At 71.9% G+C, this 56,581-nt stretch carries 51 protein-coding genes and 1 pseudogene (1 of these 52 cut by a window edge); 28 read left to right on the top strand and 24 right to left on the bottom strand.

Annotation, left to right across the window (positions count from 1 at the left end; all coding sequences use genetic code 11):
- Positions 1 to 495, bottom strand: the beginning of a protein-coding gene (locus tag ACZ6QQ_RS17145) for an aldo/keto reductase family protein (protein ID WP_465877285.1). Its footprint begins 501 nt before the window's first position; the window shows 495 of its 996 coding nt (coding positions 1-495); the start codon lies at positions 493 to 495; its stop codon lies beyond the left edge, outside the window.
- 77 nt (positions 496 to 572) lie between these two features.
- Positions 573 to 5,708, bottom strand: coding sequence for a DNA polymerase III subunit gamma/tau domain-containing protein (locus ACZ6QQ_RS17140; protein ID WP_465877283.1), 5,136 nt, complete (start codon positions 5,706 to 5,708; stop codon positions 573 to 575).
- Positions 5,709 to 6,019: 311 nt separating this feature from the next.
- Here ACZ6QQ_RS17140 and ACZ6QQ_RS17135 point away from each other — a divergent pair, with 311 nt between their 5' ends.
- From ACZ6QQ_RS17135 to ACZ6QQ_RS17125, 3 genes are read left to right on the top strand one after another with little or no spacing between them, the layout of a single operon-like run.
- Complete coding sequence (locus ACZ6QQ_RS17135; protein WP_465877281.1) at positions 6,020 to 6,727, top strand: ABC transporter permease; 708 nt, start codon at positions 6,020 to 6,022, stop codon at positions 6,725 to 6,727.
- Positions 6,720 to 7,541: an ABC transporter permease gene (locus ACZ6QQ_RS17130; protein ID WP_465877280.1), complete on the top strand. Its 822-nt coding sequence runs from the start codon at positions 6,720 to 6,722 to the stop codon at positions 7,539 to 7,541. Before ACZ6QQ_RS17135 ends, ACZ6QQ_RS17130 begins: the two co-directional genes overlap by 8 nt.
- Complete coding sequence (locus tag ACZ6QQ_RS17125) at positions 7,538 to 8,566, top strand: ABC transporter ATP-binding protein (RefSeq protein ID WP_465877279.1); 1,029 nt, start codon at positions 7,538 to 7,540, stop codon at positions 8,564 to 8,566. The genes ACZ6QQ_RS17130 and ACZ6QQ_RS17125 overlap by 4 nt, the downstream gene beginning before the upstream one ends.
- A 72-nt stretch (positions 8,567 to 8,638) precedes the next feature.
- Here ACZ6QQ_RS17125 and ACZ6QQ_RS17120 read toward each other — a convergent pair whose 3' ends face one another.
- The 3 genes from ACZ6QQ_RS17120 to nadA all read right to left on the bottom strand — a co-directional run bounded on the left by ACZ6QQ_RS17120 (position 8,639) and on the right by nadA (position 12,095).
- Positions 8,639 to 9,253, bottom strand: a complete 615-nt coding sequence (locus ACZ6QQ_RS17120) for a DUF3043 domain-containing protein (protein ID WP_465877278.1) — start codon at positions 9,251 to 9,253, stop codon at positions 8,639 to 8,641.
- A gap of 79 nt (positions 9,254 to 9,332) precedes the next feature.
- Positions 9,333 to 10,688, bottom strand: coding sequence for a UDP-N-acetylglucosamine 1-carboxyvinyltransferase (gene murA, locus ACZ6QQ_RS17115; RefSeq protein ID WP_465877277.1), 1,356 nt, complete (start codon positions 10,686 to 10,688; stop codon positions 9,333 to 9,335).
- 237 nt (positions 10,689 to 10,925) lie between these two features.
- Positions 10,926 to 12,095: a quinolinate synthase NadA gene (nadA, locus tag ACZ6QQ_RS17110; RefSeq protein WP_465877276.1), complete on the bottom strand. Its 1,170-nt coding sequence runs from the start codon at positions 12,093 to 12,095 to the stop codon at positions 10,926 to 10,928.
- 67 nt (positions 12,096 to 12,162) lie between these two features.
- On the opposite strand from nadA, the gene ACZ6QQ_RS17105 reads away from it, so the two are divergent.
- On the top strand, positions 12,163 to 13,317 hold the full coding sequence (locus tag ACZ6QQ_RS17105; RefSeq protein WP_465877275.1) for a glycerate kinase family protein: 1,155 nt from the start codon (positions 12,163 to 12,165) through the stop codon (positions 13,315 to 13,317).
- 95 nt (positions 13,318 to 13,412) lie between these two features.
- Here ACZ6QQ_RS17105 and ACZ6QQ_RS17100 read toward each other — a convergent pair whose 3' ends face one another.
- Positions 13,413 to 14,960 (bottom strand): MFS transporter, encoded by a 1,548-nt coding sequence (locus tag ACZ6QQ_RS17100; protein ID WP_465877274.1) that lies wholly within the window; start codon positions 14,958 to 14,960, stop codon positions 13,413 to 13,415.
- A gap of 88 nt (positions 14,961 to 15,048) precedes the next feature.
- Between ACZ6QQ_RS17100 and ACZ6QQ_RS17095 the strand changes: the two genes are divergently transcribed.
- From ACZ6QQ_RS17095 to ACZ6QQ_RS17080, 4 genes are all read left to right on the top strand, one after another.
- Positions 15,049 to 15,444, top strand: a complete 396-nt coding sequence (locus tag ACZ6QQ_RS17095) for a MarR family winged helix-turn-helix transcriptional regulator (protein WP_465877273.1) — start codon at positions 15,049 to 15,051, stop codon at positions 15,442 to 15,444.
- Positions 15,445 to 15,556: 112 nt separating this feature from the next.
- Complete coding sequence (gene erpA, locus ACZ6QQ_RS17090; protein ID WP_363602933.1) at positions 15,557 to 15,934, top strand: iron-sulfur cluster insertion protein ErpA; 378 nt, start codon at positions 15,557 to 15,559, stop codon at positions 15,932 to 15,934.
- 260 nt (positions 15,935 to 16,194) lie between these two features.
- A complete protein-coding gene (locus ACZ6QQ_RS17085) occupies positions 16,195 to 17,172 on the top strand; it encodes a carbohydrate kinase family protein (RefSeq protein ID WP_465877271.1) in 978 nt (325 codons plus the stop codon).
- Positions 17,173 to 17,188: 16 nt separating this feature from the next.
- Positions 17,189 to 17,677 (top strand): P-loop nucleotide/nucleoside kinase family protein, encoded by a 489-nt coding sequence (locus tag ACZ6QQ_RS17080; RefSeq protein ID WP_465877270.1) that lies wholly within the window; start codon positions 17,189 to 17,191, stop codon positions 17,675 to 17,677.
- A gap of 104 nt (positions 17,678 to 17,781) precedes the next feature.
- On the opposite strand, the gene ACZ6QQ_RS17075 is transcribed toward ACZ6QQ_RS17080, so the two are convergent.
- From ACZ6QQ_RS17075 to ACZ6QQ_RS17065, 3 genes are all read right to left on the bottom strand, one after another.
- A complete protein-coding gene (locus ACZ6QQ_RS17075) occupies positions 17,782 to 18,642 on the bottom strand; it encodes an SgcJ/EcaC family oxidoreductase (protein WP_465877269.1) in 861 nt (286 codons plus the stop codon).
- A 67-nt stretch (positions 18,643 to 18,709) separates the two neighbouring features.
- On the bottom strand, positions 18,710 to 18,904 hold the full coding sequence (locus ACZ6QQ_RS17070) for a DUF397 domain-containing protein (protein WP_465877268.1): 195 nt from the start codon (positions 18,902 to 18,904) through the stop codon (positions 18,710 to 18,712).
- 21 nt (positions 18,905 to 18,925) lie between these two features.
- Positions 18,926 to 19,774 (bottom strand): helix-turn-helix domain-containing protein, encoded by an 849-nt coding sequence (locus ACZ6QQ_RS17065; RefSeq protein ID WP_465877266.1) that lies wholly within the window; start codon positions 19,772 to 19,774, stop codon positions 18,926 to 18,928.
- A 111-nt stretch (positions 19,775 to 19,885) separates the two neighbouring features.
- Here ACZ6QQ_RS17065 and ACZ6QQ_RS17060 point away from each other — a divergent pair, with 111 nt between their 5' ends.
- On the top strand, positions 19,886 to 20,254 hold the full coding sequence (locus ACZ6QQ_RS17060; RefSeq protein ID WP_465877265.1) for a hypothetical protein: 369 nt from the start codon (positions 19,886 to 19,888) through the stop codon (positions 20,252 to 20,254).
- On the opposite strand, the gene ACZ6QQ_RS17055 is transcribed toward ACZ6QQ_RS17060, so the two are convergent.
- Both ACZ6QQ_RS17055 and ACZ6QQ_RS17050 read right to left on the bottom strand, forming a co-directional pair.
- Positions 20,230 to 20,472, bottom strand: coding sequence for a sulfurtransferase TusA family protein (locus ACZ6QQ_RS17055; protein WP_465877264.1), 243 nt, complete (start codon positions 20,470 to 20,472; stop codon positions 20,230 to 20,232). The genes ACZ6QQ_RS17060 and ACZ6QQ_RS17055 overlap by 25 nt on opposite strands.
- A complete protein-coding gene (locus ACZ6QQ_RS17050) occupies positions 20,469 to 21,641 on the bottom strand; it encodes a cysteine desulfurase family protein (RefSeq protein WP_465877263.1) in 1,173 nt (390 codons plus the stop codon). The genes ACZ6QQ_RS17055 and ACZ6QQ_RS17050 overlap by 4 nt, the downstream gene beginning before the upstream one ends.
- 167 nt (positions 21,642 to 21,808) lie before the next feature.
- Between ACZ6QQ_RS17050 and ctaC the strand changes: the two genes are divergently transcribed.
- Both ctaC and ACZ6QQ_RS17040 read left to right on the top strand, forming a co-directional pair.
- A complete protein-coding gene (ctaC, locus tag ACZ6QQ_RS17045; RefSeq protein ID WP_465877262.1) occupies positions 21,809 to 22,753 on the top strand; it encodes an aa3-type cytochrome oxidase subunit II in 945 nt (314 codons plus the stop codon).
- Positions 22,754 to 22,761: 8 nt separating this feature from the next.
- On the top strand, positions 22,762 to 23,187 hold the full coding sequence (locus ACZ6QQ_RS17040; RefSeq protein ID WP_465877261.1) for a cytochrome c oxidase subunit 4: 426 nt from the start codon (positions 22,762 to 22,764) through the stop codon (positions 23,185 to 23,187).
- 198 nt (positions 23,188 to 23,385) lie between these two features.
- Here the strand turns inward: ACZ6QQ_RS17040 and trpD are convergent, their stop codons facing one another.
- From trpD to ACZ6QQ_RS17025, 3 genes are all read right to left on the bottom strand, one after another.
- Positions 23,386 to 24,450: an anthranilate phosphoribosyltransferase gene (gene trpD, locus ACZ6QQ_RS17035; RefSeq protein ID WP_465877260.1), complete on the bottom strand. Its 1,065-nt coding sequence runs from the start codon at positions 24,448 to 24,450 to the stop codon at positions 23,386 to 23,388.
- Positions 24,451 to 24,545: 95 nt separating this feature from the next.
- On the bottom strand, positions 24,546 to 24,956 hold the full coding sequence (locus ACZ6QQ_RS17030) for a helix-turn-helix domain-containing protein (RefSeq protein ID WP_465877259.1): 411 nt from the start codon (positions 24,954 to 24,956) through the stop codon (positions 24,546 to 24,548).
- A 136-nt stretch (positions 24,957 to 25,092) separates the two neighbouring features.
- Positions 25,093 to 26,079, bottom strand: a complete 987-nt coding sequence (locus tag ACZ6QQ_RS17025; RefSeq protein WP_465877257.1) for a cytochrome c oxidase assembly protein — start codon at positions 26,077 to 26,079, stop codon at positions 25,093 to 25,095.
- A gap of 109 nt (positions 26,080 to 26,188) precedes the next feature.
- On the opposite strand from ACZ6QQ_RS17025, the gene ctaE reads away from it, so the two are divergent.
- The 5 genes from ctaE to ACZ6QQ_RS17000 all read left to right on the top strand — a co-directional run bounded on the left by ctaE (position 26,189) and on the right by ACZ6QQ_RS17000 (position 31,488).
- On the top strand, positions 26,189 to 26,788 hold the full coding sequence (gene ctaE / locus ACZ6QQ_RS17020) for an aa3-type cytochrome oxidase subunit III (RefSeq protein ID WP_465877256.1): 600 nt from the start codon (positions 26,189 to 26,191) through the stop codon (positions 26,786 to 26,788).
- Between the two features lie 74 nt (positions 26,789 to 26,862).
- Complete coding sequence (gene qcrC, locus ACZ6QQ_RS17015; RefSeq protein WP_465877255.1) at positions 26,863 to 27,771, top strand: cytochrome bc1 complex diheme cytochrome c subunit; 909 nt, start codon at positions 26,863 to 26,865, stop codon at positions 27,769 to 27,771.
- A gap of 70 nt (positions 27,772 to 27,841) precedes the next feature.
- Complete coding sequence (qcrA, locus tag ACZ6QQ_RS17010; RefSeq protein ID WP_465877254.1) at positions 27,842 to 28,933, top strand: cytochrome bc1 complex Rieske iron-sulfur subunit; 1,092 nt, start codon at positions 27,842 to 27,844, stop codon at positions 28,931 to 28,933.
- Positions 28,930 to 30,543: a cytochrome bc1 complex cytochrome b subunit gene (gene qcrB / locus ACZ6QQ_RS17005; protein ID WP_465877253.1), complete on the top strand. Its 1,614-nt coding sequence runs from the start codon at positions 28,930 to 28,932 to the stop codon at positions 30,541 to 30,543. Before qcrA ends, qcrB begins: the two co-directional genes overlap by 4 nt.
- A 249-nt stretch (positions 30,544 to 30,792) precedes the next feature.
- Positions 30,793 to 31,488 carry a DUF4142 domain-containing protein gene (locus ACZ6QQ_RS17000; protein WP_465877252.1) on the top strand — a complete coding sequence of 232 codons (696 nt, stop codon included), beginning with the start codon at positions 30,793 to 30,795 and terminating at the stop codon, positions 31,486 to 31,488.
- Between the two features lie 231 nt (positions 31,489 to 31,719).
- On the opposite strand, the gene ACZ6QQ_RS16995 is transcribed toward ACZ6QQ_RS17000, so the two are convergent.
- The 5 genes from ACZ6QQ_RS16995 to ACZ6QQ_RS16975 form a co-directional block, all read right to left on the bottom strand.
- The gene (locus tag ACZ6QQ_RS16995) at positions 31,720 to 32,007 is read right to left on the bottom strand and encodes an Lrp/AsnC family transcriptional regulator (protein ID WP_465877251.1); all 288 of its coding nucleotides are present in this window, start codon (positions 32,005 to 32,007) and stop codon (positions 31,720 to 31,722) included.
- Between the two features lie 28 nt (positions 32,008 to 32,035).
- On the bottom strand, positions 32,036 to 32,899 hold the full coding sequence (locus ACZ6QQ_RS16990) for a nucleotidyltransferase family protein (protein ID WP_465877249.1): 864 nt from the start codon (positions 32,897 to 32,899) through the stop codon (positions 32,036 to 32,038).
- On the bottom strand, positions 32,896 to 33,480 hold the full coding sequence (locus tag ACZ6QQ_RS16985) for an NUDIX hydrolase (RefSeq protein ID WP_465877248.1): 585 nt from the start codon (positions 33,478 to 33,480) through the stop codon (positions 32,896 to 32,898). The genes ACZ6QQ_RS16990 and ACZ6QQ_RS16985 overlap by 4 nt, the downstream gene beginning before the upstream one ends.
- 53 nt (positions 33,481 to 33,533) lie before the next feature.
- Positions 33,534 to 35,321, bottom strand: a complete 1,788-nt coding sequence (locus tag ACZ6QQ_RS16980) for a RelA/SpoT family protein (RefSeq protein WP_465877247.1) — start codon at positions 35,319 to 35,321, stop codon at positions 33,534 to 33,536.
- 131 nt (positions 35,322 to 35,452) lie between these two features.
- A complete protein-coding gene (locus ACZ6QQ_RS16975) occupies positions 35,453 to 37,309 on the bottom strand; it encodes a DEDD exonuclease domain-containing protein (RefSeq protein WP_465877246.1) in 1,857 nt (618 codons plus the stop codon).
- A gap of 126 nt (positions 37,310 to 37,435) precedes the next feature.
- On the opposite strand from ACZ6QQ_RS16975, the gene ACZ6QQ_RS16970 reads away from it, so the two are divergent.
- The 4 genes from ACZ6QQ_RS16970 to ACZ6QQ_RS16955 all read left to right on the top strand — a co-directional run bounded on the left by ACZ6QQ_RS16970 (position 37,436) and on the right by ACZ6QQ_RS16955 (position 41,829).
- Positions 37,436 to 38,836 carry an NYN domain-containing protein gene (locus ACZ6QQ_RS16970; protein WP_465877245.1) on the top strand — a complete coding sequence of 467 codons (1,401 nt, stop codon included), beginning with the start codon at positions 37,436 to 37,438 and terminating at the stop codon, positions 38,834 to 38,836.
- A 247-nt stretch (positions 38,837 to 39,083) separates the two neighbouring features.
- Positions 39,084 to 39,314 (top strand): hypothetical protein, encoded by a 231-nt coding sequence (locus ACZ6QQ_RS16965; protein WP_465877244.1) that lies wholly within the window; start codon positions 39,084 to 39,086, stop codon positions 39,312 to 39,314.
- 110 nt (positions 39,315 to 39,424) lie between these two features.
- Positions 39,425 to 40,684 (top strand): M48 family metallopeptidase, encoded by a 1,260-nt coding sequence (locus tag ACZ6QQ_RS16960; RefSeq protein ID WP_465877243.1) that lies wholly within the window; start codon positions 39,425 to 39,427, stop codon positions 40,682 to 40,684.
- Positions 40,681 to 41,829, top strand: coding sequence for a glycosyltransferase family 4 protein (locus ACZ6QQ_RS16955; protein WP_465877241.1), 1,149 nt, complete (start codon positions 40,681 to 40,683; stop codon positions 41,827 to 41,829). The genes ACZ6QQ_RS16960 and ACZ6QQ_RS16955 overlap by 4 nt, the downstream gene beginning before the upstream one ends.
- A 49-nt stretch (positions 41,830 to 41,878) precedes the next feature.
- On the opposite strand, the gene ACZ6QQ_RS16950 is transcribed toward ACZ6QQ_RS16955, so the two are convergent.
- Both ACZ6QQ_RS16950 and ACZ6QQ_RS16945 read right to left on the bottom strand, forming a co-directional pair.
- Entirely contained in the window at positions 41,879 to 43,555 is a 1,677-nt protein-coding gene (locus tag ACZ6QQ_RS16950) for a putative bifunctional diguanylate cyclase/phosphodiesterase (RefSeq protein ID WP_465877554.1), read from the bottom strand.
- Between the two features lie 100 nt (positions 43,556 to 43,655).
- Positions 43,656 to 44,465 carry an SAM-dependent methyltransferase gene (locus ACZ6QQ_RS16945; RefSeq protein ID WP_465877240.1) on the bottom strand — a complete coding sequence of 270 codons (810 nt, stop codon included), beginning with the start codon at positions 44,463 to 44,465 and terminating at the stop codon, positions 43,656 to 43,658.
- Between the two features lie 259 nt (positions 44,466 to 44,724).
- Between ACZ6QQ_RS16945 and ACZ6QQ_RS16940 the strand changes: the two genes are divergently transcribed.
- Together ACZ6QQ_RS16940 and ACZ6QQ_RS16935 are read left to right on the top strand one after the other, a co-directional pair.
- On the top strand, positions 44,725 to 45,507 hold the full coding sequence (locus tag ACZ6QQ_RS16940; protein ID WP_465877238.1) for a TlpA family protein disulfide reductase: 783 nt from the start codon (positions 44,725 to 44,727) through the stop codon (positions 45,505 to 45,507).
- 163 nt (positions 45,508 to 45,670) lie between these two features.
- Positions 45,671 to 46,111, top strand: a complete 441-nt coding sequence (locus ACZ6QQ_RS16935; RefSeq protein ID WP_465877236.1) for a DUF4395 domain-containing protein — start codon at positions 45,671 to 45,673, stop codon at positions 46,109 to 46,111.
- 112 nt (positions 46,112 to 46,223) lie between these two features.
- Here the strand turns inward: ACZ6QQ_RS16935 and ACZ6QQ_RS16930 are convergent, their stop codons facing one another.
- From ACZ6QQ_RS16930 to ACZ6QQ_RS16920, 3 genes are read right to left on the bottom strand one after another with little or no spacing between them, the layout of a single operon-like run.
- Entirely contained in the window at positions 46,224 to 46,892 is a 669-nt protein-coding gene (locus ACZ6QQ_RS16930; RefSeq protein ID WP_121155899.1) for a response regulator transcription factor, read from the bottom strand.
- Between the two features lie 7 nt (positions 46,893 to 46,899).
- Positions 46,900 to 48,591 (bottom strand): sensor histidine kinase, encoded by a 1,692-nt coding sequence (locus tag ACZ6QQ_RS16925; RefSeq protein ID WP_465877235.1) that lies wholly within the window; start codon positions 48,589 to 48,591, stop codon positions 46,900 to 46,902.
- A gap of 14 nt (positions 48,592 to 48,605) precedes the next feature.
- Positions 48,606 to 50,435, bottom strand: a complete 1,830-nt coding sequence (locus ACZ6QQ_RS16920) for an AMP-dependent synthetase/ligase (protein WP_465877234.1) — start codon at positions 50,433 to 50,435, stop codon at positions 48,606 to 48,608.
- A gap of 175 nt (positions 50,436 to 50,610) precedes the next feature.
- On the opposite strand from ACZ6QQ_RS16920, the gene ACZ6QQ_RS16915 reads away from it, so the two are divergent.
- The 6 genes and pseudogenes from ACZ6QQ_RS16915 (at position 50,611) to ACZ6QQ_RS16890 (ending at position 56,429) form a co-directional block, all read left to right on the top strand.
- Positions 50,611 to 51,066: an SRPBCC family protein gene (locus tag ACZ6QQ_RS16915; RefSeq protein ID WP_465877233.1), complete on the top strand. Its 456-nt coding sequence runs from the start codon at positions 50,611 to 50,613 to the stop codon at positions 51,064 to 51,066.
- Positions 51,067 to 51,110: 44 nt separating this feature from the next.
- Positions 51,111 to 51,755, top strand: a pseudogene (locus ACZ6QQ_RS16910) (hypothetical protein); the annotation flags it as partial.
- A gap of 418 nt (positions 51,756 to 52,173) precedes the next feature.
- Entirely contained in the window at positions 52,174 to 53,121 is a 948-nt protein-coding gene (locus ACZ6QQ_RS16905; protein ID WP_465877232.1) for an ROK family glucokinase, read from the top strand.
- A gap of 154 nt (positions 53,122 to 53,275) precedes the next feature.
- Positions 53,276 to 54,052, top strand: a complete 777-nt coding sequence (locus ACZ6QQ_RS16900; protein ID WP_465877553.1) for an endonuclease/exonuclease/phosphatase family protein — start codon at positions 53,276 to 53,278, stop codon at positions 54,050 to 54,052.
- Positions 54,053 to 54,219: 167 nt separating this feature from the next.
- Complete coding sequence (locus tag ACZ6QQ_RS16895; protein ID WP_465877231.1) at positions 54,220 to 55,614, top strand: flavin-containing monooxygenase; 1,395 nt, start codon at positions 54,220 to 54,222, stop codon at positions 55,612 to 55,614.
- Positions 55,611 to 56,429: an alpha/beta hydrolase gene (locus ACZ6QQ_RS16890; RefSeq protein ID WP_465877229.1), complete on the top strand. Its 819-nt coding sequence runs from the start codon at positions 55,611 to 55,613 to the stop codon at positions 56,427 to 56,429. Before ACZ6QQ_RS16895 ends, ACZ6QQ_RS16890 begins: the two co-directional genes overlap by 4 nt.
- Positions 56,430 to 56,581: the final 152 nt, after the last annotated feature.

Genomic DNA, 56,581 nt, shown 5'->3' with positions numbered 1-56,581 from the left:
GGCCAGCTCGTACGCCTCGCGGATCTCGTCCGCGCGCCACTCCGACACCCCGATGTAGAGCGCCTTGCCGGAGCGTACGACGTCGGCGAAGGCCTCCATCGTCTCCTCCAGCGGCGTCGTGTAGTCGTACCGGTGGGCCTGGTAGAGGTCGACGTAGTCGGTCTGCAACCGGCGCAGCGAGCCGTTGATCGACTCCAGGATGTGCTTGCGCGACAGCCCGCGGTCGTTCGGGCCGGGCCCGGTCGGCCAGTAGACCTTGGTGAGGATCTCCAGTCCCTCCCGGCGCTGCCCCTGCAGGGCGCGACCGAGCACGGACTCGGCGCGGGTGCCGGCGTAGACGTCGGCGGTGTCGAAAGTGGTGATGCCATGATCCAGCGCGGCTTGGACGCAGGCCAGAGCGGCGTCCTCCTCGATCTGCGAGCCGTGGGTGATCCAGTTGCCGTACGAGATCTCGCTGACCTGGAGACCGGAACGGCCAAGGTGTCGGAAGTCCATGCTTCAGACCATAACCGCTGCCGAGATCGTTTCGATGATCGACTAGCCGGGCTCGGGCCGGAGCGCCCGGTGCCCGGTCAGAGCACCGGCTTGGTGTCCGCCAACAGGCGGTCGATCTCGTCCATCACGTCGTTGCGGCTCGGGTGGACCGGGTCGATCAGCAACTCGCCGCGCCGGTCGAGCGCGCCCCACTGGCCGTCCGGCGTCGCGATCAGGAACGCCACCGGGTGGATCACCATCGCCGGGTACGCCGGTGACACGATCACCCGGCCGGTCCGGTCGACCACACCCTTGCGCCCGCCGAGGTCGACGATGGCGAGTCCCTCGTCGGTGAAGCCCTCCACGTAGCGCCCGTCGGTCAGGGCGGTCGCGAACGCCGCGTACCGGGTCGGCAGTACCTCCCGGCCGGTCTTGTCGACCGCACCCCAGCCACCGCGCCGGATCGCGGCGACGCCCCGCCGGAACGGCCGTACGTCGTCGCAGCCCTGCCCGATCACCACCTGGTTGTTCCGGTCCACCGCGATCCAACCAGCGGTGCCGTCCCGCGACACCCAGGCCAGCCCGTCGGCGAAGGAGCCGACGCCGAGATAACCGGCGTCCGCCCCGATCAGCAGCTCGCCGGACTCGTCGATCAGTTCCCAGGTACGGGCTTCCGGCCGGCGTACCCAGGCCACCCGGTCGTGGAACGGCTGGGCGTCGGCGTAGCTCGGTGCGATTGCCGACTCGCCGTCCGGCGTGGTGTAGCCCCAGCGCTGCATCCGTTCGCTGAACGTCGGTACCGGCGGCCGGTGCACCTGGAGGATGTCGTCCCGCTCCCGCGGGTACGGTCCCCAGCCCTGCTGTGCCACCTTGCTGAACACCGCGTCCAGGGCGAGTTCGGTACGGGCGATCAGGTCCGGGTCCTCGACCTTGCGCAGCTCCAGCGCCTTCTCGAAGTGGTTGCACGCCTCGATGTAGCGCCCCTGGTCGTAGCAGGAACGGCCGGCGTGCTCGTGCATCGTGGCGCGCAGCCGGTCCGGCAACTCCGACGAGTTCGCCTCCTCGAACAGCCGGTCGGCCTCGGCGAAGTCGCCACGCCACTGGAGCACGTGCGCCAGCCGCGCCTGGGCGATGGCGATCCGCCGCAGCTCACCGGTGGCCTCCGCGTGTCCCAGGGCGAGCTTGCCGTCGGCGAGCGCCTTGCCCAGTTCGCCGAGGATCCGGGAAACCACCGCGCGCAGACTGAGCAGTCGGGCGCGGGTCCGGTTGTCCTGCGCCACGTCGACCTTCTCGGTCAGCCGTTCCCGGATCGCCCGCAACTCGTCCGGGTCCTCGACCAGCTCCCGCAGCGTTTCGTGGTGGAACCGCCACCGGTACGCCGAGAGCACCTGCTCCGGGTCGGGTGGCGGCGGTTCGGGCGTTTCGTCCGGCGGCGGTTCCTCCTGCGTGGACGGCTGATCGGGGGTGATGATCGGGGTGAGCATGGTGGGCGCCCGCAGTGCCGTGGCGGCGCCGGCCGCCGGGCCCTCCGGTGCCGGCAGCACGGTGTCGGGACTGGCCTCGGCGACCGGCGACCCGGGTGCGGTGGTGGCCAGCGGCGGCCCGGACACCGGCACCGGGTCCCCCGGCAGCGCGTCCCCGACCGGGTACCCGTCGTCGGCCGGGCGTTGCGCAGCGAGCGGGCGCGGCGCGGCCGTCCCGTCGTCCGCCGGCTCGTCCGACGTACCGCCGCCCGCCCGCCCCGTCCACGCCTCGGCCATCGGTTCGTCGGCTCCCGGACCATCCGGAGTGGACGTGACGGTGGTGGCCCCGACTGCCGGTGTCGGTTCCCGTTCCGCAGCGGCCGTGCCGACCGGGCTCGCCGGTACCGAGGCGGCCGGCTCGGCAGCCGGCTCGGTCCGTACGCCGGTCGGAGCGGGATTCGGCGGCGTCGGCGCCGGGTCGACCGTGGCCGAGCCGGTGTCCGTTCCCGCACCGCTGGCCGCGCCTGTCAGCGCCCCGGTCGCCGCCGCCGGCCCGCCCGAACCGCCCCTGTCCGCCGCCAGCTCGCCCGGAGCGTCGCCGTCCACTGCCGATGCGCCGGAAGCGCGGTTATCCGCTGCCGCCGCCGCTGCCGGTCCGTCTGGAGTGCCGATGTGTGTCGCCGATCCGTCGGAGACGCCGATAACCGATGTCGACCCGCCGGAGGCGTCCACGTCCGTTGCGGATCCGCCGGAGGCATCGGCATCCGTTGCCGATCCGCCGAAGTCGTCGGCATCCGTTGCGGATCCGCCGGCGGTGTCCGCGTCCGTTGCCGATCCGAGTGCCGGTGCCGGGTCGATGGCCGTGCCGGCGGGCGGCGCCGACTCCGGGGCGCTGCCACTGATCGGCGCCGAGTCCGTGGTGCCGATGGGTGCATCGCCGGTGCCGGTGGACGGCGCGGCCTCGGTGGAGATGCCGGCGGACGTCGCCGTCTTCGCGGCGGCACCGTCGGCCGGGGGCGGGCCGGCGGGCGGCCAGGGCGCCGGGGCGGAGGTCTGGGCCTGGGTGAACTCGGTGGTGGACGTGGGGGCGGGCACGGGTTGCGCGGCAGTTGCCGGCGCCCGGTCGGACTCGGCCGGCTCCGGGGCGCCGGGACTGCCCGTCGGCGCCTGCGCCCGGACCGGGCCGGCCTGCGGCCCGGCGGAGAGTTCGGAGTCGTGTCCGGCCCAGGCGCCGCCAGCCGGCGCCTGGACCGCACCCGGTGTCCCAAGCTCCGCCGATGCCGATGCCGATGCCGAGTCGACGGATGGCGGTGCCGACCCGGTGGATGCCGCCGACCCGGTCGGTGACGTTGGGCCGGTCGGTGCCGTCGGTCCGGTCGTCGGGACGGGAGTGGCCGGGGCGGCCCCGGCGGGCGGTGCTGCCGGATCGAGCCGGACCACCGGTGGTGGGAGATCGACGGGCGCGGGCTGGACGGGTGCGGGGCGGGGGGTGGTCGGTGGTGGCGGCGCGGTCAGGAACTCCAGCCGCAGGCCGGCGGCGGGCGGCGCGGAGATCGGCGTACGCGGCGACTCGCCGGGTTCCTTCGCCCCGGTGGGCTCGGCGGTACGGCTGGTCGCCTCGTCGTCGGTCGGCGGAAGCGGCCAGCCTCCGGTGGGCTCGCGGCGCTCGACCGGTTCGCCCGCGCGGGGGGACGACACCGGCGGTTCGGTCGGCGTCGGGGCGGACTCGGGCGCCTGGTGCAGCCGTTCGCGTTTCGGCGTGAACAGGTCGGCACCGCTGGGCAGCGGGTCGTTCGCCACCGGGGCACCGGAGGTGGGCATGCTCCCCGGTTCCGGTGCCAGGTACGGCGTCGGTACGGAATCGAGCGGCCAGCCCTGTCCGGGCGGCACCTGACCGCGCCGTCCCTGCCCGACGGGCAGGTCATGGCTCGGGCGCGTCTGCTCGCCGGGCCGGTCATGGCCTGGGCGCGTTTGTTCGGCGGCCCGGTCCCGGGCCGGACGCGGGTGTTCGCCGGGCCGGTCGTGGCTCGGGCGTACCTGCTCGCCGGGGCGGTCGTGGCTCGGGCGTACCTGCTCGGCGGGACGGTCGGGCCGGGTCGGCACGTGGGGGCGGCCGGCTGCCGGGCCGGGATCGGCCGTCGGTGGTCGGCGGGTGTCGGCCTCGGGGAAGCGGTAACCATCGCGGGGCGGCGGTGCGTCCCGGCGTACGGCGGGACCGCGGTCGGGAGACCAACCGCCGTCCGGCCCCGGTCCGGTCCGTCGGTCGTACGGCGGCGCGTTCTCCTGGTCGGCGCGTCCGGTGTTCGGCGGTTGCCGGCGGGGCGGCTCGGCACCGGGCTGGTAACCCGGCTCGTTCCGGACCGGCCGCTCGACCGGTCCGTCACTCCGGCTGGGGCGGGGGATGCCGCCGGGGCCGATCGGAACCTGCGCGTCCGGTGCGGACCAGCCGGGTCCGCTCCGTGGGGCGCGACCCGGTCCCTCGGGGTCGGTGAACCGGCGGTCGGGAGACGACGGCCGACGGCCGGGCAGCGCCTGGGTCTCCTCCGGCGGGGAGCCCGTTCGCCAACCGCCGGAGCGGTCGTACGGCGCCGCCGGTCCCGCGCCGTCCCGTGGTGCCTCCACGTCCGGCCGGTACGCCCGGCGTTCCCGCGCCTCCCGATCCTGTTCGTAGCCGGCGGGCTCGTAGCCGGCGGGGCGGCCCCGATCCTGCTGGTACCGCTGTTGCGGTGGAGTGGTCCGCGGGTAGCCGCCGTGCCCCGGTGCGGGTGGTCCACCGGGTCCGGCACCGGTGGGCACACCACGAGCCGGATCGCCGCCGGGGTGGGCCGGGCTGATCGGGTGCGCGGGGCTGACGGGGTGGGCCGGACTCACCGGGTGGGCCGGGCTGACCGGGTGCGCCGACCCGACCGGGTAGGCCGGGCTGACCGGGTGAGCTGGACTGACCGGGCGTGCCGGGCCGCCGGGTGGGGCCGGACTGACCGGGTGGGCGGGGCCGACGGGATGCGGCGAGTTCGCCGGGTGGGCGGGGCCGACGGGATGTGCGGGGCCGACCGGGCGGGCCGGCGGGAGCGGACCACCCCAGTGTTCGGCCCGGTCGGGTGCGACCGGTGTGGCCCAGCCGTCCTGGGCCGGGCGCCGACCGTCGAGGTTCGGCTGTTGGCCCCGCTCGTCCGGTTGTCCGTATCCGGAGGGCTGCCCCGGACCGCGAGCGGCGCCGTGGGGCGGCTGCTGACCGTGCCGGGTCGGCGAGCCGTGATCCGGCTGCTGACCGTGCCGCGAGGACGAGCCGTGATCCGGTTGGCCGTGCCGCGAGGGCGAGCCGTGGTCGGGTTGTTGGCCGTGCCGGGTCGGCGAGCCGTGGTCCGGCTGTTGGCCGTACATCGAGGGTGGACCGTGGTCCGGGGGGCGGCCGTACCGGGAGGGTTGACCCTGGTCCGGCGACGGGCCGGACGGGTAGGTCGGACGGTGACCCGGGCCGGGGCCGGAGGGCTGGCCGTGCCCCGGAGTCGGACCGCGACCGGCGGACTGGCCGGAAAACTGGGGCGGATCCGTGTCGTCCGGGTGCGAGGATGGGCCGTCGGGCGGGTAGACCCCGGCCCGGCCGGAGACGACCGACGCGCGGCCGCTGGCCGGGCGTTGCGGTGGGCGCTTCGGTCCGGGGTCGCCGGGGTAGCGCTGGCCGGGGAAGGCGGCCTGCCACTCCGTGGTCGGTTCACCGACCCAGGAGGGTTCGGCCGGGTCTCCCCAGCGGTCCCGGTAGCGATCGGTCATGAGTCGACCCCGTTCCGGCGGGGCGCGCGGCGCGGCCGGTGGAACGGCTCGCGTCGCTCACTCACGGCGGTGTCACCTCGTCGGAAATTCGCACTGGGCAGCCGGGGGCGCCGGGTAAAGTCGCCCGGCTCGCTGCAGCGTGGTCGCGGAAGGAGGGTAACGGCGTGGGCTCGGTCACCGCCACTGCGGCACCGCCGATCAGTAGAAACATCATGTCCTTGTTCCGGACATTTACTGCCATAACAGGATCAGGGTACCGCCGCTATTCGACGTACCGACAGGCGACGTTTGCCGGGGCCTTCACCAATGTCGTGTTCGGCTTCCTCAAGTGCTACATCCTGCTCGCCGTGGCGACCGGGGCCGGCGGCCGGGCGGCCGGCTACGACCCGGCGCAACTGGCCACCTTCGTCTGGGTCGGGCAGGGACTGCTCGCCGTGGTGGGCCTTTGGGGCTGGACCGACCTGGCTGATCGGATCCGGACCGGGGACATCGCCACCGACCTGCTCCGACCGGTGCACCCGGTGCTCGGCTACCTCGCCACCGACCTGGGACGGGCGGCGTACGCGGTGCTCACCAGGTTCGTCCCGCCGCTGCTCACCGGCCCGCTCTTCTTCGACGTCTACCTGCCGACCCGGTGGCAGACCGCCCCACTGTTCCTGGTCTCGATGGTCCTCGCCGTGGTCGTGTCGTTCGGCTGCCGCTTCCTGGTCAACGCGACGACGTACTGGCTGGAGGACGCGCGCGGGCCCATGCTGCTCTGGACGCTCGCCTCCGGTGTCCTCGCCGGGCTCTACTTCCCGCTGCGTTTCCTGCCCGACCGGGTCAGCGTGCCACTGTGGCTGGCCACCCCGTTCCCGAGTTTGATGCAGACCCCGCTCGACGTGGTGGTCGAACGCGACCGGCTGTCGACGCAGGCCGCGATGGTCGGCGTACAGGTGGTCTGGGCGGTGCTGCTGCTGTGGGCCTGCCACGGCGTGCAGCGGCGGGCCGAACGGCGACTGGTGGTGCAGGGTGGCTGACCCGTTTCGCACCGCCGGGGCGGGAGCGGGCTATCTGGCGCTGCTGCGCGGGCAGGCGCGGTCGCAGGCGTCGTACCGGACCTCGTTCGTCGTCGACCTGGTCGGCAACGTCGGCGCCACCGTGTTCGACGTGGTCACGGTGCTCGTGCTGTTCCGGGTGACCCGGACCCTCGGCGGGTTCGACGTACGCGAGACGATGGTGATGGTGGGCCTGTCCGCCTGCTCCTTCGCCACCGCCGACCTGACCGTCGGCAACATCGAGCGGGTCCGGCAGTACGTCCGGACCGGGCTGATGGACGCCGTGCTCGTACGCCCGCTCGGCGCGCTGCCGCAACTGCTGCTGATGGACCTGCCGCTGCGCAAGCTGTCCCGGGCGGTGTTCGGGCTCGCCGTGCTGGTGGTGGCGCTGGTGGCGGCCGACATCGACTGGACCCCGGCGCGGGTGCTGCTGGTGGTGGTCGCCCCGGTCGCCGGCACCGTCTTCTTCGGCGCGATCTTCGTCGCCTCGGCCACGCTGGCGTTCTGGTGGATCGACTCGGGCGAGGTCGGCAACGCCTTCACCTACGGCGGGCGGGACTTCACCGCGTACCCGATCACCGTCTACGGTGGATGGTTCCGGACAATTTTCGCGTACGGCCTGGGGTTCGCCTTCGTGGCCTACTACCCGGCGTTGGCGCTGCTCGGCCGGGCCGACCCGGTGGGCCTGCCGGGCTGGGTCGGTTGGGTCGCGCCGGGCGTCGCGGGGCTGGCCGCCGTGGGCGCCGCCGCCGCCTGGCGGGTCGGCATCGGACACTACCGGAGTACGGGGTCATGAGCGACGTCATCGAGGCGCGCGGGCTGCGCAAGGAGTTCACCGTACGGGTGAAGGTCGGCCGGTTGCGCCGGGCGAAGAAGGTGGTCAGCGCGGTCGACGGGGTGGACCTGACGGTGGCCCGGGGCGAGATGGTCGGCTACATCGGGCCGAACGGCGCCGGGAAGTCCACCACCCTGAAGATGCTCACCGGTGTGCTGATGCCCTCCGGTGGCGACGTACGCGTCTGCGGGCTGACCCCGGTGGCCCAGCGGACCCGGCTGGCGCTGCGGATCGGCGTGGTGTTCGGTCAGCGTTCCCAGCTCTGGTGGGACCTGCCGCTGCGGGAGTCGTTCGACCTGCTGCGGCACATCTACCGGGTGCCGGCCGCCGAGCACGCCGCCCGGCTGCGCCGCTGCCGGGACCTGCTCGACCTGGACGAGTTCCTCGGCACCCCGGTCCGGCAGCTCTCCCTCGGTCAGCGGATGCGCGGCGAGTTGACCGCGGCGCTGCTGCACGGGCCGGAGGTGCTCTTCCTGGACGAGCCGACGATCGGCCTGGACCTGGTGAGCAAGCAGGCGGTCCGGGAGTTCCTCGGCGAGCTGGGCCGGGCCGGTGACACCACCCTGGTGCTCACCACGCACGACCTGGCCGACATCGAACGGCTCTGCCGGCGGTTGGTGGTGATCGATCACGGTCGGGTGATGCACGACGGTGGCATCGACGCGTTGCACGCCCGGTACGGTTCCCGTCGCCTGGTCGTGGTCGACCTGGACGAGCCGCTGGCGGATCCGCCGGTGCTGCCGGGCGCCCCGGTGCGCCGGGTCGAGGCGGACGGTCGGCGGCTGGTCTTCGAGTTGGAGTCGGCGACGGCGGGGGAGGTGGTCGCCCGGCTGGCCGGGTTGGCGACCCTGCGCGACCTCGCCATCGTCGAGCCGGACATCGAGGACGTGGTCCGCCGCCTCTACCGGGCCCCGGCGCCGCCCGTCGTCATCCCGTCGCAGGCGGCGGAACCGGCATCACGTACGGACCGCACGGGTGCTCCGTGACCAGGATGGCGAAGGCGTCCGGGGCGACTCGCCGCGCTGGCCGCCACGGCGGCGCTCGCCGAGGGCGGTGGACTAGATCTTGTCGCCGATGTTGACCCGGGGGACCGGGGCGCGCATCCGGCGGAACGTGATCGACCGCATGATCGCGTAGAGGTAGAGCGAACCCATCCGCAGCTGGGTCTTGGGGAACCGCTCACGCACCAGCTTGCCGATCTTCCGCGAGATCAGGATCGAGTCGATCACCAGACCGATGGCGAGCGCACCCCAGAGGAGGTTCGAGACCAGCCGTACGGCCGGCGGCATCGCGCCCGACGAACCGATCAGCACGATCAGGGCGCCACCGAAGAACCAGGTGCCGATCGTGCGACGCGAGTCGACCACGTCGCGGGCCAGCATCCGCTCCGGTCCCCGGTCGCGGGGTCCGCCCTCGCGCCGGAACTCGGCCGCCGCCTCGGCGCGCGCGGCCCGGCGGCGCTCCCGTGCCTCCTGCTTGTTCGCCGGGGGCCGGGTCTCCACGGCACCCGCTCGACGCCCGGCACTCGGACGCTTCGGCGTCTGCACGCCGAGCTCCTTCTTGCTCGGGGTGTAGCCCCGGGGGCGGGCGGCTTCGTTCGCCTCGTCGGAGGTCACCTCGGTGACGTTCTCCTCGACAAGGTCGGTGGACTTACGGCGAAACAACGACGGCACGGATGAAGGGTAGCGGGCGGCTGACGCCTTCCACACATCACGGTGTGCGGAAAGCGTCAGCCGCGACGCGATCCGGACTTTACGGGCGTTCCACGTGGGCGCCGAGGTCCGAGAGCTTCGCCTCGAAGTCCTCGTACCCACGGTTGATCAGGTCGACGCCGTACACCCGGGAGGTGCCCTCGGCGGCCAACGCGGCGATCAGGTGGCTGAAGCCGGCCCGCAGGTCCGGGATGACCAGGTCGGCCGCGTGCAGCTTGCTCGGCCCGGCGATCACCGCAGAGTGCTTGAAGTTGCGCCGGCCGAACCGGCACGGGGTGCCGCCCAGGCAGTCGCGGTAGACCTGGATGGTGGCGCCCATCTTGTTCAGCGCCTCGGTGTAGCCCAGCCGCTGCTCGTACACCGTCTCGTGCACGATCGACAGGCCCCGGGCCTGGGTCAGCGCGACCACCAGGGGCTGCTGCCAGTCGGTCATGAAGCCGGGGTGGACGTCGGTCTCCAGGGCCACGGCCTGCAACTCACCGCCCGGGTGCCAGAACCGGATGCCGCCCTCCTGGCCGGCCGAGCCGAGCTTCGGCGGGCGGGCGTCGGTGACCTCGTACGCGCCGCCGACCGAGCGGAACACGTTCAGGAAGGTCATCATGTCGACCTGCTCGGCCCCGAGCACCTCGACGTCGCCGCCGGTGGCCAGTGCCGCCGCTGCCCAGCTCGCCGCCTCGATCCGGTCCGGGATCGGCCGGTGGGTGTAGCCCTGTAGCCGGGACACCCCCTGGATCTCGATCACCCGGTCGGTGTGCACCTTGATGATCGCGCCCATCTTCTGCAGGATCGCGATCAGGTCGATGATCTCCGGCTCCACCGCCGCGTTGCGCAGCTCGGTGACGCCCTCGGCCATCACGGCGGTCAGCAGCACCTGCTCGGTCGCCCCGACACTCGGGTACGGCAGCTCGAACTTGGTGCCGTGCAGACCACTCGGTGCGGTGAGGTGCATGCCCTCCGGCGCCTTGTCGACGATCGCGCCGAACTGCCGCAGTGCCTGGATGTGGAAGTCGATCGGCCGGGGGCCGATGTGGCAGCCACCCAGGTCGGGGATGAACGCGTGGCCGAGCCGGTGCAGCAGGGGCCCGCAGAACAGGATCGGGATCCGGCTCGACCCGGCGTGCACGTTGATCTCGTCCGTGGTGGCGCTCTCCACGTTCGCCGGGTCGAAGACCAGCTCGCCGTTTTCGGCGCCGTCACTGACCCGGACTCCGTGCAGTTCCAGCAGACCCTTGACGATCTCGACGTCGCGGATGCGCGGCACGTCGAACAGGCGGCTCGGGGTGTCGCCGAGCAGGGCGGCGACCATCGCCTTCGAAACAAGATTCTTGGCGCCGCGGACCCGGATCTTCCCCGACAACGGGGTACCTCCGTGCACGACCAGAACGTCGTCGGTCAACGCAACCTCCAGCGGATAGGTGCTGCCGGGTAAAAGGGGTGCGGGGCGGCGGCTGAGCGTCACTCACGGCCGTAGCCCGCGGGGCGCAGCCGCGGGGATACGGCTGGCTCTGTGTCGCCTGGGCAGCATAGCGCTCCGTGACCGAAATGGCGTTGGTCACCCCGACCTAGATGGCACGAAATCGGGACGTCACTGCCTATCGGTACGGCGGCCATTACTGCACGTAGTTGGGTCTGCTCACGGGAGGGCGAGCATCTGGTCCAGCGCCACCTTGGCGTGGTGCGCGGTGTCCGGGTCCACCGTGATCTGGTTGACCACGCGGCCGGCGACCAGCTCCTCAAGGGCCCAGACCAGGTGTGGCAGGTCGATCCGGTTCATCGTCGAGCAGTAGCAGACCGCCCGGTCGAGGAACATGATCTGCTTGTCCGGGTGGGCGTTGGCGAGCCGGCGCACCAGGTTCAGCTCGGTGCCGACCGCCCAGGCCGAGCCGGCCGGCGCGGCCTCGATCATCTTGATGATGTACTCGGTGGAACCCACATAGTCGGCGGCCGTCACCACGTCGTAACGGCACTCCGGGTGCACCAGCACGTTTACCCCGGGCACCCGCATCCGAACCTCGTTCACACTGCTGAGTGTGAACCGGCCGTGCACCGAGCAGTGCCCGCGCCAGAGGATCATCTTGGCCTCGCGCAACTGCTGCGGGGTGAGCCCGCCGCCGGGTTTGTGCGGGTCGTAGAGCACACAGTCGTCCGCGTCCAGCCCCAGCTCCAGCACGGCGGTGTTGCGGCCCAGGTGCTGGTCGGGCAGGAACAGCACCCGCTGGCCGCGCTCGAACGCCCAGCGCAACGCCCGCTCGGCGTTCGACGAGGTGCAGACCACACCGCCGTTGCGGCCGACGAAGCCCTTGATGTCCGCCGACGAGTTCATGTACGTCACCGGCACCGTCGAACCCGCGACGCCCAGCTCCTCCAGCACCTCCCAGGCCGTCTCGACCTGCGGCAGCGCGGCCATGTCCGCCATCGAACAGCCGGCGGCCAGGTCGGGCAGGATCACCTGCTGCCTGTCGGTGGTGAGGATGTCGGCGCTCTCGGCCATGAAGTGCACGCCGCAGAAGAGGATGTACTCCGCGTCCGGCCGGGCGGCGGCCTCGCGGGCCAGCTTGAACGAGTCGCCGGTCACGTCGGCGAACTGGATCACCTCGTCGCGCTGGTAGTGGTGGCCGAGCACGAACACCCGCTGGCCGAGTTTGGCCTTCGCCGCGGTCGCCCGGGCGACCAGGTTCGGGTCGCTCGGTGGGGGCAGCTCCCCCGGACAGTCCACGCCACGCTCACTGTCCGGGTCGGTCCCGCGACCCAGCAGGAGCAGGGCGGCAGCGGTGTTTGACGGCTCTACCCAGGTCGAAGTCACGCCCTCCATGCTCCCACAGCGCGGGCCGGCTACAGCGGCTGCCGATGTGGGCTGCCACACTGCCGGGATGCGGGTTCTGATCTGTCCAGACAAATTCGCCGGTACTCTCTCCGCCCCCGAGGTGGCCGCCGCCGTGATCGCCGGCTGGCACGACACCGCGCCCGGGGACCAGGCCATCGCCCGACCGCTGGCCGACGGCGGTCCGGGCTTCGTCGAGGTGCTCGCCGAGGCGGTCGCCGGGCGGCGGCTGACGGTGCCGACCGTCGATCCGCTCGGCCGCCCCGCGCAGGGCGAGATCCTCGTCACCGACCCGGACGCCGCCGGTGGCGGACCCACCGCGTACGTCGAGAGCGCGATGGCCTGCGGCCTGCACCTGCTCGCCCCGGACGAGCGTGACCCGAAGACCACCACCTCGTACGGGCTGGGGCTGCTGGTCGCCGCCGCGGTCGAGGCGGGGGCCCGACGGGTGGTGATCGGGCTCGGTGGCTCGGCCACCAACGACGCCGGTGCGGGCATGCTCGCCGCGCTCGGCGCCGCCCCGATCGACGAGATCGGCCACGCCCTGCCGTACGGGGGTGCCGCGCTGACCGCCGCCGCGTCGCTGGCCGGCGCACCCCGGCTGCGGGAGGTGGAACTGGTCGCCGCGACGGACGTGGACAACCCGCTGACCGGTCTGCACGGCGCCTCGAACGTGTACGGCCCGCAGAAGGGCGCCTCCCGCGAGGACGTGTTCCTGCTCGACTCGGCGCTGGAGGTGTTCGCCGGGGTGCTGGAGCGGGACCTGCCGACCTGCCCGCCGGGCCTGGCCGCCCTGCCCGGTGCCGGTGCGGCCGGTGGGCTCGGCGCGGCGATCCTCGCCCTCGGCGGGCGCTGCGAGTCGGGTATCGCCCTGGTCAGCGACAAGATCGGGTTGGCCGCCGCGCTGGACGAGGCCGATCTGGTGATCACCGGTGAGGGCTCGTTCGACCACCAGTCGCTGCGCGGCAAGGTGGTCGCCGGGATCGCGGGTGCGGCCCGCGACCGGGGCCTGCCCTGCGTGGTGCTGGCCGGTCGGGTCAGCGCCGGGCGGCGGGAGGCGGCGGCGGCCGGGGTGACCGAGTCGTACAGCCTGGTGGACCACTTCGGTGGCGAGGAACACGGCGGGGTCGAGCGGGCGATGACCCGCCCGGCCGAGGGGCTGCGCGCGGTCAGCGCCCGCCTCGCCGGTCAGTGGAGCCGCTGAGCGGTGGTGGACAGGCGGAAGGGGACCCCGTCCGGGGCCCCCTTCCGCCCAACCGCGCCCCCCTCGGACGCGGCCGCTCCGCTCCGCCTCGTCCCTCAGGCGCGGCCGATCCGCTCCAGTTCGGCCCGGCCGTAGTCCGCCGGCAGGTGGTCGAGCCCACTGCGGTCGACCGGAGCGCCGCGGTGCCGCCCCCGCCGGTCGAGCACGCCGACCACGGCGACCAGCAGGCCGAACACCGCGATCACGCTGACCAGCCCGATCGCCGGGTAGAACGAGTCCGGTACGTGACCGGGGGCCGGCGCGTCGCTGGCCAGGATGGCGGTGACCCCGGCCAGCGCGATCGCCCCACCGATCTGGAACGAGGTCTGGACCAGCCCGGAGGCGAGACCCTGTTCCTCGTCGGCGACGCCGGAGGTGCCCTGGATGTTCAGCGTCGGGAAGGCCAGCGCGAACCCGGCGCCGAGCAGCAGCATCGTGGGCAGGATCACGCCCACGTAGTTCGCCTGCCCGTCGATCCGCAGGAAGAGCAGGTACGCGGCCAGGAAGGCGACGAAGCCGCCGGCCACCACCGGGGCGGTGCCGAACCGGTTGACCAGCCCGCCGGTCCGGGGCCCGCCGAAGGCGACGATGAGCCCGGCCGGCAGGAACGCCAGCGCCATCGACAGCGGCGACCAGCCGAGCACCACCTGCACGTACAGGGTGCCGATGAACTGGAAGCCGATGTAGGAGCCGGTGACCGCGAGCGCGCCCAGGTTGGCCCGGACCAGGGTCCGGTCACGCAGGATGCCGAGGCGCACCAGCGGGTGGGCAACCCGTCGTTCGATCGCCACGAACGCCACGACCAGCGCCGCCACCAGGGCGAACGAGCCGAGCGTACGGGCCGACAGCCAGCCGGCGTTCGGCGCTTCGACCACGGCGTACACCAGGAGCAGTAGCGCCGCGGTGGAGGTGGCCGCGCCGCCGAGGTCGTAGCCGGCACCGGCCGGACGCTCGGTGCGGTGACGCGGGATGAGCTTGATGCCGGTGAGCAGGATGACCAGGGCGATCGGCGCGGGCAGCAGGAAGGTCCAGCGCCAGCCGGCCTCGGTCAGCAGCCCGCCGAGGATGAGGCCCATGGAGAAGCCGCTGGCCCCGCAGGCGGTGTAGAAGCTGAGCGCCCGGTTGCGGGCCGGGCCCTCGTGGAACGTGGTGGTGATGATCGACAGGCCGGCCGGTGCGGTGAACGCGGCGGCGACGCCCTTGACGAAGCGGGTGCCGATCAGCAGGTTCGGGTCGTCGACCAGGCCGCCGAGCAGCGACGCGACGGCGAACACGCCGATCGCCCAGAGGAAGACCCGACGCCGGCCGAGCAGGTCGGCGGCCCGGCCGCCGAGCAGCAGCAGGCCGCCGTAGCCGAGCACGTAGCCGCTGACGATCCACTGGAGGGCCGAGTTGGACAGGCCGAGATCGCTCTGGATCGAGGGCAGTGCCACGCCGACCATCGAGATGTCGAGTCCGTCGAGGAAGAGCGCGCCACAGAGTACGAGCAGGGTGCCGTACAGCCGGGCGGTCATGTGCGGCCCGGCGCCGGTGGTCGGGAGCGGGGCGTCGTGCCCGGATGGTGGCTCGGAGTCGGATTTGGCCGGAGTCGTGGGAAGCGCCATGCCAGGGAACTTACTTGCGCCTGCATCTAATGCACAAGCAATAAGTGCGTGAACACATTTTGACTGAGCATCTGGTACGATCGCGAACGTGTCCGAAGACGACCGGCTAGTAACCGAATGGCGCCAGCTCGCCAGCAGGTACGCGGCGGCTTCGTGTGCGCTCGAACGTGAGCTGCAGGACCGGCACGGCCTCGGGATGAGCGAGTTCGAGGTGATCGACCGGCTCGCCACCACCGAGGCGGCCAAACTGCGCATGCAGGAACTGGCCGAACTGGTACACCTGAGTCAGAGCGCACTGAGCCGGGCGGTCGCCCGGCTGGAGCGCGACGGGCTGGTCTGCCGGGCGCTCTGCGAGCAGGACCGTCGCGGCGTCTTCGTCACGCTGACCGACGCCGGTCGGCAGCGGCAGGAAGAGGCCAGGCCCACCCAGCGGGCGGTGCTGGAAACGAGCCTCGGCCCGGCCCCGGTGCCGGCAGCCGGGTGACCCGCACCTCATCGACCTACAATTAGATCCGAACCACATTGGGAATGGCCGGTCAGAGGGCTAGCGTTGGCCAGTACGGACCCAAAGACACCGTCGCAGGGGAGACTTTCACGTGACCACGCCAGTGCAGACCGAGTCGACTGAGTCGACCGAGGCAAAGGCCCCAAGCAGCATCGTCCTCACCGACATCGCGGCGCAGAAGGTCAAGGCCCTGATCGAGCAGGAAGGCCGCGACGACCTGCGGCTGCGGGTCGCCGTCCAGCCGGGTGGCTGCTCCGGCCTGCGGTACCAGCTCTTCTTCGACGAGCGTTCGCTCGACGGCGACGTCGTCAACGACTTCGGCGGCGTCGAGGTGGTCGTCGACCGGATGAGCGTTCCCTACCTCACCGGCGCGACCATCGACTTCGCCGACCGGATCGACGCCCAGGGCTTCACCATCGACAACCCGAACGCGCAGAACTCCTGCGCCTGCGGCGACTCGTTCCACTGAGTCGACCGTTCGGCGACACGCCCCCGGCGTGTCCCACGAACCACCGGCGGGGCCTCCCAGGCCGCCTCCGTTGCCCGTCCGACGTGTCGACACGCCGGCTGGGCAGCGAAGGCGGCGGGGAGGCCTCGCTTCTGTCGTACCGGAAAGGTTTTCTTCACCGTTGCTCGCCGATGGCCGCTAACCGACGGACCGGCGACGACACGGTGACCGGGCCGGTAGTCTGACTCGGCTGTACAACCGACACCGACCCGAGGGCCGACATGAAGATCGCCGTTACTGGCTCGATCGCCACTGACCACCTGATGCATTTCCCGGGCAGGTTCGCCGACCAACTCCTCGCCGACCAGCTCGACAAGGTGTCCCTCTCCTTCCTCGTCGACGACCTCGTCCTGCGCCGGGGTGGGGTGGCGGCCAACATCGCCTTCGGCATGGCCCAACTCGGGCTGCGGCCGATCCTGCTCGGCGCGGTCGGTGCCGACTTCGCCGACTACCGCTCCTGGCTGGAGCGTCACGGCGTCGACTGCGACTCGGTGCACGTGAGCGAGGTCGCACACACCGCCCGCTTCGTCTGCACCACCGACCTCGACATGTGCCAGATCGCCTCCTTCTACGCCGGGGCGATGAGCGAGGCCCGCAACATCGAACTGGCCCCGGTCGCCGACCGCGTCGGCGGCCTCGACCTGGTCCTGGTCAGCGCGAACGACCCGGCCGCGATGCTCCGCCACTCCGCCGAGTGCCGGGAGCGCGGCTACGCCTTCGCCGCCGACCCGTCGCAGCAACTCGCCCGGATGGACGGCAGCGACGTCAACGCCCTGATCGACGGCGCCGAGTACCTGATGACCAACGAGTACGAGAAGTCGCTGCTGCAGAGCAAGGCCGGGCTGACCGACGCCCAGCTCCTGGAGCGGGTCAAGGTCCGGGTCACCACCCTCGGCAAGGACGGGGTGGAGATCGCCGGCCGCGACTTCGCGCCGTTCCGGGTGCCGATCGCCCGCGAGATCGAGGCCACCGACCCGACCGGTGTCGGCGACGGTTTCCGGGCCGGTTTCCTCGCCGCCATCTCCTGGGGACTGGGCCTGGAACGGGCCGCCCAGGTCGGCTCGCTGATCGCCACCCACGTGCTGGAAACCGTCGGCCCGCAGGAGTACGAGGTCCGCAGCGACCTGTTCATCAAGCGGATGGCGGAGTCGTACGGGGGCGAGGCGGCCGAGGACATCCGGCCGTACCTGAACGCGTGAGCGGGTGCCCGTACCTGTGAGCGAACCGCTGGTCGCGTTCGCCGGGCTGCCCGGGGTGGGCAAGAGCACCCTGGCGGCCCGGCTCGGGGCGGCCCTGAACGCGCCGGTCCTGCCGGTCGACCCGATCGAACGGGTCCTCGCCGAGCACGGCATTTCCGCCGGCCACCTTTCCTACCTGAGCGTCGCCGCGCTGGCCGAGGTGCAGCTCGGCCTCGGCCTGCCGGTGATCGTCGACGCGGTCAACCCGGTCGCCTCGGCCCGTGGCCTCTGGCACGATCTGGCCGAGCGGGCCGGGGTGCCACTGCGGGTGATCGAGGTCTGCTGCGCCGACGAGGCCGAACACCGCCGCCGCGTGGAACAGCGACCCGCCGCGCCCCTGACTCCCACCTGGGACCAGACCCTGGTGCGCCGCGCCGAGTACGAGCCCTACATCGGCCCCCGCCTGATCGTCGACACCTCCATCCCCGGCGACCCCCTCCCCGCCATCCTCACCTACCTCCAGTAACCACCACCGCTACCCGCGCTACCCGCGCTAGCGGCGTTGATCATGAAGTTGGCGCGGGTTTTTCGCGCTCAGAGGTGCCCTAACTTCATGATCAACGGCCTTGGTCAGCGGTGGAGGTCGGTGGGGGAGTGGGGGATGGAGAGGTGTTGGTGGGTTAGCAGCCAGGTGTTGTTGCGGCGTTCGAAGACTCGGGTGCCGCGTGACCAGGTGTCGATGGGCGCGGCGTCGGGCGGCTCGATCCGTACGTGGTTGAGTCCCCAGGCGACGGCGAGATCGCCGCGTACCAGGATCTTCAGGTCGGGGACCGTCCAGCTGACGGCCGTTCCATCGGAAACGGCGTCGAGGTTGCGCTTGCAGAGTTCGCGTACGGCGTCGATGCCGACGTAGCGCAGCGGCTCCTCGTGCTCGTACGAGACGACGTCGTCGGCGATGGCGGCCATCATGCCGTCCAGGTTCTTCGCGGCGGTGTCGGCGAACCACCGCTCGTGCAGGTCACGTACCTCCCGCTCGGCGTCGAGATCGTCGCCTTCCGGGTCAGCCAGCGGGAACGAGTGGTGCTCGTGGGCGATCACCCAGCGGCCACTCTGCCGGCGTAGACCGAAGGTGAGCCGGAGGCGGTTGGCCGGGTTGGCGGCGAGATCCCGCTCGGTGCCGCAGCGCGCCAGGGCGTACGCGAAGGCGACGTCCTCACCGGCGGTGATCTCCAGCGACTCGATCTCGAACGCGGCGCCTGTGCGCTGCCACTCGAAGAACGGCGGCCACGTGTCCCGGTAGGCGTCGAGCCCGCGCACCCCCTCGTACGGCGGCGGCACGTCGAACATCACGACATCCTCGGCATGATCGGCGAGTACGCCGTTCAGGTCACCACCGTGCACCGCCCCGGCCCAGCGCTCGATCAGCGCGCGGATCTGCTCTTCGTTGGTCGAAGCGGGTTCGTTCGTCGAAGTGGGTTCGTTGGTTGCCATGGGTCAGCACAATCCCTCCGGCTCGATTGCATCCGTCAGGAGGTACAACCCGTGCCGACCCGAGAACTCATCGCCGGGCGCGAGAAGAGGACAGAAACGCGGCCCAGGCGGCGCGGTCGAAGAGCAGCACGGGGCCGGACGGGTCCTTGCTGTCGCGTACGGCGACCGTGGTGGGTTGGAACGCGCACTCGACGCAGTCGCCGTTGTTGGCGCTGCGGCTGCTCTTGACCCAGTGGGCGTGGCTCAGGTCGGGGGTGGACACGAGGGGCCTCCGGGGTGGTGGCTAGGCCGGATCGGCCAGCTCCCGGATCATCGCCCGTGAATCGGCGGGGGAGAGGGCGACCTGGCGCAGGTTGTCTGCCACCATGCTATAAGTCCGGACGCTGTCCGGATCCTGCACGTACATCGCTCCGTCGAGCAGTTCGGTGTAGGCGATCGGCCGGACGTTGCCGAACTCCAGCACCACGAACTTGCCGATCGGCGTCGCCGGATGTGGGCCGTCCTCGGGGCGGATCACCTGGACCGTGACGTTCGGCAGCTCGGACATCTTCACCAGGTGGGCGAGCTGGGCGCGGCGGGTCTCGTCGCCGTTGACCCGCAGGCGCAGTGCCGCCTCGCCGATCACCGCGTGCAGGGTCAGCGGTTCGTCCTCGGTCAGCCGCCGGGCGCGGGTCTGACGGAAGGACACGAACCGTTCGGCGTGGTCGGGTCGGACGAAGCCGGTGCCGATGGTGAGCGCCTGGGCGTACTCCTCGGTCTGGAGCAGTCCGGGGATCACCATCGACTCGAAGACGAAGGCACCCTCGGCGAGCCCTTCGAGCCCGACGTAGGTCTTGAACCAGTCCGGCATCACGTTCGCCCACGGTGCCCACCAGGTCTTGGCGTCGGAGCGGGTGGCCAGCGAGGTGAGCCGTTCGATCGCTGCCTGGTCGGCCCCGCAGGCGCTCAGCACGGTCGCGATGTCGTCCGGGAACTGCTGGTAGCGACCGCTCTCCATGTGGCCGAGCTTCGGCTTGCCGATCCCGGTCGCGGTGGCGAGTTCGCTCAGCGACATCGGTACGTCGCGCCGGTAGCGGCTCAGCTCGGCGCCGATCAGCCAGCGCAGCGCGGAAGGGTCGGTACGAGTCGTCACGGGTACGGCACCTCCAACGGGGATCGATACAGAGCATCATCCCGGTAGCCCTTCCATTACGCAAGGGAGTCGACTATACGTATAGCAACAGGTGATGCGCAGGAGGTTGAGATGGACGACGTGATGCCCGTACCGGTCGACACCCCGCTCGGCACGCCCGAGGAGTTCCACCAGCTCATGGTCGAACTGGCCACCGACTACGCACCCCGGCGCTTCGCCGTCTGCGAGGAGTACGGCGACCGCCTCGACGGGCGGGTCTACGCCTGGGGCGTCGCGTTCGAGGAGCGCGTCTGGCTCAGCGCGGACGACAGAACCCTCACCGGAAGCTTCCCGAACGCGGAGATCGCGATGCGGGTTCTCCGCCGTACCGGCCGGCGGTTGCGCCTGATCTGGATCGACCAGCCCTCAGCCGCGTACGCGACCGACGAGTGCGTGCCGCCGCCGCGCAACGAGGGTCACTGGAGGCGGCGCAGGTCGTAGGCGGGGGAGCCGTCGACGGAGACGGCAGCGACGAACTCCTGGCCGCGCAGCCGACACCAGGCGGGGAAGTCGAGGGCCGCCGCCGGGTCGTCGGCGAGGACCCGCAGGACCGCGCCGATCGGCAGGTCGGGCATTCGGCGGGCGGCGGCGATCACCGGCAGCGGGCAGCGCTGGCCCCGACAGTCCAGCACCTCGACCGGATCGGTCGACCCGGTCACAGGCCCACCACCCCGGCCTCGGCCCGCAGGTCGGCCACGACTGTCGGCAGTTCGGCCAGGAAGCGGTCCACCTCGGCGGCGGTGCTCTCGCGGTGCAGCGAGACCCGCACGTTGCCGTGTGACAACACTCCCATCGCGGCCAGCACGTGCGACGGTTCCAGCGTCGAAGAGGTGCAGGACGAGCCGGAGGAGACGGCGAACCCGCGCCGGTCCAGCGCGTGCAGCAGCGCCTCGCCGTCGACGTACAGGCAGGAGAAGGTGACCAGGTGCGGCAGCCGGTCGTCCGGGTCGCCGACCACCTCGACGTCCGGGACCGTCGCGGCCACGGTCGCCCGGATCCGGTCGACCAGGGTCGAGAGCCGGGCCGCCTCCGCCGCCGCGTCGGCGGTCACCGCCCGCAGCGCGGCCGCCGCCGCCACGATCGCCGGCAGGTTCAACACCCCCGGCGTACGCCCGGCCTCCCGCTCGTCCTCCGGATAGGGCGACACCCAGCGGGTGCCCTTGCGGACGACCAGCAGCCCCACCCCCGGCGGCCCGCCCCACTTGTGCGCACTGGCCGACAGCACCGACCAGCCCTCGGGCAGCGGCACCCGGCCGACCGACTGGGCCGCGTCGACGTAGAGCGGCACCCCGACAGTGGCGCAGATCTCGGCCGCCGCCGTCACCGGCTGCACCGTGCCGACCTCGTGACTGGCACTGATCAGTGCGGCGTACGCCACACCGGGGGCGGTCACCGCCGCCGCCCAGGCGTCCGGGTCGATCCGGCCGAGCCGGTCCACCGGTACGGACACCGCCGCGCCGCCGGCCGCCACGTGCACCTGCGCGGCGTGCAGCACGGCGGAGTGTTCGATCGCCGAGTGCACGAGTGTGCCGCCCGCTCGGCGGCGCCCGGCCAACCCGCCGAGCACGGCGGCGTGCGCGGCGGTGGTGCCGCTGGCGGTGAAGGAGAGCTCGTCGGGGCGTACCCGCAGGATGTCGGCGGTCGCGGCCCGCGCGGCGTCGAGCAGCTGGCGGGCCCGGCGGGCCTGGGTGTAGAGCTTGGCCGGGTCGGCCCAGCCGTCGGTCAGGGCGGCGAGCAGGGCCTGGCGGGCCACCGGATGCAGTGGAGCGGCAGTCGCCGTGTCGAAGTAGACCGGCGTTACGCTCTCCGGCGGCGGTACGGGGTTCACACTCGTTACGTTAACCCGTGACGGATCGAGCAAGATCCCCATTGGGGGACAGAGTGACCCCAGAGCCGTCCAGCCCGGCATGGTCGAGTAATCTGCGACCGTCGGTGACGCCTTTGCTGTTGGTACGGAAAACAGACACCAGCGGCGCGCTAGGGAGGCAGGACCAGGTGGTCGCAAGGGGTTCAGATGTACGGCCCACGGCCGGAAGGCGCAGCCAACGGCGTAATGCCGTGCGGCTCGCCGGGCTCGGTGTCGGTGGCGCGGCGCTGCTGACCCTGCTCACCGGCTGTGACGTCGGCAAGGCGGTTCACGGCTTCGGTTGGCCGCAGGGCGGAATCACTCCGCAGTCGCACCGGATGTACGACCTCTGGATCGCGTCGGCGATCGCCGCACTCGCGGTCGGGGTATTCGTCTGGGGCCTGATCTTCTGGTGCATCATCCGTTACCGCAAGCGCGGTGACTCGCTGCCCGTGCAGACCCGGTTCAACATGCCGATGGAGTTCCTTTACACCATCGCGCCGGTCCTCATCGTGGCGGTGCTCTTCTACTACACCGCGATCATCCAGACCGATGTCGACCGGACGTCGAAGAACCCGGACGTGACCGTCGAGGTCGTCGCGTTCAAGTGGAACTGGCAGTTCAATTACCGCGACGGCATCGGCGCGGACGCGAACACGGTCGCCTCGACCCTCGGCACCACCGAGGTGATCCCGGTTCTGGTGCTCCCGACCGACCGCAGCATCCGGTTCGAGGAGACCAGCAAGGACGTCATCCACTCGTTCTGGGTGCCCGAGCTGCTCTTCAAGCGGGACGTCTTCCCGGGCAACGTCCGCAACGTCTTCGAGGTCGACCGGCTCACCACCGAGGGCGCGTACGTCGGCCGCTGTGCCGAACTCTGCGGCACCTACCACTCGATGATGAACTTCGAGCTGCGGGTGGTCTCGCCGGAGGAGTACGACCGGTTCCTGGCGGCGAAGAAGGCCGGCCAGTCGACCCAGGACGCGCTCACCTCGATCGGCGAGGACCCGCTGGCCACCACGACGGAGCCGTTCAAGACCCGGCGTGACGAGAACAACTTCAACAAGACCAGCGCTACCGGCGTGGGAAGCTGAGGACGGGCATGAAGTCTGAGTGGCGCCTCTTCGGCATCCTCGCGGTCTTTCTGTTCATCGCGACCTTCGTCTACGCGGGTTGGACCGATGGCCAGATGGGCCACGTGGACTGGATCGGCAGCACCGCGCTGGCGCTGTCCACCCTGCTCCTGTTGATGTGCGGTGGCTTCTTCTGGTTCGTCTCCCGGCGGATCGACCCGCGTCCGGAGGACCGTCCGGACGCGGAGATCTCCGAGGGCGCCGGTGAGGTCGGCTTCTTCAGCCCCGGCAGCTACTGGCCGTTCGGCCTGGCCGTGTCGGCCAGCATCGCCGGCCTCGGCCTGGTGTTCTGGCTCTGGTGGCTGATCGGCGTGGGCCTGCTCGCGGTCATCTTCTCCGCCTGCGGCCTGCTCTTCGAGTACTACTCCGGCACCCGGCGCACCGCCGAGCACTGAGCCGGCAGCACGTTCACCGCCGTCGACCGGGGATCCCCCCGGTGGCTCGACCCCGCTGAGGGTCGACCACCGCCGGATCCCCGGTCGACGGTTTTTTGCGCGAACTGATCAGACGACGGCGCACAGACACCCGCGAAAAGCCCCGCGAAAGTGCTGCCAGCGGCCCGAACCGGCCGGTGGGTAGGGTCGGGGAGGGTGTCAGCCCTCTTCGGCGGCCTTGGCGGCCCTGGCGACCTCGATCCAACGGTCGAGGGTACGGGCGGCGGCGCCGGAGTCGATCGACTCCTCGGCGACCCGCAGCCCCTCGCGCATCGAGGTGGTCAGATCGCCGTCCAGACCCTTGGCGGCGGCCAGCGCGGCGGCCGTGTTGACCAGCACCGCGTCCCGGACCGGTCCGCGCTCCCCGGCGAGCAGCCGGCGGGCCGCGTCGGCGTTGAAGGTGGCGTCGCCGCCGCGCAGGTCACCCGGGGCGGAGCGGGGCAGGCCGAGGTCGAGCGAGTCGAGCACCGTCTCGGTCACCCGGCCGTTGCTGGCGATCCAGACCCGGGTCGGCGCGGCGGTGCTGAACTCGTCCAGCCCGTCCTCACCGCGCAGCACCAGCACCGAGTCGCCACGGGCGGCGAACACGCCGGCCATCACCGGCGCCATCCGCTGGTCGAAGCAGCCGACGGCGGCGGCCCGGGGGCGGCCCGGATTGGTCAGCGGACCGAGGAAGTTGAAGGCGGTCGGCACGCCGAGTTCCCGGCGCGGAACCGAGGCGTGTCGAAAGCCGGGGTGGAACCGGGCGGCGAAACAGAAGCCGATCCCGACCTCGGTGACGCACCGTGCCACCCCGGCCGGGCTGAGGTCGAGCGGGATGCCGAGGAATTCGAGCAGGTCGGCGGCACCGCACGAGGAGGAGGCGGCCCGGTTGCCGTGCTTGACCACGCGTACGCCGGCTCCGGCCACCACCATCGCGGTCATCGTCGAGATGTTGACCGTGTGCGCCCGGTCGCCGCCGGTGCCGACCACGTCGACCGCGCCGGCCCGGATCTCGTCCGGCAGGTCCACCAGCACCGCGTTGGCGAGCATCGCCTCGACCAGACCGGCCAGCTCGGGGGAGGTCTCGCCCTTGGCCCGCAGCGCCATCGCGAACCCGGCGATCTGGACCGGGGTGGCCGACCCGGACATGATCTCGCCCATCGCCCAGGCCGTGTCGGCGGTGGACAGTTCCTCGGCCCGCAGCAGCGCGGCGAGAAGGTTCGACCAGGTCCGTTCGCCCACGGTGGGCCTCCCGAGCGGGGGTTGGGATACGGGCTGTGGCGGGAGCGTCCCCGGTGGGCCCGAGCCGCAGGGGAGCGGGTCGGGCCGGGCCGGCGTCAGGCCGCGGTGCTCGCCCCGCTCGCGCGTACGCGCAGCAGGTCGGCGACGGTCCGGCCGGTGGTCACCGGGTCGAGCGGGTGCACCAGGGTCGCGTCGACCTGGGCGTACGCGGCCAGCCATCGGTCCGCCGCGCGGGCGATCACCACGCAGGTCGGCGGCGCGTCCTCACGGTCGTCCTTGATCTGCCGGGCGATGCCGATGCCGCCGGCCGGGGTCGCCTCACCGTCGAGCACCATCAGGTCGATCTCGTAGGTGTCGACCAGCCGGACACACTCCGCGTAGCTGGAGGCGTCGACGAACTCGACCGTGAGGTCACTGGCCGGGCGGGTGCCCACGGCGAGGCGCATCCGGTCCCGGACCTGCGGGTCGTCGCTGTACAGCAGGACGGTGTAAAGGCGTTCGGTCATCGGTCCCAGGGCTCCCAGGTCGTAGCTGCCCGCTGATCGTACCGGGCGCCGCCGGGCGCCCCGGTTCCACCCGTGGACCGGGGCCGGGCCCGCCCGGATGGCGGGACCGGGGGTACGTCGCCCCGGCCGCCCGCGCTCAGCCCGGCGTGTCCGCCGGCGTGGCGGCAGCGGAGCCGGCGGCGGCCTCGGCGTGTTCGCGGGCCTCCTGGCGGTCGAGTTCCCGGTCGACCCGGCGGGCCTCGCGCTCGGACTGGCGCATCCACTGCAACACCAGGACCGCGATCATTGTCACGCTGACGAACTCGCCACCGGCCCAGAGGATGCCGCCGGCGACCTTCTGGTCGGACCAGGGGTCGGCCCAGTCGAGGGCGAGCGAGGGGTACCAGTCGCCGCCGAAGAGGGTGGAACTCTGCATTACGGTGAGCCCGAGCACGGTGTGGAACGGCACCGAGAGCAGCATCAACAGCGCCCGCGCCGGGTACGGCCAGCGGCCGGGGAGCGGGTCCAGCCCGACCAGCGGCCAGAAGAACAGGCAGCCGGTGAGGATGAAATGGGCGTGGATCAGTTCGTGCGCCCACGCGTGTTCGAGGGTGAACCGGTAGAGGTCAGTGAAATAGAGCACGAACGGGTTGACCACGAACAGCCCGAAGGCGAACAACGGGAAGGCGAGCACCCGGGCCACCCGACTGTGCACCACGGCGAGCAGTCGGCGACGCGGCGCACCGGTGAGCGTACGCAGCGCGAGGGTCATCGGTGCGCCGAGCGCGAGGAAGATCGGTGCGATCATCGACAGCACCATGTGCTGGACCATGTGTACGGAGAGCAGCGACGTGTCGTACGCGTGCAGTCCGCTGACCGTGACCGCCGCTATCGAGCCGAGTCCGGGGCCGATGAACAGCACCGTACGGGAGACCGGCCAGTGGTCGCCGCGTACCCGCAGCCGGTGGACCCCGTACAGGTAGAGGCCGGTGGCGAGCACGAGCCCGACGGCCAGCCAGCTGTCCAGCCTGGTCTGGCTGAAGATCGCGGAGACGGTGAACGGGGGCGGAGCGGAACCCTCGGCCGACGCCAGGGATGGTGTCAAGGTCGAGGTGAGGGTGTGGATCGGATCGACGCGCAGCACGTTTTTCAGGCTAGGCCAGTCGAACCGGACGGGGTTAACTACCCCGGAACTCGTGCCGGTTTTGCCACCCCGAGGATCGCGGGTGCTGATCGGGGGCAATAATGACCGCGTGACAGCGGCCCCAGCCATTGACAAGAGCCGGATCCACTCTCTGACGCGTCCCAACATGGTCAGCGTCGGGACGATCGTGTGGCTCTCCAGCGAACTGATGTTCTTCGCGGCGCTCTTCGCGATGTACTTCTCCATCCGTGCGGCTGCACCGGAGCAGTGGGAGAAGCACACCGAGGTGCTCAACGTCCCGTACGCGACGACGTTCACGGTGATCCTGGTGTTGTCCTCGGTCACCTGCCAGCTCGGCGTCTTCGCCGCGGAGCGGGGTGACGTGCACGCGCTGCGGCGCTGGTTCACGCTCACCTTCGTGATGGGCCTGATCTTCGTGCTTGGTCAGCTCAACGAGTACCGCACCCTGGTGCACGAGGGCGTCAAGATCAACACGGACGGCTACGGATCGATGTTCTATCTGACCACCGGCTTCCACGGCCTACACGTCACCGGTGGTCTGATCGCGTTCATCATCTTCATGATGCGCACCACCATGGGTCGGTTCACCCCGGCTCAGGCCACCTCGGCGATCGTCGTGTCCTACTACTGGCACTTCGTCGACGTCGTGTGGATTGCGCTGTACGGCATGATCTACTGGCTTCAGTGATCATGGCGCCGTCACCTTGCGCGCCGACGCCCCGTCCCTGAGAAAAGGTCGAGACACCGTTAAGGACACAGGCCATGACTTCTGACACCCCCAGCGCGCGATCCGGCGCGGCCGGCTCCGACGCGGGCGGCCCCGGGACGCGGGCCAGCCGGGGCGATCGCCAACGCGGCATCTTCGCGCGGCTGCGCAGCGGCCGGTCCGCGCCCCGCAGCCGGGGCCGCCGGCGGCTGGGCGCCGCGGTGCGCCTGGTGGCCGCCCTGATCCTGGCCGGCGGTGCCTACACCGTGTTCGCGCCCGGTCTACAGGCGCAGGACACCCCGCAGCTCTCCAGCGCGGCCCAGGAGGGCAAGGCGCTCTTCGACGTCAGCTGCGTCTCCTGCCACGGCCGCAACGCCCAGGGCATCGAGGGCCGCGGGCCGAGCCTGATCGGCGTCGGCTCCGCCTCGGTCGAGTTCCAGGTGGGCTCCGGCCGGATGCCGCTGGGCCGCCAGGAGGCCCAGGCCGAGCGGAAGCCCCCGGTCTTCAACGAGGACCAGACCACCCAGCTCGGCCAGTACGTCCAGGAACTCGGCGGTGGGCCGCAGGTGCCCGAGCGCGAGAACCTGCGGGCCGGCGGGGACGTCGCCGAGGGCGGCGAGCTCTACCGGATCAACTGTGCCGCCTGCCACGGCTTCGGCGGCGGCGGTGGCGCCCTCTCCTCGGGCAAGTTCGCCCCCAACCTGAAGCCGGCCACCGACCGGCAGCTGTACGCCGCGATGCTCACCGGCCCGCAGAACATGCCGGTCTTCGGTGACAACCAGATCCGCCCGGAGGAGAAGGCGGACATCATCGCGTTCGTGCAGGAGACGCTGAAGCACGAGCAGGACCCGGGTGGCTTCTTCAACCTCGGCCGGTTCGGGCCGTCCACCGAGGGTCTGGCCATCTTCCTGGTCGGCATCGTCGCGCTGGTCTTCACCAGTCTCTGGATTGCGGGGAAGTCATGAGTGAGCGGAGCGAACGAATCATCGGTGCTGTGTCTACTCATGCCAGCGCCGAGTGCAGCGAGGGGATGGCATGAGCACCGGCACGTCTAGCCACGGGACGGCCGAGCAGGACGAGCTCGACCTGCACGACCCCAGGCTGTCGCACTTCGAGGTCATGAAGGAAGGTGCGCGCCGGGACGGCATCGAGATCGTCCACTACGAGCCGCCGTTCCCGGTCCTCGGCACCAAGGCCGAGCGTCGGCTGACCCGTACGATTTCGTTGTTCTTCCTGCTCACCGGCCTGGCCTCGACCGCCTTCCTGGCGATCTACATCTGGTGGCCGTGGGAGTACAAGCCGGGCTCCGGCGACGACAAGGTCTTCACCCCGCTGCTCGGCCTGACCCTCGGCCTCGCGCTGCTCGGCATCGGCTTCGGCATCCTCGCCTGGGGCAAGAAGCTGCTGCCGAAGGAGGTGTCGATCCAGGGTCGGCACGACGGCGGCTCGGACCCGACCGACCGGAAGATCGCCGGTAGCACGATCGTCTACATGGCCGAGGAACTCGGCTTCAAGCGCCGGCCGCTGCTCGGCTTCGCCGCGCTGGCCGGGCTCGCCCCGGTCGGTCTGGTCGCGGCGGCACCGCTGGTCGGTGGTCTGATCCAGCAGCCGCACAAGAACAACCAGATGTTCACCACCGGCTGGGCTCCGGCCGAGGGTGGCAAGAAGATCCGGTTGACCCGCGAGGACGGCTCGCCGCTGCGTCCCGAGGACGTCAGCGCCGGTGGCCAGCTCACCGTCTTCCCGGGCATCGAGGACGGCGTCAGCAACAAGCACGCCGACTCCCCGACCCTCCTGATCCACCTGCGCGAGGACGACGCCCGCCGGGCCCAGATCGCCAACGAGGACACCGGGCACGCGAACTTCATGTGGGGCAACTACATCGCCTTCTCGAAGATCTGCACGCACGCGGGCTGTCCCGCGAGCCTGTACGAGCAGCAGACCAACCGGCTGCTCTGCCCGTGTCACCAGTCGCAGTTCCTGATCACCAGCAATGCCCGGCCGGTATTCGGGCCCGCCAGCCGTCGCCTGCCTCAGCTGCCGATCGAGGTGGACGAGGAAGGCTTCTTCGTGGCGAAGTCCGACTTCACCGAGACCGTCGGGCCAGACTTCTGGGAGCGGCCGTGAAGCGCCGAAAGTTCGACGTAGCAGCGGTGCCGGGCAAGGCTGCCGGCGAGGTCGACGACCGGCTGCAGGTGGCCACCCCGTTGCGGGCGCTGCTGAACAAGGTCTTCCCGGACCACTGGTCGTTCCTGCTGGGCGAGATCGCGCTGTTCTCGTTCGTCGTGCTGCTGCTGACCGGTGTGTTCCTGACCTTCTTCTTCGAGCCGGCGATGACCGAGGTCACGTACAACGGCAGCTACGCGCCGCTGCGCGGGGCGCACATGTCGGCCGCGTACGCCTCCACCCTGGACATCTCGTTCGATGTCCGCGGTGGTCTGATCATGCGGCAGATGCACCACTGGGCCGCGCTGATGTTCATGGCGTCGATCGTCGTGCACATGATGCGGATCTTCTTCACCGGCGCGTTCCGCAAGCCGCGTGAGCTGAACTGGATCATCGGTACGCTGCTGTTCTGGATCGGCTTCCTGGCCGGCTTCAGCGGTTACTCCATCCCGGACGACGGCCTCTCCGGCACCGGCCTGCGGATCGCCTCGGCGATCATGCTCTCCATCCCGGTGATCGGCTCCTGGCTCACCTCGTCGATCTTCAATGGCGAGTTCCCCGGCGACATCATCATCAGCCGGTTCTACATCGCCCATGTGCTGCTGATCCCCGGTCTGCTGCTGGCGCTGATCACCGCCCACCTGGGCCTGGTCTTCAAGCAGAAGCACACCCAGTGGCCCGGCCCCGGCCGGACCAACAGCAACGTGGTCGGGGAGCGGATGTTCCCCCGCTACGCGCTGAAGCAGGGCGGCTTCTTCATGATCGTCTTCGGCGTGATCGCGCTGCTCGGCGGTCTGTTCCAGATCAACCCGATCTGGCTGTTCGGCCCGTACGAGGCATGGGTGGTCTCCTCGGCCAGCCAGCCCGACTGGTACGTCATGTTCCTCGACGGGTCGACCCGACTGATGCCGGCCTGGCAGATCAACCTGCCGATCGGTGACGGGTACGTCATCCCGCCGCTGTTCTGGCCGACCGTCGTACTGCCGGGCATCCTGACCATGTTGCCGATCTTCTACCCGTTCATCGAAGCGCGGTTGAACAAGGACAACAAGATCCACAACCTGTTGCAGCGCCCCCGGGACAACCCCAGCCGTACCGCGCTCGGTGCGATGGCGGTCTCGTTCTACCTGGTGCTGACCCTCTCCGGGGCGAACGACGTCATCGCCGACAAGTTCTTCATCAGCCTGAACGCGATGACCTGGGCCGGCCGGATCGGTCTGATCCTGGTGCCGCCGCTGGCGTACTACGTCACCTACCGGCTCTGCCTGGGTCTCCAGCAGCACGACCGCGAGGTGCTGGCGCACGGCGTCGAGACCGGCATCATCCGCCGCCTGCCGGACGGTCGTTTCATCGAGGTGCACCAGCCGCTGGCCGACACCGACGAGCACGGCCACGGCCAGCTTGAGTACGTCGGCTGGGTGGTCCCGAAGAAGATGAACCGCCTCGGCGCGCTCGGGCCGGCCATCAAGGGCTTCTTCTACCCGATCGAGAAGCCGGTCGAGGCCCCCGTCTCACCGGGCCACCCCCCGGTGGAACCCCTGGATCGCGAGGAAATCGGCAGCAAGCACTAACCCCCCCTCCCGCACCACCAGCCCCAACGTGGCGCCCGCCAACCCGGCGGGCGCCACGGCTTTCCCCCACCCCACCCCACCCCCCGTTCCCTTGCGCCGTTGATCATGAAGTTAGCGCAGGTTTTTCGCTCCGGACGCGCGCTAACTTCATGATCAACGTGTAAGGGGCGGGTGGGGGTGGGGTGGGTTGCGTGTGGGGGCTGCAACGGGGTAAGCGGGTGCTGTCCAACGATGCGAGGGGGGAAGCACATGTTGGCTGTCAAACGCTTGGGGATAGGCGCCGGTCTGGCGATGCTCGGGTTGGCGCTGGTGAGCCTGGCGCCCGCTACCGCCGCACGTGGTGCCGCCGCGCCGTCCCAGCAGGATTCGCAGTATCTACAGGCGATCCACCAGGCAAATCTGGCCGAAATCGCCAGCGGGAACCTGGCCCGACAGAATGGTACGAACAAGCAGGTCCAGGATCTCGGCTCAAAATTCGTGATGGACCACGCCGCGCTGGATAAACAGGTGCAGAGCACCGCCTCGTCCACCGGGGTGACCCTGCCCGACTCGCCGACCCCGGACCAGCAGGCGGTCATCAGTCAGTTGCAGGGCACCAGCGGCGCCGCCTTCGACACCCAGTGGATCTCGGCGGAGCTGACCGCGCACCTGAAGAACATCCAGGCGACCCAGACCGAGCTGGCGCAGGGCTCGGACCCGGCGGTCAAGAAGGTGGCCCAGGCCGCCCTGCCGAAGCTCCAGATGCACTTCGACGAGTTGCTGCAACTGGCCCGGAAGCTCGGCGTACCGGTGCCGGCCAACCCGTCCGTCGGCCCCACCCCGAACCCGAGCGCACCCAGCCCGGGCCGCTCGTCGGGATCGCCGAGCCCGAGCCCGAGCCCGACCAGCACCGGCAACGCACCCGGTCCGGGATCGACGCTCTCGCCCAACCCCGGTGTCAGCTGACCCGTAGCTGATCCCACCCGGAGCGAACCACGCCGCCCGCCAGCGAACGAGAGCTGGCGGGCGGCGGGTCGTCGGCAGGACCGGCCCAGGCGCTGGATCTGACCAAGGCGCTGGATCTGACCAAGGCGGCGAGCCCGGCCAAGGTCGTCAGCGTGACCAAGGCGGTGAGCCTGACCTGGGCCGAGGGTGACCGAGGCGCCGAGGGTGGCTCGGGTGCCGGGTGAGGGCGGGTCAGTCCGCGTCGGCGAGGCCGATCGCGAACGCCTCCTCCAGATCGTGCTGGGAGTAGGCCCGGAAGGCGATGTGCGACTCGGTGTTCATGACACCGGGCACCTTCGAGATCCGGCCGGCGATCACCTCGGCGATCTGGTCGAACTCGCGTACCCGCACGACGGCGATCAGGTCGACGTTGCCGGCGACCGAGTAGACCTCGCTGACCCCGGGCAGGGCGGCGAGCGCCTCGGCCACCTCGGGAATCGAGTCGGTCGCGCAGTCGATGAGGACGATCGCGGTGATCACCGTCGGGCTCCTTTCGTGGACCTGCCGCTCATGCTAGAGGGTCACCGACGGTCATGGTCAGCTCGCGGCCGACCCGGACCGCGCCCACCAGGCACTCGCCCTCGGCCACCACGCCACCGGGCCAGACCACGGATGAGCGGACGGTGCCGCGTACCTCGGCGCCGGCACCGACCACCGCGCGGTCGAGCCCGCCGGTCACCGTCGCGGTCGGATCGACCAGGTTGCCGCCCCCGGCGGCGTGCAGGTTCGCGGCCAGGTAGTCGGCGGGCGTGCCGGTGTCCAGGTACGTGCCGGCGTACGGCACCACGGTCAGCTCCCCGGCCGCCTGGGCGGGTCGCCACACCGCCCGCACCAACTCGGCCGGTTCCACCGGCAGGTCGCGTACGTGGTGCCAGGGCAGCAGTGAGAACCCGGCGAACCGGTGACCGGCGAAACCGTACGGGTCGGCCGGGTCGGCCAGCGGCTGGCCGAGCAGGCGTACGGTCCGGCCGTCCCAGCCGGCGAGCAGCGCGGCGATGTCCGGCCCCGGTACGGCATCCGGGTCGGCCAGGTAGCTGTCGGCGTTGCCGACCAGTACGCCCCGCCCGTCGATCCAGTCGCGCAGGTTCGCCACCCCACCGGCGGTGCCGAGCGGGGAACCTGGCTCGACCGACAGTTGTGCCCGCGCGCCGACGTGACGTACCACCTGGTCGCCGAGGTAGCAGGCGTTGACCGCTACCCGGTCGACGCCGGTGAAGCCCAGCGCCGCCACCCGGTCCAACGCCCGATCCAGCAGCGGTACGTTGCCGATCGGGCAGAGCGCTTTCGGCACCCGCTCGGTCAGCGGCCGCAGCCGGGTCCCCTCACCGGCGGCCAGGATGATCGCGCAGATCCCGTCGGGTGCGCCGCTCATGCTGCCGGTCCGGGATCGGTCCGTCCCGGCTCGTCGGCCTCGGGGCCGCCCACCCGTGACTCGCCGCCCCCGGCCACGGCGGAGGCCAGCGGGCCGATGCCGTAGCGGCCGAGCAGTCGTGCGGTCGACGTGGTCAGCCGGGGCAGGTCGTCCAGGGGAAACCAGGCCGCCTCGTAGACCTCGCCACCGTCGACCACCAGCGGTGTGCTGGCCGCCGGCACCGAAGCCTCGAAGACACAGTCGACCCAGCCCTTCAGGTGGATCACCGCGTTCGGGGTGGCCGGGCGCAACTGCTCCGGTGCCAGCCGTACGCCGGACTCCTCGTACAGCTCGCGGGCGGCACCGACGATCGGCTCCTCCCGGTGCTGGAGCAGCCCGGCCGGCAGGCTCCAGCCGTTGCCGGGCGGTTGGCGCAGCAACAGCAGCCGTCCCGGCTCGGGTGCGTCCGCGTCGTAGAGCAACGTGACCGCGCCGACGATGAACTTGGGTACGGCCAGCCGGACGAGTTTCCGCCGTACCGGGTGGGGCAGTCGGTAGAACGCGCGGTAGAACAGGGCCCGGGTTGCTCGACGGGTGATCACAAAACCAGGCTAGAGGTCGATGGGGCGGTCGGGGGCAGGCGGGGCATGAAGCGTCACTCGGGTTGGTCGACCAGGGCGATCAGCCGGTCGACCACCAGGTCCGGCTCGATCGCCCGGTCGACCACGGCGACCAGCAGGGTTTCGAGGTCGGGATAGCCCAGCTCCTCGGAGAGCCGGCGCAGCGGCAGATCGTTGGCCAGGCCCCGATCGTGCTTGCGCAGGGTCAGCCCGATCGTCGCGCGACCGAGGCGTACCTTGTCCGCGATCGAGATGCCGGGCTCCTGGTGTTCGGCGAAGAACCGGTTGATCTGCATCTGGGCGTGCGGGGACTTGACGAACTCCAGCCACTCCCGGCGGGGGCCGGTCGGCTCGGTCGCCATGTCGAGATCGCTGTGCCCGTCCGCCTCGGTGAAGATCTCGACCACGTCGCCCTCGTCGAGCGGGGAGGCCAGCGGCACCAATCGCCCGTTGATTTTCGCGGCGAGACAGTGGTCGCCCTTGTGGATGCTCAGCTCGTACGCCAGGTCGACCGGGGTGGACCCGGACGGCAGCACGATCTGGCGCCCCTCGGCGAAAACCTGGATCTGGTTCTCCGCGAGGTCGCCTCGGAGCGACCGGAGGAACTGTGCCGAGTCGGAGGAGGTCTCCTGCTCCCAGTCGAGCACCCGGCGCAGCCAGTCGAGCTGGTTGACGCTGGATCCGCCGGCGGTCTGGGGGAACCGGAACTCGGCGGCGATGCCGTACTCGGCGGACTGGTGCATGGCCTTGGTCCGGATCAGCACCTCGACCGTGCGCTCCTCCGGACCGATCACGGTGGTGTGCAGGGAACGGTAGAGGTTGTTCTTCGGCGAGGCGATGAAGTCCTTGAACCGGCCCGCGACCGGCCGCCACATGCCGTGGATCGCGCCCAGTGCGGCGTAACAGTCGGTGTCCGGGCCGTCCACCACGATCGCGATCCGGGGCAGGTCGAACGGGATCGAGTGCTCCCCGGCGACGGTGTCCTTCCAGATCGAGTAGTAGTGCCGGGGGCGGGCCTCGACCATGCTGACCACCCGGTTGCGGCGCAGCACCACCCGGGCCCGGCCGACCACGTCCTGGAGGTAGCTCGCCCACCGTGGACGGTTGTTGACGTGTTCCTCGATCCGGGAGTACTGCTCGGGTTCCAGGTGCATCAGCACCACGTCGTCGAGCTCCCGCTTGAGCGCCTGGATGCCCAGCCGGTCACAGAGCGGGACCAGCACCTCCAGGGTGGCGCGGGCGATCCGGGCCCGCGAGGCGGGGGAGCGGACCCCGAGCGTACGCATGTTGTGCAGCCGGTCGGCCAGCTTGATGATCAGCACCCGGACGTCCTTGCCGGCCGCGATGATCATCTTGCGGATGGTCTCCGCCTCGGCGGCCTTGCCGTAGAACGCCTTGTCGAACTTGGTCACCCCGTCGACCAGGTGCGCCACCTCGGGCCCGAAGTCGTCGGTCAGCGCCTGCAACGTGTAGCGGGTGTCCTCCACTGTGTCGTGCAGCAGCGCCGCGACCAGCGTCGTGGTGTCCATCCCCAGGTCGGCGCAGATCTGCGCGACCGCCAGCGGGTGCGTGATGTACGGCTCGCCGCTCTTGCGGAACTGCCCCCGGTGCATGTTCTCCGCCGTCGTGTAACCCCGGCGCAGGACCCCGGTGTCGGCGGTCGGATGGATGCTGCGATGACTGCGGGCCAACTGGGTCACCGGGTCGTCTTCCCCGGGTGACCAGGACAGCAGCGAACGCAGACGTCTGGTCAGCGGTAACTCGCCCGGTCGGGTCGTCTGGGCGCCTCCGAGAGCGGCGCCGTGTCCGGCGTCGACGTCCACGCGGAGACACCTCCTCAACCCGGCTCCCCTACGGACCGGCGAGGTCGTACGGGAGCAGCCCGAATGAAACGGGCAGGACTGCACTTCCTTAACAGCCTAGTTGGGTTGACGTAGTCCGATCGGTCAGTTGCTCATAGGCGTTCGGTCGAGAGTTGGGCGGAGGACGCCGACTCGGCCTTGGTGAGAAGGTCCCGAAACCGTGCCGCGCCGCGTACCGGTGACGCCCAGCCGGCGGAAACCTCGACCAGCCGCGTCTCCGGACGCTCCAACCAGGCCAGTATCCGCTCGGTCTCCTCGGCGGAGGCATTCGGTACCGGACCGTGACCGGGCAGCACCGTCTCGGCGGTCGCCCGGACCAGATCGAGCACCGGCCGGGGATGCACCCCCGGCGCGGCGGTCGCCGCCCCGGCCAGCCGCCCGTACCGGACCACCGCCAGCTCCCAGCCGCCCGCATCGGTGCGTCGGGCCGCCGCCAGCTCACCGATCGAGGTCAGTCCGGCCAGCCGCTGCATCCGCAGGGTGGCCCGGAGCACCGCGGCCAGCCGGCCCCGTACGGTCGCCGCCTCCTCGTAGCGGTGCTCGGCGGCCAACACCTCGATCCGAGCCAGCAGCGCGTCGACCACCACCTGCGGATCCTCCCGGGTGGCGACCCGCAGCGGGATGGTCGCCCTGCGCTCGTACTCCTGCGGGGTTATCCGGTGCTCGCAGGGTGCCGCGCACCGACCCAGCTCGGCCAGCGCGCAGGCCGGCGTGGTGGTGCGGGTGGAAAGCCTGTGCGTGCACTGCCGCAGCGGCACCGCGTCGTGGATGCCCGCCGCGGCCAGCTCCGCGCCGCGCCGCGAGGAGAACGGACCCAGATAGGCGTCGTCGTCCGGCGCGAGCGCCCGGACCACCGACAACCGGGGGTACGCCTCCGAGGTCAGCTTCAGCCACACCCTCCGCTCGGGAAACTTCGACCGCCGGTTGTACGGCGGCGCGTGCGCCGCGATCAGCCGCAGCTCGCGGACCTCGGCCTCCAACGCGTGCGCGCACTCGACCGCCTCCACCCGCTCGGCCGCGGCGAGCATCTCCGACATCCGGGCCCGCTTCTCACCGGCCGTGAAGTAACTGCGTACCCGGGTGGCGATGTCACCGGAGGTGCCCACGTAGAGCGGCCGGTCGTCGGCGGCCCGGAAGATGTAGACCCCCGGCACCTTCGGCAGCCCGTCGGCGAGGTAACGCTTGCGTCGCTGGGTCGGGGTGACCGCGCGGGCGAACTCGATCGTGTCGCCGAGGGTGTGCACCCCGTGCCCGCCCAGCCGGGCGATCAACCCGTGCAGCACGTCGACCGTGGCCAGCGCGTCGTCCAACGCCCGGTGGCTCGGCTGCCGGGGCGTCCGGAAGTACGCGGCCAGCGTGCCCAGCTTGCGGTTGGGCACCTCGTCGCGGGTCAGCACCCGGCGGGCCAGCGCGGCGGTGTCCAACACCCGGGGATTCGGCCAGACGTGCCCGAGCTGGGCGCAGGCGGCCTTGAGGAACCCCACGTCGTACGGGGCGTTGTGGGCCACCAGCACCGCACCCCGGATGAACTCCAGGAAACTCGGCAGCACCTGCGCGATCCGGGGCGCCGGCAACAGCATCGCCTGGGTGATCCCGGTCAGCACGGTGATGAACGGCGGGATCGGCTGGTCCGGGTTGACCAACGTGGCCAGCGTCCCGAGCTCGGTGCCGCCGCGCACCTTGACCGCCCCGATCTCGGTGATGCCGCCACCGTCCGGGGCGCCGCCGGTCGTCTCCAGGTCGACCACCACGAACGTGGTCTGGAACAGCGGCAACTCGTCCGCGGCGCCGGTGCCGGCGAGCAGGCCGTCCAGGGTGCCCTGCACGTAGCCGGGCCGGGCCGCCGCGGGGTCGGGGCGGACGGCGTCGGAGGCGCGTCGGGCCGGATCCGACCCGGTCCGGGGCCGGGGCGGGCCGGGCCGGGGGACAATGGGCTCGGGTTGTGCCATTCGGGCAGGTTAGGGCCTGGGTACGACAGGCGCGCACCATCCGTACCGTTGGTAACAGCCGATCTACCACAAGAGATCATCTGAGTCATCGGGCGCTCGTGGCGTCGGCGGTGGGAGACTGGGCGCATGCCCCTCACCGAACCGACCGACGACCGCCTCCCCGAACCGGGGGTGGCCGCCGTGCCGGCCGTCGACGGGGATGGTGAGCAGGACGCGCTCCTGGAACTCGAACCGGAGCCCGTACTGCCCGAACCGGTCCGGCAACGGATCGTCGCGCTGACCGCCGTCGCCCTGCCCGGCCTGCCGACCGAGGAACTGCCGGTCCCGCTGCGCCGGGTGGCGAAGTTCGCCCCCAACCGGCGGGCCCGGCTCGGCGCCCCGATGATCGCCAGCCAGCTCGCCTCCGACCCGCTGTTCCGGCAACGGATCACCAAGCGGGTGCTCGGCGACGCGGGGGAACTCGGCGCCGCCGTGATCGCCGGCACCGCCCCGGCAGCCGCCGACCCGGTGGAGGTCGCCGCCCTCGCGTACCTGGTCCGCCCGCGCGGCTGGCGCGAACTGGTCGAGGCGGCCGGCGTCGCGGTCCGGGCCGAGGCGGACAGCGCGGTCGTCGCCGAACTGGTCCGGGAGGCCGAACAGCGGGCCACCCGGGCCGAACACGACCGCGCCGTCGCCCGGGTCGAGGCCGACAAGCTCCGCGACGAACTGGCCCGGGTCCGGGAGGAACTGGGCCAGCTCCGCGAGGAGTCCCGGGTGCTGGGCCGGTCGTTGCGCGAGTCCCAGGCCAAGGAACGCAAGGCCAGCGAGATGCTTGCCACCGAGAAGGGCCGGGCCGCCCGGCTCGGCGCCGACCACGACGCCGAACTGCGCCGCCTGCGGGCCCGGCTGGCCGAGGCCGAGGCGGTGGCCGGTGCCACCCGGCAGACCGCCAAGGAGGCCCGCTCGGTCGACGACGCCCGGCTCTGGCTGCTGCTGGAGACCATCGGCCAGGCCGCCGTCGGGCTGCGCCGGGAGCTGGCCCTCGACCCCGCCGACCGGATGCCGGCCGACTACGTCGCGGACGCGTTCGCCGAGCGTCCGGCGTCGGCCACCTCCGCCCGCGCCCTGGACACCGACGACCCGGCCCGGCTCGACGAACTGCTCACCATGCCCCGGGTGCACCTGGTGGCGGACGGCTACAACGTGACCAAGCGGGGCTTCGGCGAGATGTCGCTGGAACAGCAGCGCAAACGCCTGATCACCGGCCTCGGCGGGCTGGCCGCGCAGACCGGGGCCGAGGTCACCGTGGTCTTCGACGGCGCCGAGCGGATGCACGGGCTGCCGCCCGCGCCACGCGGCGTACGGGTGCTCTTCTCCCGCAAGGGCGAAACCGCCGACGACCTGATCCGCCGGCTCGTCCGGGCCGAACCCGCCGGCCGCCCGGTGGTCGTCGTCTCCTCCGACCGCGAGGTAGCCGACGGTGTACGCCGCCACGGCGCCTACCCCCTCGGCGCCGACTCCCTCCTCCGCCGCCTAGCCCGCTCCTAACCCACCCCACCCCACCCCCACCCGCGCCGCGCCGTACCCCACCCGCGCCGCGCCGTACCCCGGCGCTGGCGCGCGCTCATACAGAGAATGAGTGGCTATTCGTCCCCGGATAGCCACTCATTCTCTGTATTAGTCGCACTGGCGGTTATGGGGGTGGTGGTGGGTTTGTCGTACCCCTGACTTAGCGTCGATGTGACTGAGGGTGGCCGGAGCGCGACAGGGGCCGGCCGTACCGCTAGGAGGAGCGATGCTCATCGACTGCGACAGTTGCACGGCGCGGGGGCCGTCCTGTGACGGCTGCCTGGTCAGCGCCCTGATCGACCAGCCAGCCGCCGAGGCCGGGCCGACCGCGGAGGAGCACCGGGCGATCGAGGTCTTCACCCGGGCCGGGTTCGAGGTGTCGGTGCTGTCCGGGCCCGCGCCCGCCGCCCTGCCCCTGACCTCCGGCCGCCGCACCCGCCGCCGCCGCGTTGCCTGACCGGCTGCCGCGTTCCCTGAGCGGCTGCGGTGTCGCCTGACCGGCCCGCTCGGGGTGCGCTGCGCTTAGGATGGGCCCCGCCGCACGGGCCAACGGGAGGAGCGACACGGATGACGCCTCGGGGGTGGGCGGTCGTGACGCTCGTCGCACTGGTGGTCCTGCTGATCGCCAGCAGCGCGCTGCTGGTGCCGTGGCACCGTCCACCGGCGCCCCGCGCCGACCAACTCGCGGCCCTGCGTGAACTGGCGCCGGACGAGGTGGCCCGCGCCCGGACCTTCCGCGCCGCGCTGCGCCCCGGCTCGTACGGCGCACTGCTCGTCGGCCTGCTGATCGCCCTGCTGCTCGGCCTGACCCCACTCGGCGGCAAACTGATCGGCCTGGTCAGCCGCCCGTTCGGCGAGCACTGGATCGCCCAGGCGGTGCTCGGCGGGCTGGCCGTGGTGCTCGTCGCCGACCTCGTCACCCTCCCGTTCGCGGCCTGGCGGCACGCCGTGGTGACCCGCTACGGCCTGTCCACCCAGAGCTGGGGCGGCTGGGGCGTGGACCTGCTCAAGTCGTACGCGGTCAGCGCCGTGATCGGGGCAATCGCGCTGCTCGGGTTCTACGCCGTGACCCGGTTCGCCCCGCGCTGGTGGTGGGCGCTCGGCGCGGCCGGTGCCGCCGTACTGGTGGTGCTGCTCTCGTTCGTCCTGCCGGTGCTGGTCGAGCCGGTGTTCAACCGGTTCACCCCGATGCCGGCCGGGCCGCTGCGGACCGAGCTGATGGCGTTGGCCGAACACGACCGGGTGCCGGTACGCGACGTCCTGGTCGCCGACGCCTCCCGCCGGACCCGCGCCGTCAACGCGTACGTCTCCGGGTTCGGCCCGACCCGCCGCATCGTCGTCTACGACACCCTGCTGCGCGAGGCGACCCCGGACGAGGTGACCAGCGTCGTGGCGCACGAACTCGGCCACGCCAAGGACCAGGACGTGCTCTCCGGCACCCTCACCGGCGCGCTCGGCGCCGCCGCGGCGGTGACCGCGCTCTACCTGCTCGGCTCCTGGGGCGGACTGCTCCGGGCAGCCGGTGTCGACTCGATCGCCCAACCGCGCGCCTTCGCCCTGCTCTTCGCCGTCGTCGCGATCGTCGGCCTGGTCAGCACCCCGGCCCAGGCGCTGCTGTCCCGGCGGGTCGAGGCACGGGCCGACGCGCACGCGCTCGACCTGACCGGGGACCCGGCCACCTTCGAGGCGATGCAGCGGCGGCTGGCCACGGTGAACCTGGCCGACCCCGACCCGCCCCGCTGGGAGTACCTCTACTCCGCCTCCCATCCGTCGACGGTGGAGCGGATGGCCGCCGCGCGTGCGTACGCCCGGGGCGACGGCCGGTGAGCCGAACCCTGGTGATCACGAACGACTTCCCACCCCGGGCCGGCGGGATCCAGTCGTTCGTGCACAACCTCGCCGTACGCCAACCGGCCGGCTCGATCGTGGTCTACGCCTCGACCCATCCGGGCGCGGAGAAGTTCGACGCCGAGCAGCCGTTCGAGGTGGTCCGCGAGTCGACCGGGATGCTGCTGCCGACGCCCTCGGTCGCCCGGCGGGCAGCCAGGCTGGCCGCCGAGTACGACTGCGACACGCTCTGGTTCGGTGCCGCCGCCCCGCTCGGGCTGCTCGCGGCGGGCCTGCGCCGGCGGGCCGGGATCGGGCGGGCGGTGGCGCTCACCCACGGCCACGAGATCGGCTGGGCCGCGCTGCCCGGTGCCCGTGCCACGCTGCGGCGGATCGGCCGGGGACTGGACGTGACCACCTACCTCGGCGAGTACACCCGGATCCGGCTCGACCGGGTGCTGCACGACGTCACCGAGCTGCGCCGGCTGGCGCCCGGTGTCGACGTCGACCTGCACCATCCGGGAATCGACGCGGCCGGGCTGCGGGGCCGTTACGGGCTCACCGACCGGCCGGTGGTGGTCTGCGTGTCCCGGCTGGTGCCGCGCAAGGGCCAGGACGCGCTGATCCGGGCGCTGCCGCTGATCAGGCGCCGGGTGCCGGACGCCGCACTCTTGATCGTCGGCGGCGGGCCGTACCGGCCGACGCTGGAGAAACTGGTACGCGAACAGGACCTGTCGCGGGACGTGGTGTTCGCCGGCAACGTCGAGTGGCGGGACCTGCCGGCGCACTACGCGGCCGGTGACGTGTTCGCGATGCCGTGCCGGACCCGCAACCGTGGCCTGGACGTCGAGGGGCTCGGCATGGTGTTCCTCGAAGCCTCCGCGACCGGCCTGCCCGTGGTCGTCGGGGACTCCGGCGGCGCCCCGGACGCGGTACGCGACGGCGAGACCGGCTACCTGGTCGACGGCCGGAACGTGGCACAGCTCGCCGACCGGGTCGCGACCCTGCTCGCCGACCCGGCGTCGGCCCGGCGGATGGGTGCCGCCGGTCGGGCCTGGGTGGAGCGGGAGTGGCGCTGGGAACTCCAGGCCGACCGGCTGGCCGACCTGCTGTATCCCGCCGGTTTCCGCTCCGGTACCGGCTAGCCCCCCGCTGCGCGGTCCCGGTCAGCCTCCGGCCGCGCGGTCGCGGCTTCTAGCCTCGGTGGCCGAGCCGGTCGTGGATTCGGCCGGCCGGTTCGGGGCGACCGAAGTGCCAGCCCTGCGCGGCGTCACAGCCGAGTTCGCGCAACCGGTCGGCCTGTCCGGCGGTCTCGACACCCTCGGCCGTGACGGTCAGGTTGAGCGCGTGCGCGAGCGAGACCAGGGTGGCCAGGATGCGCTCGTCGGTGTGGCTCGCCGGGTCGTCGTCGGCGGCCTGTAGCCCGGCCACGAACGAGCCGGCCACCTTAAGCTCGCAGACCGGCAGCGAGCGCAGGTAGGCGAGGTTGGAGTAGCCGGTGCCGAAGTCGTCGATGGCGATCCGTACGCCCAACTCGGCGAGCGAGCGCAGCGCCTGCACCGGCTCGCCGGTGGTGGTCATCAACGCGCTCTCGGTGATCTCCAGCTGGAGCTTGTTCGGCGGCAGGCCGGTCCGGTCGAGCAGGGCCCGCACCTCGTCGGCCAGCCCGGCCACGTGCACCTGCCGTACCGCCAGGTTGACGCTGACGAACGGTGCGTCCGGGCTCATCGTCAACCAGCGTCGGGCCTCTCGGCACGCCTCGTTCAGCACCCAGTCGCCGAGCCGGACGATCAGCCCGGTCTCCTCGGCCAGCCCGATGAAACTGTCCGGGTGCAGGACGCCCAGCTTCGGGTGGCGCCAGCGGACCAGCGCCTCCACCCCCAGCACCCCGCCCTGGGTCAGGGACACCAGCGGTTGGTAGTCCAGGTAGAACTCGCCCCGGTCCAGCGCCCCCGGCATCGCCGCCGACAGGGCGTGCCGGGTCAGCTCCCGTTCGTTGCGTTCGGCGTCGAACAACGCCCAGCGTCCCCGACCGGACGCCTTCGCCCAGTGCAGGGTGACGTCGGCGGCCCGCATCACGTCGTCCGGGGTGGTGTCGGTGACCGGTCGCTCGACCACGCCGACGCTCGCCGAGATGGTCAGCTCGTGCCCCTCGACGACCGCCGGTTCGCTGATCGCGGCCAGCGCGGCGTCGGCGACCTTGAGCGCGTCGTCGGTGCAGGTGGTGTCCTCGACCAGGATGACGAACTCGTCGCCGCCGAGCCGGGCGACGAGGTGCTCGCCGACCCGGGCCCGCAGCCGTTCCGCGACCGAGACCAGCAACTGGTCGCCGACCGGGTGACCGAGGGTGTCGTTGACCACCTTGAACCGGTCGAGGTCGATGAAGCAGACACCGATCCGCTTGCCGCCCGCGCGGGGGCGGCGGATGGCCGCGCCGAGTCGTTCGGTGAACAGGGCGCGGTTGGGCAGGTTGGTCAGCGGGTCGTGGGTGGCCTGGTGGCGGAACCGCGCCTCGCTCTCGCGCAGCGCGCGTTCGGCCTGCTCGCGGGCGACCATGCCGGCTCGGCGGATCGACTCCTGCTCGTCGAGCGTACGGTCGTGCATCGCCCGGCTGTAGCCGGTGGCGACGGTGGCCAGCAACCGGGCCATCCGGTCCTGCGCGTCGTCCTGGGACAGGCCGAGGTCGCGCAGCAGGCGCAGCTGGATGACCTCGATGGTCCGGCCGAGGCCCTCCGCCGAGGCCACGTGCGCGGCGACGAGTGCGGCCCCCACCCGGTGCCCGGTACGCAGGTCGAACGGCTCCGACTGCAACGCGTCGGCCAGGTCGCCGGTCAGCCGTTGCAGGAGTTCCTCAAGCTGGGCCTGGGTCATCGGCAGGTAGCTGGTGCCGGCCACCGCCTTGGCCCAGGCGCGGGCGAAGGTGGGCAGCCCCGGCCGGGCGGCGGTCAACACGGTCCGGTGGCCGAGATCGTCATCCACCGTGCCGTCCCACGCCGCCCATGAACACTGCCCGCTCGGCGTCGTCCAGGCTGTCGAACGAGTCGGGGCGCCACTGCGGCACCCAGACCACACCGGGGTCGACCAGGTCGAAACCGTCGAAGAGCCGGGTGAGTTCGGCCCGGCTGCGGACCGTCAGCGGGTTGTCCGTACGTTGGTAGACGCGTTCGGCCTCCTCGCGCTCGTCGAGCGTCCGGCCGTCGTCGCTGGCCTGGGAGAGGACCAGGTGGCTGCCGGGGGCGAGGTGGTCGCGGATGGTGGCCAGGATGCCGCGCGGGTCGTCCGAGTCCGGGACGAAGTGCAGTACGGCGACCACCATGACGGCCACCGGTTGGTCGAAGTCCAGCAGCTTGCGTACGTCGGGGTGGTTCAGGATCTCGGTCGGCTGGCGGAGGTCTCCCCAGAGCGCGGTCGCCTGCTCGTTGCCGCTGAGGATCTCCCGGCTGTGCGCCACCGCGACCGGGTCCACGTCGACGTAGACCACCCGGGTGTCGGGGGCGGCCCGCTGGGCGATCTCGTGCACGTTGCCGACCGTGGGGATGCCCGAGCCGATGTCGAGGAACTGCCGGATGCCGGCGTCGATCAGGTACTGCACCGCCCGGCGGAGGAAGGCCCGGTTCGCCTGGGCCATCAGGGGCGCCTCCGGCACGGAGGCGATCATCGCCTGGGCCGCCCTGCGGTCCGCGGCGAAATTGTGCGAGCCGCCCAGGTAGTAGTCGTACATGCGGGCCACACTGGGTCGTTCGATGTCGATGCTCTGCGGTGCCCAGTCCGGCCGTTGCATGCCTACCTGCCCCTACGCTGAGAACGCACGAAATACTGCCCGGCGGGTGTTCTCCGGCTATTCTGCCCGTCGTCTGCCCAGCTATCCAGACCGCGCCGGATCGTCACCCGGATCAATGACGGCAGTCACCATCGCACGATCCCGGATCCGGTGTGGACACGGGGTCGGCGCCACGCGACGGGGTGCCGGTGGGGTGCGGTGGCCCACCCCGGCGTCGGCGGCCGTGGTCATCCGCGCCGACGCGTGGCACTCTGGGACCGTGCAGGACACCACGCTGACCGGCCCGTTGGTGGTCGTGGCCGTACTGGTCGCCGCCACCGCGTTCGGGCTGTGGCGGCGTCGCCGTGACGGCCGGCTGCGACCGGTGCTCGCCCGCCCGGCGGGTCACCCCACCGGCGCCCGCATCCGGCCCGTCGACGTGTCCGGGGCCGTGGCCTCCACGGCGGCACCCTCGACCGGAGCGTCGGCGGCGCACCGGACCGGGGAGGCGGTGTCGGCCGAGAGCGCGCACCGGACCGGGGAGGCGGAGACGGCGCACGGCGCCGGGGAAGCCGAGAAGGCGCACCGGGCCGGGGAAGCGGCAGCGGGGTCGACGGAGATCGCGGGTGCGCATCGGCCGGGGGACGGGGCGGTCGCGGATTCCGGGGCGCCGGGGATGGCGGTGGATCCGGACCTGCTGGCCGCGCTCGGCGTACGGCCCGGCACGCCCGCCACCCTGTTGCAGTTCTCGTCCGCGTTCTGTGCGCCCTGCCGGGCCACCCGACGGGTGCTCGGCGAGGTCACCGGGATGCTCGACGGCGTACGGCACGTCGAGGTCGACGCGGAGAGCCATCTCGCCGAGGTACGAGCGCTGAACATCTGGCGTACGCCGACCGTGCTGGTGGTCGACGCCACCGGCCGGATCGTCGCGCGGGCCACCGGCGTGCCGGCGAAGCCGCAGGTCGTGGCGACGTTGGCGCCGTTGCTCAGCCCCGCCGGCAGCGGTGTCGGCGAGCCGGGTGCGACGCGGCGCGGGACGACGCCGGAAGGTGCCGCCCGATGACCGCTCGCGTGCTCACCCGAAGCTCGACCGCCCGCCTGCTCACCCGACGCCGGATCGTCGATCACGGCCGACTCTGCACCAGCCTCTGTCGCTGAGCCCGGACCCCGTTAGTCCCGGCTCCCGGGTGGCCGTCACCGTGTCACCCCTTCCGACAGAGGTAACCATGCTGCTCGATCCCCGTGGCCCCCGGTTCGCCGCGGCTGTCACCACCGTGGTCCTGATCATCGTGCTGCTCACCGGGTCCGGCTGGCTGGCGCTGGCCCAGGCGGTCGTGTTCGCCATCACCGCCGCCGCTCCGCGCCGGGGGCCGTACGGGATGCTGTTCCGTGCCTTCGTGGCGCGTCGGCTGCGCCCGCCGACGGAGCTGGAACCGGCGGCGCCGGTGCGGTTCGCGCAGCTTGTCGGGCTGGTGTTCACGCTGGTCGCGGCGGCCGGTTATCTCGGCGGCGTGGACACGGTGGGTCTGGTCGCGGCCGGGCTGGCGCTCGCGGCGGCGTTCCTCAACGCGGCCTTCGGGCTCTGCCTGGGCTGCGAGGCCTACCTGGCGTTCCGCCGGCTCAGCGGCCGGGCGGTCCCGGCGCGGGTGTCGGTCGACGCGTCCTGACCCCGCCACCGAGGCGGGTCGAATTACCGGTGGGTCGGACGGGGCGCTGTCGCCGGATCCGTGGTCCGGGCCGGCTCGGGTGTTCACACCGGAGCCGGCCGGACCGTGGGGATCAGAACTTCGGCGCGTCGGGGGCTTCCAGCAGCCCCAGCCGCAGCGCGGTCATCAGGGCCTGGGCCCGGTTGGCGGCGCCGAGCTTCTCGTAGAGCTTCGAGATGTGCGTCTTGGCCGTCGACTCGCTGACGAAGAGCTGCTTGGCGATGCCGGCCACGCTCATCCCGTCGGCCAGCAGCCGCAGCACCTGGCCCTCCCGGGGGGAGAGCTGCGGGCCGGACGGGGCCAGCCGGCGCTTCATCGCCTCGGCGAGGTCGGCGGCGGTGAACGCGCTCGGCGACGACGCGGCGTGCCGGGCGGCGGCGACCACCTCGTCGGCCGGGGCGGTCTTCGGTACGAAGGCGCTCGCACCCGCCTCCAGCGCTCCGAACAGCTGGTCGTCACCCGCGTACATGGTGAGGACGACGATGCCCATGGTGGCGCTGGACTTGCGCAGGGCGCGGGTGGCCTCCAGGCCGCTGCCGTCGGGCAGCCGGAGGTCCATGATCACGACGTCGGGCTGGAGGGCACCCGCCTGCCGGACCCCCTCCGCCGCCGTCGCGGCCTCACCGACGACCTCGAACTGCCGGTCCCGTTCGAACGCGTGGCGCAGGCCCTTGCGGATCAGGTCGTGATCGTCGACAAGAAGGACCTTGGTACGGCCAGCCGGCGTGGGGCTCGTGGTCATGCTCGGGTTACTCCCCTTCTGATGCGGTGACGCTATCGCGCACGTTATCTCGTCGGGGCGTGGTTCCGAGCACCACTGCCACCGTCGTGCCGCTGGGATGCCGTGGACGGATCTCCAACCGGCCCCGGATACGTTCCGCTCTCTCGGCCATGATCGCAAGACCATACCGCCCGTCCGGGCGCTGGTCAGCGATGCCGTGACCATCATCCGACACTTCAATTTGGGCGTACGGGGGGTCGACGGCGCAAGTTACCCACAAATTGGACGCGCGGGCGTGTTTGCGCGCGTTCGTGATCGCCTCCTGCGCGATACGTAACAACTCGGCCTCGGTAGCGGCGGGAAGCCGGGCGGTGGACTCATCGAGGGACAAATGAACACGGAGTCCGCCCGAAGCGCCGACGGTTCGGGCGTACTCGGCCATCGCCGCGGCCAGTCCGCCGTGCCGGTCGACCTCACTGCGCAACTCGAACAGGCTCAGCCGCAGTTCCTGGATCACCCTGGTGACCTCACCGCGCAGCGTACGGAGTTCACCGGCGGTCTCCTCGGCCCCCTCGGGCAGCGTGGCCATGGCGTTGTCGATGCCGTAGCCGACCATCACGAGTTCCTGGGCCACCCCGTCGTGGATCTCCCGGGCCAGCCGTTGGCGCTCCTCGTTGGTGGCCAGCGAGCGGACCTCGTCGAAGAGCAGCGCGGCCTCCAGCCGGAGCGCGGCGGGACGGGTCAGCGCGGTCACCCGATTCACCACGGCCGCTGGGTACGCCGTCGCCGCGTCCGCCTCGATGATCACCAGTCCGACCGTGCGTACGCCCGCGACCAACGGCACCACCAGGGCGGACACCTCTCCGCCGGGGTGTGAGCGGGCCTGTGAGCGGGGGGCGGTCTGCGGTTGCTGGCTGGCCCACGCGTCGGCGATGGCGGAGTCGGCGTCGAGCGTGGTCTCCCAGTCGACCCGGTCCACGCCCACCTGGGCGAGCACCACCAGCCGGCCGCCGCCGCTGGCGGACAGCACGGCCGCCCGGTCGGCGGGGGCCACCCCGCGCAGCTCCTCCAGCAGGTGCTCGGAGATGCTGCCCGGATCGAGGGTGGCTCCGGGCAGTTGCCGGGCGACGCTGCGGAGCTGGGTGAGCAGTCGGGTCGCCTCGGCGTACGGCTGGGGCCGGCTCTCGCCGCGCGCCTGCCAGATCCGTTGCAGGGTGCCGGCGGCGTACAGGCCGAGCGCGGCCAGCACCAGCCACTGGGCGGAGACGGCGAGGTAGCCGAGCTGCCCGAGGTGCCCGAGCGGCTCGTTGCTGCTGTTGCCGCTGATGAACCCGCCGACGGCGAGGCTGGCCGCGGTGACCGCGAGCAGCGCCGCCCCCTCGGTCGAGCGCCGTTGCAGGGCGGCGACGGTCAGCGGCACGGCGAGGTACGGCAGGATCGCCGCCGCCCCCATCCCCCCGATCGAGGCCTCGGCCGCCACCTGGCTTGCCGCGAATCCGACGATCACCACCTCGGCGAACCGACCGAGCGGGGCGAGAACCGGATGACGCGGGGCGAGTACGGCCGGGATGCCGGCGACCGCCAGCAGGGCGATCCAGCGCAGCTGGCTCACCTCACCGGTGGTGATCAGAGTGAGGATCGCGACCAGCGCGAGCATGACGACGCGTGCCGCCGCCGCGAGTGGATGCGGGCGGGGGAGGGCGGGAGTCGAGGCGGGCACCTGACGGATCGTAGTCAGTCTCCGTAGATAGCGGCGATTTCTGCGGCGTATGTCTGGTGTACGACCGCGCGCTTGACCTTCAGTGACGGGGTCAGTTCACCGGTCGCCTCGGTCAGGTCGCGCGGCAGGATCCGGAACTTCCGGATCGACTCGGCGGCGGAGACGGCCTTGTTCGCGTCGTCGACCGCGGACTGGATCTCGGCGGTCAGCGCCGGGTCGTCGCGCAGGTCCGCGACCGGGGCATCGGTCGGGTGGCCGTGCTCGGCGAGCCACTTCGGCCAGGCGTCCTCGTCGATGCTGACCAGCGCGGCGATGAACGGTCGCCGGTCGCCGACCACCACGCACTGGCTGACCAGCGGGTGGGCCCGGACCCGGTCCTCGAGCACCGCCGGGGCGACGTTCTTGCCACCGGCCGTCACGATGATCTCCTTTTTCCGGCCGGTGATGCTGAGGAAGCCGTCCCCGTCGAGGTTGCCCAGGTCACCGGTGTGGAACCAGTGATCGGAGTCGAGCGCCTCGGCCGTCGCCTCCGGGTTGTTCCAGTAGCCCTGGAACACGATGTCGCCCTTGACCAGGATCTCGCCGTCGTCGGCGATCCGGACCGACACGCTCGGCAGCGGCCGGCCCACGGTACCGATCCGCATCGCGGTGACCAGGTTCGCCGCGACCGCCGGGGCGGTCTCGGTCAGCCCGTACCCCTCCAGCACGGTGACCCCGACGCCGCGGAAGAAGTGGGCGAGCCGGGCGCCGAGCGGGGCGCCGCCGGAGATCGCGTCCCGGCAGCGGCCGCCGAGCGCGGCCCGCAGCTTGCGGTAGACCAGCCGGTCGAAGACCCGGTGCTGCATCCGCAGCGCCATGCCGGGCCCGCCGGGGGAGTCCAGCGCCTCGCTGTACGCGATCGCCACCCGCTCGGCCCGCGCGAAGATCGCGGCCTTGCCGTCGGCGGCGGCCTTCTGGGCGGCGCCGTTGTAGACCTTCTCGAACACCCGGGGCACCGAGAGGACGAACGTCGGGCGGAACGCCTGCAACTCGTTGATCAGGTTCTTCGGGTCGGAGCTGTGCGCCAGGGTGGCCCGCGCGTAGATCACGCCGACCTGGATCAGCCGGGCGAACGAGTGCGCCAGCGGCAGGAACAGCAGGGTGGAGGCACCCTCGTTGAACAGGTGCGGCAGCACCGCGACCGCGTTGGCGGCGTCGGTGTACAGGTTGCGGTGGGTGAGCAGGCAGCCCTTGGGGCGCCCGGTGGTGCCGCTGGTGTAGATGATCGTGGCCAGGTCGTCGGCCCGGACGTCGCGCCGACGGCTCTCGACCTCGGCCGGGTCGATCCGGGCGCCCTCACCGACCAGCCCGTCCAGGTCGTCGGTCTCGATCTGCCAGATCTGCCGCAGGGCGGGCAACTCGTCCCTCACCCCGGTCAGCAGCAGTGCGTGCGCGGTGGTCTCCACCACGCAGGCCACCGCGCCCGAGTCGGCGAGGATCCAGGCCACCTGTTCGGCGCTGGAGGTCTCGTAGATCGGCACGGTCACCGCGCCGGCCGTCCAGATGGCGTAGTCGAGCAGGGTCCACTCGTACCGGGTCTTGCTCATCAGGGCGACCCGGTCGCCGGGCGCGATCCCGGCCGCGACCAGGCCGCGGGCCAGCGCGACCACCTCGTCGCGGAACTGCCGGGTGGTGATCTCGGTCCAGCCCTCCCGGTCACCCGCCGTCGGCGTGTCGCCCGTGCCCCGGGTACGCCGGGCGAACTGAACCGCCTCCGGTGCCACCTCCGCGTTGTCCCAGACCGGGTCGGTCAGGTTCGCCGTTTCGCCGATGGTGGCGACGGGTGGGACGGAGAACTCGCGCACCTGCACTCCTTCGTGCTCGTACTCGACGGCGGGGATCAGCCGCGCGGGCCGGGCCGGACATACGAAACCTACCCGCCCGTCCGGGTCGGTCACCCAGGCAGGCCGGTCGGAGGAGGACGTGCCGGGGTCGAGCCGGACGGCCGGATGGGCCCGTACACCGGGTAGCCTGCCCCCCATGGCGGACACCTCCACCCAGTCGATCGTCATCGCCGCGCCCGCGGACCGGGTGGCGGCGGTGATCTGCGACTTCGCGCGCTACCCGGAGTGGACCGACGCGGTGCGCAGCGTCGAGGTGGTCGAGGAGTACGAGGACGGTTACGCCCATCAGGTGCACTTTGTCCTGGATGCCGGAGTGCTCGCGGACGAGTACACCCTCGTCTACGAGTACGCCGAGGACATCTCGCACATCGTGTGGCACCTGGCCGAGCCCTCCCGGATGCAGCAGGCCCAGAACGGGTCGTACGACATCGAGGAGAACGGCGACGGCACCTCGACGGTGACCTACATGCTGGAGGTCGAACTGTCCGTCGGCATGCTGGGCATGTTCCGTCGCAAGGCCGAAAAAATGATCATGGATACGGCGTTGAAGCAGCTCAAGCGGCGGGTGGAGTCGCTCGGTGCGACGAACTGAGCCGACCGCGGACAGCGGCGTCATCGTGGTGAGAGGAGGCGGGCATGGCGGCGACCGATCCAACGTCGGCGCGTACGGAGGCTGAGCGCCTGGTCGCCACCGCGCTGGCCGCGGTGCGCCTGGGTACGTCCGCCCGGTCCGGTGGCCTCGGCCCGCTCGGCGACCTGATCACCGGTGTGCTTGGTCACAGCGACCCCGACGCGTCCACCGGCGCCGGTTCCGGATCGTCCGGCGGCCACGGCACCGGCACGGCTGGCGGCGCCTTCGCCACCGGCTCGGCCGAATGCTGCGTCTGCCCGATCTGCCGGACCATCACCGCGCTGCGCGACCCGAGCCCGGAGTTCGCCGAGCGGCTCGCCACCGGTGCCGGCGACTTCGCCGCCGGCCTGGCCAGCCTGCTCCGAGCCCTGTCCACGCCGACCGGCACCGCCCCCACCGGCACCGCACCGACCAGCACCGCACCCGCCGACACCCCGCCGACCAGCACTCCGGCCCACCCCGACGCGCCGTCAGCCCCGCCCGCCGCCCCGACGACAGCCACCGGCACCCCGGCGTCGCCCGCCGAGACCCCGGCCCCGGCGGCGGACACCACTGTGTCGGCCGCACCCGACGACGCGGCCCCCTTCCGCCCCGCCGTCTCCGACGACGCGGCCTCCTTCCGCCCCGCCGTACCCGACGACGCGGCTCCCTTCCGCGCCACCGGGCCGGTCGCCCGGCCCAGGTCGGACGGCGAGGTGTGGCGCGGAGCCACCCGTACCGGGCATGATTCGTGGCCGGCACCGGAGCGGGATGTCTGGGCGGCCGCGACCCGCGCGGCAGCCGACACCCGAACCGACCGTGCCGCCCCGCCCGCCGATGCGGCCGGGACCACCGGCGCGTACGCGCGGCCGGCGCCGACCGGCTCCAGCGGAGCCGGCGCGGACGCCGAGTCCGCCGGGGCGTCGCCGGTGGTACCCGCCGCCCGCGTACCGGGGGAGCCGGTGCTCGCCGAGGGCGACACGGGCGACGGGGACTGAGCGGGCCGGACCTGCCGCAGGGCAGCGGCACGCGGCACGTGATCGGCCGGTGTGGTGCCGGCAGAGCAGAGCACAGAGGGGAGCGGCGGCGGTGACGCTGACCATCGGAGTCGACGTCGGTGGTACCAAGGTGGCCGCAGGCGTCGTCGACGCCGACGGCAAGGTCCTGGTACGCACCCGGCGGGACACCCCCGCCGATGATGTCGCCAAGACCCGCGACGTCATCGTCGAGGTCGTCGCGGAACTGGCCACCGGCCGGGACATCGAGGCGGTGGGAATCGGCGCGGCCGGCTGGATCGACGCCAGTCGCTCGATTGTGCTGTTCGCACCCAACATCGCCTGGCGCGACGAACCCATCCGCGACTACGTCAGCGCGGCCGTCAACCTGCCGGTGATCGTCGAGAACGACGGCAACGTGGCCGCCTGGGCCGAGTTCCGGCACGGTGCGGCCCGACACGCGAACGACTCGATGGTGATGCTCACCATCGGCACCGGCGTCGGCGGCGGCATCGTCCTCGGTGGCGAACTGGTACGTGGATCGCACGGCATCGCCGCCGAACTGGGGCACACCCTCTCCGTACCCGGGGGCCACCTCTGCGGCTGCGGCCGGCTCGGCTGCATCGAGCAGTACGCCAGCGGCCGCGCCCTGGTCCGGTTCGCCCGAGCCGGGGCACGTCAGGCACCGGCCCGCGCGACCCGGCTGCTCGAAATGGCCGGCGGCGAGGTCGAGTCGATCACCGGACCGATGGTGACGAGCGCCGCCCAGGAGGGCGACCCGATCTCCGGCGAGGCGTTCGCCCAGATCGGCCACTGGCTCGGCCTCGGGCTGGCCGACATGGTGCAGATCCTCGACCCCGAGGTGCTGGTCGTCGGCGGTGGCGTGGTCGAGGCGGGCGACCTGCTGCTCGGCCCCACCCAGCGGACCTTCGTGGAAGCACTGGCCCAGCGTGGCCGGCTGCCGGTCGCCGAGATCCGGCCGGCGGAACTGGGCAACACCGCCGGCATGGTCGGCGCCGCCGACCTGGCCCGACGCCGGTAGCCCAACCGACCCGAGGCCGGACAGGTTGACCGACCCGAGGCCCGACGGGGCAAGTGGGTAGACCGGCGGCCCGACGACGACGAGTGACATTGGCGGCCCGACGACGAGCGAAGGGGTACCCGGCGTGACACATGCGGAACCGTCCGGCGATGCCGTGACCGACCGGGGCGACACCGCGACCGATGCCGTCGCGGGCGTACGCCTGCGGGTGTTGTCGTACAACGTGCACGGCCAGCGCGACGACGTGGCCGCGCTGGCCGCGGCGGTCCGGGCGGCCGAGCCGGACGTGGTGATCGTGCAGGAGGGGCCGCGCCGGTTCCGCTGGCGGCACAAGACCGGTGCCCTGGCCGCCGCGCTCGGGCTCGTGGTCGGTGCCGGTGGGCTCCCGTCCCTGGGCAACCTGATCCTGACCAGCCTGCGGGTCCGGGTGGGCCGGACCTGGCACCGCCAGTTCCCGCTCACCCCGGGCCGGCACATGCGCGGTGCGGTCTTCGCCGAATGCGTGGTCGGATCCGACAGCGTCGCCCCGTTCGTGGTCGCCGGCTCGCACCTCGGCACCGACCCGACCGAGCGCCCCGGTCAGGCCGCGCTGCTCAAACGGGAACTGTCCGAGCTGGGCTCGCCGGTGGTGCTCGGCGCAGACCTCAACGAGAACTCCGGCGGCGCGGCTTGGCGCACCCTCGCCGACGGGCTGACCGACACCGCCGTCGCCACCGGCCGGGCGGACACGCGTACGTTCCCGTGCGCCGACCCGCGCGACCGGATCGACGCGCTCTTCGTCGACCCCCGGATCGTCGTCACCGGCTACGACGTGCTGGACACCCCGCAGACCCGCCGGGCCAGCGACCACTTCCCGGTCCTCGCCGACCTGCTGCTCCCGGCCCACGTACGGGTCACCCGCCCCGCAGCCCGGCCCGCCCGTACCGCCTGACCCGGCCACCGGGTACCGGGCCGGCTCGTTCCGTTCGGCTCAGGGACGGGCCGTACGTCGAGCCGGAGGAATGACCAAACGTTGGGCGTCGGGCTGGACAAAGGGTCACGCGAGCCGAGAGGATTCGGCAGCACTCGGCATTCGTGCCGGACAAAAGGAGATTCCCGGTGTCCACCTCCACTGGCCAAGACAACTCCGAAACGGGCGCGATCGTGCGGTCGGATGGGCGCCCCGTCTATGACCGGGGCGGCACCGTCTGCGTCATCGGCGCCGGGGCCAGCGGCCTGGCCGCAATCAAGAACCTGAAGGAGTACGGCTTCGGCGTCGACTGCTACGAACGGGAAACCAGCGTCGGCGGGGCCTGGAACTGGCGGCACGACCGCAGTCCGGTCTACGCCAGCACCCACCTGATCTCGTCGAAGCCGTTCACCCAGTTTCCCGACTTCCCGATGCCGGACTCCTGGCCGGACTACCCGCACCACAGTCAGCTCCTCGGTTACCTGGAGCGGTACGCCGACCACTTCAACCTGCGCGAGGACGTCTGGTTCGGCACCGAGGTGATCCGGGTCGAGCCGGCCGACGGCAGCCGTTGGGACGTCACCACCCGCAGTACCGGCGGCTACGGCGCCGAGCGCACCTCCCGCTATGCCGCCGTGGTGATCGCCAACGGGCACAACTGGGCCCCGAAGATCCCCGCGTACGACGGGCTGGACGAGTTCCGGGGCCAGGTTGTCCACGCGTCGGCGTACAAGGACACGACCCAGTTGCGGGGCAAGCGGGTGCTGGTGATCGGGGGCGGCAACACCGGCTGCGACATCGCGGTCGAGGCCGCCCAGCAGGGCACCAAATGCTGGCACTCCACCCGACGCGGCTACTGGTACGCCCCCAAGTACCTGCTGGGACGCCCGACCGACCAGGTCAACGCGAGTCTGGCCAGGCTGCCGCTGCGGCTGCGCCAGTGGTTCTCCGCCCGTACGCTGCGCCTCACCGTCGGGGACCTGACCCGGTTCGGCCTGCGTGCGCCGGACCACCGGATCTACGAGACGCACCCGATCGCGAACAGCCAACTCGTCTACTACGTCGGGCACGGCGGGATCACCCCCGTACCGGATGTGGTCCGGTTCCGTGGCCACACCGTGGAACTCTCCGACGGCCAGGAGATCGAACCGGACCTGGTCGTGCTCGCCACCGGTTACCTGCCGCGCTTCGAGTTCCTCGATCCGAAGCTCCTCGGCGACGACACCTCGGGCCGTCCCACGCTCTACCTGAACGCCTTCCCGCGCCGCCATCCCACCCTGGCCGTGGCCGGCCTGCTCCAGTCCGACTCGGGCATTTTCCCGCTGGTGCACTGGCAGACGGTGGCGGTCGCCCGGCGCCTGCGGCTGCACCAGACCGAACCGGACCGGGCCGCCGCGTTCGCCGCCCGGGTCGAGGCCGGGGCCGCCCGCCGGTGGAGTTCGGCCAAGGTCAAGGACAGCACCCGGCACTGGTTCGAGATCAGCCACCGCGAGTACCTGGGCGAGTTGCAAACCGTCCTCGACGACCTGGAGGTCAGCAAATGAGCGCGGCCGGTACCCGGATCATCCGGACGCGCGACTGGACCAACCCGGTCCCACCCGTACGCCGTGAGGTGCGCGGCGCCACCCCCGAGGCCGACGAGGGTAAGCCTCCGCTGCTGTTCGTCCCCGGTTTCGGGCACGGCGCGTGGGCGTTCGCCGAGCACTGGTTGGAGCACTGCGCGTCGCGCGGGTTCTCGGCGCACGCGTTGAGCCTGCGCGGGCACGGCGGCAGCGGCGCGGCGCCGAAGGCGACGCTGCGGGCGTACGTCCATGATGTGGTCCAGGTGGCGGCGAGCCTGCCCCGGCAGACGGTGCTGGTGGGGCACGGCGCCGGTGCGCTCGTGGTGACGCACGCCCTGGCCCGCTATCCGGCCAGGGCCGGTGTGCTGGTCGCGCCGGTCCTCGGCGGCTGGGGCACGTTCGGCGGCGCCCTGCGGCGCAATCCCGCCGGCACCGTGCCCGCGATCTTCGGTGGCCGCCTTCGGCTCAACCGCCGCCAACTCTTCAGCCGCGAGTTGCCCGCCGCGACCGCCGCCGACTACACCACCCGACTCGGCCGGGCCACCGCCCGCGCCCAGTGGCAGCTCCTGCTGCACCGCGACCCCGAGCCCCCCGTCGGCAACCCGCCGCTGCTGGTCCTCGGCAGCCCCGACGACCGGATCGTCTCCGCCGCCGCCCTCACCCGCGCGGCCCGCCGCTACGACGCCGCCCCGCTGCTCTTCCCCGGCATGGGCCACGACCTGATGCTCGACGCCCGCTGGCGCGAACCCATCGACGCCATCCTCGACTGGCTCGACAAGGACATCCCCACCCGCTGACCAAAAGCAGCCGCGCCAGCCGCAACCGGTCGACGCGCAACGAGCACGTCAGGGTTCGGGGGGGGGGGGGGGGGGGGGGGGGGGGGGGGGGGGGGGGGGGGGGGGGGGGGGGGGGGGGGGCCAAAACCGACACCAACACACCCGCCACAGGA

It is taken from the genome of Micromonospora sp. NPDC049529 (assembly GCF_055586685.1).
The sequence above is the reverse complement of the archived record's forward strand: the minus strand, read 5'-3'. Positions and strand labels throughout refer to the sequence as shown.

What these genes read in the sequence shown, in the direction of transcription:
- ACZ6QQ_RS17030 (WP_465877259.1), bottom strand. Translation starts at nt 24,956, where the DNA reads ATGACCGAACGCCTTTACACCGTCCTGCTGTACAGCGACGACCCGCAG.
- ACZ6QQ_RS16890 (WP_465877229.1), top strand. Translation starts at nt 55,611, where the DNA reads ATGAGCGCGGCCGGTACCCGGATCATCCGGACGCGCGACTGGACCAAC.
- ACZ6QQ_RS16975 (WP_465877246.1), bottom strand. Translation starts at nt 37,309, where the DNA reads ATGGCACAACCCGAGCCCATTGTCCCCCGGCCCGGCCCGCCCCGGCCC.
- qcrA (WP_465877254.1), top strand. Translation starts at nt 27,842, where the DNA reads ATGAGCACCGGCACGTCTAGCCACGGGACGGCCGAGCAGGACGAGCTC.
- ACZ6QQ_RS17085 (WP_465877271.1), top strand. Translation starts at nt 16,195, where the DNA reads ATGAAGATCGCCGTTACTGGCTCGATCGCCACTGACCACCTGATGCAT.
- ACZ6QQ_RS17100 (WP_465877274.1), bottom strand. Translation starts at nt 14,960, where the DNA reads ATGGCGCTTCCCACGACTCCGGCCAAATCCGACTCCGAGCCACCATCC.
- ACZ6QQ_RS16960 (WP_465877243.1), top strand. Translation starts at nt 39,425, where the DNA reads ATGACGCCTCGGGGGTGGGCGGTCGTGACGCTCGTCGCACTGGTGGTC.
- ACZ6QQ_RS17105 (WP_465877275.1), top strand. Translation starts at nt 12,163, where the DNA reads ATGCGGGTTCTGATCTGTCCAGACAAATTCGCCGGTACTCTCTCCGCC.
- ACZ6QQ_RS17140 (WP_465877283.1), bottom strand. Translation starts at nt 5,708, where the DNA reads ATGACCGATCGCTACCGGGACCGCTGGGGAGACCCGGCCGAACCCTCC.
- ACZ6QQ_RS16930 (WP_121155899.1), bottom strand. Translation starts at nt 46,892, where the DNA reads ATGACCACGAGCCCCACGCCGGCTGGCCGTACCAAGGTCCTTCTTGTC.
- ACZ6QQ_RS17125 (WP_465877279.1), top strand. Translation starts at nt 7,538, where the DNA reads ATGAGCGACGTCATCGAGGCGCGCGGGCTGCGCAAGGAGTTCACCGTA.
- ACZ6QQ_RS17040 (WP_465877261.1), top strand. Translation starts at nt 22,762, where the DNA reads ATGAAGTCTGAGTGGCGCCTCTTCGGCATCCTCGCGGTCTTTCTGTTC.
- ACZ6QQ_RS16965 (WP_465877244.1), top strand. Translation starts at nt 39,084, where the DNA reads ATGCTCATCGACTGCGACAGTTGCACGGCGCGGGGGCCGTCCTGTGAC.
- ACZ6QQ_RS16945 (WP_465877240.1), bottom strand. Translation starts at nt 44,465, where the DNA reads ATGCAACGGCCGGACTGGGCACCGCAGAGCATCGACATCGAACGACCC.
- ACZ6QQ_RS16990 (WP_465877249.1), bottom strand. Translation starts at nt 32,899, where the DNA reads ATGAGCGGCGCACCCGACGGGATCTGCGCGATCATCCTGGCCGCCGGT.
- ACZ6QQ_RS17000 (WP_465877252.1), top strand. Translation starts at nt 30,793, where the DNA reads ATGTTGGCTGTCAAACGCTTGGGGATAGGCGCCGGTCTGGCGATGCTC.
- ACZ6QQ_RS17060 (WP_465877265.1), top strand. Translation starts at nt 19,886, where the DNA reads ATGGACGACGTGATGCCCGTACCGGTCGACACCCCGCTCGGCACGCCC.
- ACZ6QQ_RS16915 (WP_465877233.1), top strand. Translation starts at nt 50,611, where the DNA reads ATGGCGGACACCTCCACCCAGTCGATCGTCATCGCCGCGCCCGCGGAC.
- ACZ6QQ_RS16950 (WP_465877554.1), bottom strand. Translation starts at nt 43,555, where the DNA reads ATGACCCAGGCCCAGCTTGAGGAACTCCTGCAACGGCTGACCGGCGAC.
- ACZ6QQ_RS16970 (WP_465877245.1), top strand. Translation starts at nt 37,436, where the DNA reads ATGCCCCTCACCGAACCGACCGACGACCGCCTCCCCGAACCGGGGGTG.
- qcrC (WP_465877255.1), top strand. Translation starts at nt 26,863, where the DNA reads ATGACTTCTGACACCCCCAGCGCGCGATCCGGCGCGGCCGGCTCCGAC.
- ACZ6QQ_RS17075 (WP_465877269.1), bottom strand. Translation starts at nt 18,642, where the DNA reads ATGGCAACCAACGAACCCACTTCGACGAACGAACCCGCTTCGACCAAC.
- ACZ6QQ_RS16935 (WP_465877236.1), top strand. Translation starts at nt 45,671, where the DNA reads ATGCTGCTCGATCCCCGTGGCCCCCGGTTCGCCGCGGCTGTCACCACC.